Here is a 57671-nt window from a genome sequence, read left to right as displayed (position 1 = left end):
GTTGCTGCGTTATGGTGTAGACCCGGTCCACGAGGCGCGCCCCGTGCTCGCGCTCAGCGAGCCTCGGGTTCGTGTTCGGGTACGGATGGTGCCGGTAACGGCGATCCCACGGCAGGCGTTGCGCGCAGTCGCTTGATCCGACCATAAGCCGCAACGCTGAACGGCAGCGTCGCGATGTACAGGACGCACAACAGCGTCAGCGTATGCCAGGGCGCGGATATCAGGGCCGCGCCCAATAGCACGACGACGGCGATCGCTTCGAACCGGATGTGCGTGCGCAGCCGCAGCGAGGACCAGCTGAAGGTCGCGACACTGGAGACCATCAACACCGCCATCGCCGCGACCCATGGGGCAACGAGCAATGGCGACCGCCAGAAATCCATCCCGGTCCAGAACCACAGATACAGCGGCAGCATCGCCAGCCCCGCCCCGACCGGAGACGGCGCACCCGTCAGAAAGCCGGCGGACTTGTGAGGCTGATCGATCACGTCGATTGCGGCGTTGAAGCGCGCGAGGCGCAACGCGCAAAATACCGCGAAGATGAGCGCGCACAGCCAGCCGAGCCGTGGCAACTCCTTCAGCGACCAAAGATACAGGATCAGCGCCGGCGACACCCCGAATGAGATCGCGTCGGACAGCGAATCGAGCTCGGCCCCAAACCGGCTTTCGCCGCGCACCATCCGTGCGATCCGGCCGTCGATGCCATCCAGCACGCTGGCGATCATCACCATCAGCACGGCGGTTTCCCACTGGCTGGCAATGGCGAAGCGGATGCCGGTCAGACCGGCGCACAACGCCAGTGCCGTCACCGCGTTGGGCGCGACCGCACGCAGCGGCAGTCCACGCGTCGCCGCGCGACGCATCGGGCGCCTCATACCCGTCCCTCTACCACGGTCATTGCGCGATTCCGCTCGCGACGGTTCCACCGACCCGGCCGAGGATCGTCTCGCCCGCCACGCTGCGCTGTCCGAGCACGACCTGGCACGCGCAATCCTCGGGCAGGAAGACGTCGACCCGACTACCGAAGCGGATCAGTCCGATCCGCTGGCCCGCCGCGACCATGTCGCCGGGCTTGACGAACGGAACGATCCTTCGTGCGAGCAAGCCTGCGATCTGCGTGAACCCGACCCGGCGTCCGTCGCGTCCTTCGACGACGAGATGCTGGCGCTCATTGTCCTCGCTTGCCTTGTCGAGCTCGGCGTTGACGAACTTGCCGGAGATATAGACGACCTGCTTGACCGTCCCGGCGATCGGCGTGCGGTTGATGTGCACGTCGAACACCGACATGAACACCGAAACGCGGATCAACGGCGCTTCGCCGAGCCCGTTGGGGCCTGCCAGTTCGCGCGGCACGGCAACGCGTTCGATCATCGAAACGAGGCCATCGGCGGGCGAGACGATCAGTCCGTCCCCCGATGGCGTCACGCGCACGGGATCGCGAAAGAACAAAGCGACCCACAGCGTCAGCCCGATCAACGGCCACGCAAGGAACCAGCCGAGCCAGATCAACGCGATCAGCGCGACGACACCCGCGATGACGACATATTTCCGCCCTTCGGGATGGAGATCGGGAACGCGCCACTTCACGGCTTCGGTCTTGGACGGGGTATAAGGCGGTGGTATCATGTCGTAACCCTAACCGACCGGCCGGTTTGCCACAATCGGCAATGGCCCGGCGCACGGGATGCGCCGGCCAGCCGCATCGCAGCGCCGGGTTGATCGATCCGATCCATGCTCCTAGACGCTACCCGCAAAACCCCCACAGGAAAGTGCGTGATGGCGAAGATCAAGGTAAAGACGCCCGTTGTCGAGATCGACGGCGATGAGATGACCCGGATCATCTGGCAGTGGATCCGCGAGCGGCTGATCCTCCCCTATCTCGATATCGATCTGGAATATTACGATCTCGGCATGATGAGCCGCGACGGTACCGACGACAAGATCACCGTCGACAGCGCCAAGGCGATCCAGAAGTACGGCGTCGGCGTGAAGTGCGCGACGATCACCCCGGACGAGCAGCGCGTCGAGGAATTCGGTCTCAAGAAGATGTGGAAGTCGCCCAACGGCACGATCCGCAACATCCTCGGCGGCACGATCTTCCGCGAGCCGATCGTGATCAAGAACGTCCCCCGTCTGATCCCGGGCTGGACTCACCCGATCGTCGTCGGCCGTCACGCGTTCGGCGACCAGTATAAGGCGACCGATTTCCTCGTCCCAGGCCCCGGCAAGCTGCGCCTCGTGTTCGACGGCGAGGACGGCACGGTCATCGACCAGGAAGTGTTCCAGTTCCCGACCTCGGGCGTCGCGCTCGCGATGTACAACCTCGACGATTCGATCCGCGATTTCGCACGCGCTTCGATGCATTATGGCCTGAACCTCAAGTGGCCGGTGTATCTGTCGACCAAGAACACCATCCTGAAGGCCTATGACGGCCGCTTCAAGGACCTCTTCGCAGAGGTTTTCGAGAGCGAATTCAAAGACAAGTTCAAGGAAGCGGGCATCGTCTACGAGCATCGCCTGATCGACGACATGGTCGCATCGGCGCTCAAGTGGCACGGCGAATTCGTCTGGGCGTGCAAGAACTATGACGGCGACGTCCAGTCGGATCAGGTCGCACAGGGCTTCGGGTCGCTCGGCCTGATGACCTCGGTGCTGCTGACGCCGGACGGCAAGACCGTCGAGGCGGAAGCCGCGCACGGCACCGTCACGCGCCACTTCCGGCAGCACGAGCAGGGCAAGGCGACGTCGACCAACCCGATCGCGTCGATCTTCGCCTGGACCGGCGGCCTCAAGTATCGCGGCAAGTTCGACGGTACGCCCGAGGTGACGCAGTTCGCCGAGACGCTCGAGCGCGTTTGCGTGCAAACGGTCGAGGACGGTCACATGACCAAGGATCTCGCGCTGCTGATCGGTCCGGATCAGCCGTGGATGACGACCGAGCAGTTCTTCGAGCAGGTCCGTCTCAACCTCGAACAGGCGATGGGCGCGTCCGCCTGAGCCAACGTGCGTGCCGCCCCGGCAATCCGGGGCGGCACCGCGATCTTCAAGGGTCCGGTTCGACACGAACCGGACCTTTTTCGTGTCCTTGCCGCGCATAAGCTGACAAGCACGCCGAATGTTGCTTAGATGCTACGATGCCCTCAGCTCTCAGCAACGCCGGTTTCAGCGACGCCCTCGTCATTCTCGGGGCGGCCGGCCTTGTCATTCCCGCCTTTGCGCGGGCCAAGATCAGCCCCGTCATCGGTTTCATCCTGGTCGGCCTGCTCGTGGGTCCGTTCGGGCTGGGGGCGCTCGTCCGGGACTATCCCTGGCTGTATTACGTCACGATTTCCGACCCGCATTCGATCGAGCCGTTCGCCGAATTCGGCATCGTGCTGCTGCTGTTCTCGATCGGCCTCGAACTCTCCCTGAAACGCCTCTGGTCGATGCGCCAGCTCGTGTTCGGCACGGGCGCCGCGCAATTGCTGGCGGCAGGCGCGATCCTCGGCGTCGGCCTGCATCTGCTGACCGCCTTGCCGTGGACCGGATCGATGGCGCTCGGGATCGCGTTGTCGCTGTCGTCGACCGCGCTGGTGCTGCCGATCGCGGGGACGACGAGCCCGGTCGGACGTACGGCGTTCGCGATGTTGCTGTTCGAGGATCTTGCGCTCGTCCCGATCATCTTCGTGCTCGGCGCGCTCGGTCCGATGGCGGCGGATAGCGGATGGGCCGGGCTCGCCCGCGTCGGAACCGCTGCGTTCCTTACGGTCGGCGCGCTGTTCATCGGCGGACGCTTCATTCTTCCAAAGCTGTTTGCGCAGGCCGCCCGGACCAAGAGCCCCGAGCTGTTCCTTGCCGCCTCGCTGCTGGTCGTCATCGTCGCCAGCCTTGCGACGACCGCTGCCGGGTTGTCGCCGATCGTCGGCGCGTTGCTCGCGGGCGTGCTGATCGCCGAGACCGATTATCATAGCGAAGTCGAGGTGATGACCGCGCCGTTCAAGGGCTTGGCGCTGGGCGTGTTCCTGATCACGATCGGGATGAGCGTCGATCTGCGCGCGATCGCGGGGAACTGGGCGGGCTATGCCTTGGCGATCGCAGCGGTCGTCACGGTCAAGGCGGTGGTCACTTTCGCTTTGCTGCGCTGGGCCGGGATTCGCGGCGGCGTGGCGGTCGAGACGGGGGTGTTGATGGGCAGTCCGTCGGAGACGACGCTGATCGTGCTCGGCGCGGCGGGACAGGCGCAGTTGATTGCCGCCCCTACCGCCAATTTCTGGCAGACCGTCACCGCGATCGGGCTGACGATCACGCCGTTGCTCGCGATGCTCGGGCGGCGTTGGGCCAAGCGCATCGAGCAGCATAGCGGGCGGGCGGCCGACCTCGAGATTCCCGCTGAAGGGCCCGGCACCGTCGTGATCGGCTTCGGCCGCGTCGGGCGGATGGTGTGCGACATGTTGACCGTCCACAACCAGCGCTATGTCGCGGTCGAGGCGGACATCGACGTGGTGACCGCCGCGCATGCCGAGGGCTATGCGGTGCTGTTCGGCGACGTCGTGCGACCGGAACTGGTCGACCGGCTCAACCTCGGGCGCGCGAAGGCGTTGATCCTTACGATGGACGACCCGGTGCTCAGCGTCGCGCTCACGCGGCGGGTGCGCAACTGGGTGCCCGACCTCGCAATCGTCGCGCGTGCGCGCGACACGGTGCATGCCGCCGAACTGTACCGCGCGGGCGCGACGGATGCGGTGCCGGAAACGCTGGAGAGTTCGCTCCAGCTGGCGGAAGCGGTATTGACCGATCTCGGCGTCGCGGTCGGGCCGGTGATAGCTTCGATCCATGAAAAGCGCGATGAACTGCGGCAGGAGATCAAGGCGGCCGCGGACATGGCGGTCGCGCCGCGGCTGAAGCGGGTGCGTGGGCGGCGGGGCGTGGATGCTACGCCTGCCGCTTAGGGGCTTGGCCTTTGCTTCCCAGCGAAGGCCGGGGCCCGGGAGTGGCAGTCGACGTAACCGCGCGGCTCCGCCAGCAATCTTGCGTTTCGCTACTGGGCCCCGGCCTTCGCCGGGGAAGCGCAGAAGTAGGGTAAGCTAACCTTCGCGCGAACCGGCCTGACCTTACCCAGCCTTCAGTGCGCGCGAACTGTTATCGGAACGCCACCGGCACCCGTCCGGCTCTCCCACCTTTGCCGCTCCCCGGCGAAGGCCGGGGCCCAGGAGTAGCGGTCGGGGTAACCGCGCGCTGTCGCCAGCAATCTTCCGTCCCGCTCCTGGGCCCCGGCCTTCGCCGGGGAAGCGGCTGCGCGCAAGACCAGCGGTCTCCGCCTTCCCCAATCAGCCGTCAGCGTCCGCCAGCGCAGCCTTCACCGCATCGACCGCCGCCGCACCGGCACTGCCATCAGGCCCGCCGCCCTGCGCCATGTCGGGACGCCCCCCGCCGCCCTGCCCGCCAAGCACCGCCACCGCGACGCGCAGCAGATCGACCGCGCTGTGGCTCGCGACGAGATCCGCCGTCACGCCGACCGCCACCGAAGCGCGGCCTTCGTTCACCGCGACGATCATCGCGATCCCCGACCCGAGCCGCTGCTTCATCTCGTCGACCGTCCCGCGCAGTCCCTTGGGATCGAGCCCTTCGACGACCTGCCCAAGGAACGCGACACCACCGACCTGCTCCGGACCAGTCGCTGCCGCCCCGGCCCCGCCGCCAAGCGCAAGCGCCTTCTTGGCGTCAGCCAGCTCACGCTCGAGCCGTCGCCGGTCCTCGACCAGCGCGGCGACACGCGCCGGGACTTCGTCGGGCGACGACTTGAGCGAAGCCGCCGCCTCGCGCAGCTTGAAATCGCGGGCGGTCAGATAGTCGCGGGCCGCCTCGCCGGTCAGCGCCTCGACACGGCGTACGCCGGACGACACCGCGCCTTCACCGATCACGGTGAACAGGCCGATGTCCCCCAGCGCGCGAACATGCGTGCCGCCGCACAGTTCGAGCGAATAGGTCCTCCCGTGCTCGGTCCCCATCGAGACGACGCGGACCTCGTCGCCATATTTCTCGCCGAACAGCGCCATCGCGCCCTCGGCGATCGCCTCGTCCGGGGTCATCAACCGTGTCTCGACCGCGCCATTCCCGCGGATCTGCGCATTGACGTCCGCCTCGACCTCCATGATCCGCGCGGGATCGATCGCGCTCGGTTGCGAGAAATCGAAGCGCAGCCGCTCGGGCGCGACGAGGCTTCCCTTCTGCGCGACATGCGCACCGAGCCGCTGGCGCAGCGCCTCATGCAGCAGATGCGTCGCGCTATGGTTGGCGCGGATCTGGTCGCGCCGTGCCGCATCGACCGTCAGATGGAGCGCGTCGCCGATCGCGATACCGCCCTCCGCCACGCGCGTGACGTGCGCGAAGACGCGGCCGAGATATTTGCGCGTATCCTCGACCACGCCATTGACGCCGGGCGCGGTCAGTGCGCCGGTGTCGCCGATCTGGCCACCGCTTTCGGCATAGAAGGGCGTCTGGTTGACGACGATCTCGACCGTCTCGCCCGGTTCGGCGCGCGCGACCTGCGCGCCGTCCTTGACGATCGCGACGACGACGCCCTCACCCTCGACCGCGCTATAGCCGATGAACTCCGTCCCGCCGCTGGCTTCGGCGATGTCGAACCACACGTCGTCCGAGGCGCGCTGCCCCGACCCCTTCCAAGCCGCGCGGGCGGCGCGCTTCTGTTCGGCCATCGCACTGTCGAATCCCACGCGGTCGATCGCGAACCCCTGCGCGCGCAAGGCATCCTCGGTCAGGTCATAAGGGAAGCCGTAGGTATCGTAGAGCTTGAACGCGGTTTCGCCGGGCAGGGTCGCGCCCGGTGACATTGCACCCGTCGCCTCGTCGAGCAGGCGCAGGCCGTTGACGAGCGTGCGCCGGAACTGCGTTTCCTCCTGCAGCAGGGTGGACTCGATCGCCGCCTGTGCGCGGACCAGTTCCGGATAGGCCGCACCCATCTCCGCGACGAGCGCGGGAACGAGCCGATGCATCAACGGCTCCTTCGCGCCGAGCAGGTGCGCGTGCCGCATCGCGCGGCGCATGATCCGTCGCAGCACATAGCCGCGCCCTTCGTTCGCCGGCAGTACGCCGTCCGCGACGAGGAAGCCGGCGGACCGCAGGTGATCCGCGATGATGCGGTGGCTCGCCTGGGTGTCGCCGGTGGCGGGGGTGCCGGTCATCGCCGCAGACGCTGCGATCAGCGCCTTGAACGTGTCGGTATCGTAATTGTCGTGGACGCCCTGCAACACGGCAGCGATCCGCTCGAGCCCCATGCCGGTATCGATCGACGGACGCGGCAGCGGCGTGCGCGCGCCGTCCGCGGTCTGGTCGAACTGCATGAACACGAGGTTCCAGATCTCGACGAAGCGGTCACCATCCTCGTCGGGCGATCCCGGCGGGCCACCGAAGATGTGCTCACCGTGGTCGTAGAAGATTTCCGAGCACGGCCCGCATGGCCCGGTGTCGCCCATCGACCAGAAATTGTCGTTGGTCGCGATGCGGATGATCCGCTCCTCGGGCAGTCCCGCGATCTTGCGCCACAGGTCGAACGCCTCGTCGTCGGTGTGATAGACGGTCACGGTCAGGCGGTCGGGGTCGATCCCCCATTCCTGCGTCAGCAGGTTCCACGCGAGCGTGATCGCGCGTTCCTTGAAATAATCGCCGAACGAGAAATTGCCGAGCATCTCGAAGAAGGTGTGATGCCGCGCGGTATAGCCGACATTGTCGAGGTCGTTGTGCTTGCCACCAGCGCGGACGCACTTCTGCGAGGAGGTCGCGGTCGAATAGGCGCGCGATTCGAGCCCGGTGAAGACGTTCTTGAACGGCACCATCCCGGCATTGACGAACATCAGCGTCGGATCGTTCTGCGGCACGAGCGGCGCGGACGCGATCTTCGCATGCCCATGGGCCGCGAAATAGTCGAGGAAGCTGCGACGAATGTCGTTGGTCGAGATCGGGAGCTGGTTCATGCGCGGTGGCTTAGGCGAGCCGCACGGCGTTCTCAAGTATGCGGCGCATCTCAAGTGCCGGTGCGGCCTCAGCGATAGGATCGGCGTGGATTTTCCGATAGGGTCGACGCCTGCTGAGGGGTCTTGCATGCGTCTTCCAACGATCGTGTCGTTTGCCGTGCTGATGATCGCGCCCGCATCGGGGATCGGCGAAGCGGCGCCACAGGACATCGCAGCGCCGCAGCCCCGAGTGACGTCATCGCCGCACCGCATGTGCGGCGATGACGTCATAGCGTCCGGCACGGCGCGGATCATGCCGGGGTTCGGTAGCGGCGCCCTAGTCATCGCAACCGCCAAGCCCCGGGCCCAGGCCTTCTTCGACAACGGGCTGCAACTCAGTCATGCGTTCGCCCATGCAGCGGGTACCGCGGCGTTCAGCGAAGCGGCCAGGATCGATCCGCAATGCGCCATGTGCCGCTGGGGTGTCGCATGGTCGCAGGGGCCGACCATCAATTACCCCATCGATGCCGCCACCCAGGTCAAGCTCGGCAAGCTGGTCGACAGCGCGATCCCGCTGGCCGCGACGGGTCCCCTGCTCGACCGTCAGATGCTGGCAGCGCTGGCGCTGCGCTATCGGATTGGCCGCCCGGGCGCGGCGGACATCGCGTTTGCGCGAGCGATGGATGGGATCGCGCGCGATCATCCCGACAGTGACGAGATTCTGACCCTTGCCGCCGATGCCTGGATGATTCCGGCGGCGTTGGCCGACGACAAGCAGGGCCTGCCGCGCGCGGTGGCGCTCCTCGAAACGGTGCTGAAGCGTACACCGGATTTCACACCGGCTATCCACTTCTACATCCATGCGACGGAAATGAGCGGTTTTCCGGGTCGCGCCGAACGGTATGCCGATCGTCTGGGCGCGTTAGCGCCGGCGGCGAGCCACCTGATCCATATGCCGAGCCACACCTATTACTGGGTCGGCCGCTACCAGGACGCCGCGGTCGCCAATGTTCGTGCGGTCGCCGTCGGCCAAGCAGACGCGCGGGCGGCCAAGGTTCCGGAGCCAGACGGCGCCTTTACCCAACCCTATCACGCGCACAACGTCCATTTCGGGGTCGGTAGTGCGTTGCTGGCGGGCGATGCCCAAAGCGCCCTGGCGTTGAGCGGCCCCGTCCTGCGACGACTGGCCAGACGATCCGACGCAGAGCCGTTCGGCCAGATGGTGGGGGGCATGGCCTATGCCGCCGTGGGTCGATTTGCCGAGCCGGTAGCGGTCCTGGGGCTGCCCGAACCGCTCGAACCCATGGGCTATCTGCGCGCCTATCGTCACTACGCCCGGGGCGAGGCCTATGCTCGAATGGGGGATGCCCGCGCCGTTCGAACGGAGGCGGCCGCGATTCCCAAGGCCGCCGGCCCGATCGGTGGCGCGGACGCAAGCCGCCAGGCCAGGAATTTGATGCGGATCGCCAAGGCGGTGTTGAACGGGCGCGCGGCGATGATCGAACAACGGTACGATCTGGCGATCCGCGCTTACGCCGATGCCGCCCGGTTCGACGAGGATCCGTCTATGGCGGCTTTCAGCGACCCACCGATCTGGTGGTATTCGCCGCGGCGCAGCCTGGCGGCCGCGTTGCTGGCGGCTGGCAAGGCGCAGGACGCCTTGCGCGAGGTCGAGACCGCGCTGCGGCAGCGGCCGCGCGATCCGGTGACGCTGTCCATTCGCGCCGACGTTTTGCGAGCGCTCGGCCAGACGGCGGCATCCGAACGGGATCGCGCCGCGGCAGACGCGACGTGGCACGGCGACCGGTCAGCGTTCGGCCCGCGCCTTAGCTGACCCCAGAATTACCCCAGCGGGGCATCCAGCGATGTCGGCGGCACACTGAACCATTTCGGGCCCGTCCGCGTCACGTGGAAGCAGTCCTCCAGCCGGACGCCGAACTTGCCCGGCAGGTACAGCCCGGGCTCGTCGGAAAAACACATCCCCTCCACCAGCGCCATCGTTTCGCCATGGACGAGATTGACCGGCTCGTGCCCGTCCATCCCGATCCCGTGGCCAGTGCGATGCGACAGTCCGGGCAAGCGGTAGCGCGGGCCATAGCCGAGCGATTCGTAATAGCCGCGCACGGCATCGTCGACCTGGCCGGCCGGGGTCCCCAGTTGCGCGGCGGCGAACGCCTTTGCCTGGCCCGTGCGGACCTGGTCCCATACCGTCCGCTGCTCCTTGCTGGCGCTGCCGAAGACGAAGGTGCGCGACACGTCGGACTGATAGCCTTGCACGGTACAGCCGCAGTCCATCAACACGATCTGCCCGTCGGCGACGACCTGCGGGTCCTTGCTGCCGTGCGGGAAGGCAGCGGCAGGGCCGATCAACACCAGCGAGAATTCGGGATCGCCGCCGAGCCGCTTCGTCGCGGCGTTCATCAGCGCGGCGATGTCGGCGGGCTTCATCCCTTTCTCGACACGCGGCCACGTCCAGCGATACGCCGCGATCGTCACGTCGGTCGCGGTCTGCATCAGCGCGATCTCGGCCCCGGTCTTGCGCATCCGCACCGCGCGGACGACGGGATTGGCCGACACGATCCGTGCGCCGGGCAAGGCATGCGCCAGTCCGTCGACGGCGAAATAGCGCACCGTCTCCTCGATTCCGACCGGACGGGTCGCCAGCTTGCGGTCCTTGAGGAACCCGGCGACCAACGCATGCGGGCTTTCGTCCTCCTGCCACACGCGAACTTCGGCGGGGATGCCGAGCGTCTGGCGCACCGAGGGTTCCTCAAAGAACGGGGTGACGATGCACGGATCGCCCTCGACCGGTAGGATCGCCGCGGTCAGCCGCTCGCTCCGGCCCCAGCGGATCCCGGTGAAATAGGTCAGGCTCGACCCCGATTCGACCAGCACCGCGCCGATCCCGTTCGCGCGCATCAGCGCCTGCGCCCGCGCAAGCCGCCCGCGGCGTTCCTCCGCCCCGATCGGCGCGGTGCCGCCGGTCAGGTCGCGCAGGCCCGACAGATCGGGCTCGGCGGCGCGCAACACCCCGCTGGCGGAGAGCAAGGGCGCCGTGATGGCGGCTGCGGCGAAGGCGCGTCGGCTGAGGATCATCCTGTCAGTCTGACAGCGCATCACGCCCCCCGCAACGCGCGTCTACCTTGACCGGGCGCGCTTTCTCCCGTTGATGAAAGCTGAACAACGGGGACCAAGCGTGGCGAAGCGGCTGACACTGTACATTTTGATCGGCCTTGTGCTCGGCCTGATCGTCGGCTGGGCGATCAACCAGCAGATCGTCGACGGCAGCGTCGCGGGGGCCGCGCGCGCCAAGGAGATCGCCAGCTACTTCTCGATCATCACGACGATCTTCCTGCGCCTGATCAAGATGATCATCGCCCCGCTCGTCTTCTCGACGCTCGTCGTCGGGATCGCGCACATGGGGGACATCAAGGCGCTCGGGCGGATCGGCGGGCGGACGATGGCGTGGTTTATCTCAGCCTCGCTGGTGTCGCTGACGCTGGGCCTGGTGCTGTTCCACGGGATCGAATTCGTGATCGATCTCGTCTCGCCGGGCAGCGGGTTCGGGCTCAAGCTCCCGCCCCCCGATGCGACCGTCGGGCTCGACGAAAAAGCGTTCAACCTCACCAATTTCGTCACGCACATCGTCCCGTCGTCGGTGGTCGAGGCGATGGCGACCAACGAGATCATCCAGATCGTGGTGTTCTCGATCTTCGCCGGCGTCGCGCTCACCGCGATCGGAGAGAAGGGCGCGCCGATCGTCCGCGGGGCCGAGGCGCTTGCGGCGATGATGCTCCAGATCACCGATTACGTGATGCGCGTGGCCCCCTTCGCGGTGTTCGCCGCGATCACCGCGACGATCGCGGTCAACGGATTGGGCATCCTGTGGACGCTCGGGCTGTTCGTCGGGAGCTTCTATATCGGACTGGCGGCTTTGTGGGTGCTGCTGTTCGGCGCGGCGTTCGCGATCATCGGGCCGCGCGCGCTGACGCTCGCGCGCTATATCGGCGAGCCGATCCTGCTCGCCTTCTCGACCGCCTCGTCGGAAGCCGCCTATCCGCGCACGCTCGAGGCGCTCGACCGCTTCGGCGTGCCGCGCAAGATCGCGAGCTTCGTGCTTCCGCTGGGCTATTCGTTCAATCTCGACGGGTCGATGATGTACATGACCTTCGCGACGCTGTTCCTCGCGCGGGTTTACGGCGTCGATTTGTCGATCGGGCAGCAGATCGTGATGTTGCTGGTGCTGATGGTGACGTCGAAGGGGATCGCGGGCGTGCCGCGCGCGTCGCTGGTGGTGATCGCGGCAGTGATGGGGCAGTTCGGCATTCCCGAGGCGGGGTTGTTGCTGATCCTCCCGGTCGACCAGTTTCTCGACATGGGGCGATCGGGCACCAACGTCGTCGGCAATGCGGTTGCGACCGCCGTCGTGGCGAAGTGGGAGGGGCCGCTCGAGGTGGCGGAACCGCCCGAGATCGAGCCGCCTCATGCGCCTGGTCGGGGGTAAAGCGAGTTCCCCCAACTGCCCTTCCCCGGCGAAGGCCGGGGTCCAGGAGTGGGACCTGAAAAGTCGTACCGCTGCGCTCGCTACGGCAACCTGTCCTCCTGGGCCCCGGCCTTCGCCGGGGAAGGGGAATATGCCACGGGCGTTGGTGACCCGTCCGTCAAACCGTCCAGATCACCACGTTCCCCACCAGCACCGCCGCCGTCACCAGCAGCAGCACCCCCTTGCGCCCGTCGCTGCGCCGCCAGATCATCCGCACGCCCCCGATCAGGCAGGCGAATGCCGCGAGCATCGCGATCGCGGGTGCGAGCGACTCGATCCCGCTCACGCGTCACCCGCCAGCACCGCGGCATAGGCCGCGCGATCGACATTTCCGCCGGACAGCAGCACCAGCATTCCCGGCTCCACCGCCACCTTGCCCGAAAGGAGCGCCGCCAGCGCAACCGCACCGCCCGGCTCCACCACCAGCCGGAGCCGGTCCGCCGCCCAGCGTTGCGCGTGCCGGATCTCGGCCTCGGTCACCGCGAGACCGGTCGCCCTGTGCCGCGACAGCACGTCGAACGTCAGCGGCGATACGCGCATCGTCTGGAGCGAGTCGCACGCGGTGGGCGGCGGCGAATCGCCGACCGGCTCGATCCGCCCGGCCGCAAGCGACCGCGTCATGTCATCCCAACCCTCGGGTTCGACCACGATGATCCGCGCATCCGGCAGCGCAAGCGCAATCCCCGCCGCCAGCCCGCCGCCGCCACAGGGCACGATCACATGCCGTGGCGAGACGAGACCCAGCGCCGCGATCTGCACGGCAGCTTCGACACCCGCGCTGCCCTGCCCCTCGATCACCCACGGATCGTCGAAGCTCGGCACCAGCACCGCGCCGCGCGCTTCCGCCAGTCGTGCGGCGATGTGCTCGCGGCTTTCGGTGGCGCGATCGTAACTCACGATCTCGGCCCCCAGCGCGAGCGTCCCGTCCCGCTTCGATTTCGGCGCGTCGGCGGGCATCACGATCGTCGCCGGCATCGCGAGTCTCCGCGCCGCCCAGGCGATGCCCTGCGCATGGTTGCCGGACGAGAAGGCGACGACCCCGCGTGCGCGCGCATCGGGTTCGATCGCGGTCAGCCGATGCCATGCCCCCCGCAGTTTGAACGCCCCCATCGGCTGCAGGTTTTCCGCTTTGAAAGATACCGTAACCCCCTGTATTGTGGCGGTTAACAGCGGTGTCATCGGCACTGCCGCCGCCACCTTGGCGGCCGCATCGCGGACCCCCGCCCGGGTCGGCTGTCTTAAAATTGTCACTAATCGTCTCCGATGGGTCAAAACCGCTTTACATTGGAAAACTGCGACCCTATTTCGCCCATCCGCTGCCCCATGGGACTTCCAACCGCAAGGCAGCTTTTTTCACCGTTCGGCGCAAGCCACTTGGAGGTCCCTTGAGTTGCACAAGCATCATCGCGCGCTGGGGTTAGCGAAGACCCCTTCGAACTCGGTTTCGGGTATCGACATCGCTCAGCAGCGGCCGGTTCAGCCGGTTACGCTGGTTCGTCCTCACGCGGCAGCGCGTGCGGCCAGGTTCTTCGTTGAGAAGTTCCCGGGTCGCTCGATGTATGCGGTCAAGGCGAATCCGGCTCCTGAGTTGCTCAAAATCCTTTGGGACTCGGGGATCACGCATTACGACGTGGCCTCGATCGCCGAAGTCCGGCTCGTCGCGACGACGATCCCGGGCGCGACCCTGTGCTTCATGCACCCGGTCAAGGCTCCCGAAGCGATCCGCTCTGCGTACTTCGACTATGGTGTCCGCACCTTCTCGCTCGATTCGATCGAGGAGCTGGACAAGATCATGGACGCCACCGACCAGGCGACCGACCTGACGCTCTGCGTCCGGCTGCGCGTCTCGTCGGAGCATTCCAAGCTCAGCCTCGCGTCCAAGTTCGGTGCCGCTCCCGGCGAGACCAAGGAACTGCTGTTCCGTGCTCGTCAGGCCGCGGACGCGCTCGGCATCTGCTTCCATGTCGGCAGCCAGGCGATGACGCCCGAAGCCTATGCGAACGCAATCGAGCGAGTTCGTGCGGCGATCGTCGATGCGGCGGTCACGGTCGACGTGATCGACGTCGGCGGCGGCTTCCCTTCGTCCTACCCGGGCATGGAGCCTCCCCCGCTCGAGCATTTCTTCGAGACGATCCACCGTGCGTTCGAATCGCTGCCGGTCAGCTATTCGGCGGAACTGTGGGCCGAACCGGGCCGTGCGCTGTGCGCCGAATACAGCTCGATCGTGGTGCGCGTGGAAAAGCGTCGCGGCGACGAATTGTACATCAACGACGGTGCTTATGGCGCGTTGTTCGATGCGGCACACATCGGCTGGCGTTTTCCGGTCGAGCTCCTGCGCGAGCCGGAGAGCCGATCGAAGGACATGGCGTTCAGCTTCTACGGGCCGACGTGCGACGACATGGACCATATGGCGGGGCCGTTCTACCTGCCCGCAGACGTCCAGGCAGGCGACTATCTCGAGATCGGGATGCTCGGTGCCTATGGTTCGGCGATGCGGACCGCGTTCAACGGGTTCGGGTCGGACGAGACGGTGATCGTCTCCGACGAACCGATGGTGTCGCTGTACGGCGAGACCGAGGCGCACGTCGCGTCGAACGTCGTCAAGCTGTAACAGGCATTTCATAATCAATACGAATCGGGGAGGCGGTGCAGCGATGCGCCGCCCCTCTCCGGGTTTCCGCGTCCCCGCAACGACGGCGGCTGTTGAAAAGGGTATCACCCCATGACCGAAGTCCTCAACACCAACCGCAAGGCCGAGCTGCTCTCGACCACCGTCGAGCATATCGACATCACCAAGTTCGACGCGCGTCCGATCGTCGACGCGATGAAGAAGATGAGCTTCACCAGCCGCGACCTCGGCCGCGCGACCGACATCTACAACCAGATGCTGGCGGACAAGGATTGCTCGATCTTCCTCGTCATTGCGGGCTCGACCTCGGCGGGCGGCTGCATGGACCTGTATGCCGAGCTGCTGCGCAACAACATGATCGACGGCGTCGTCGCAACCGGCGCGTCGATCGTCGACATGGATTTCTTCGAGGGTCTCGGCCACAAGCATTATCAGGCGCTCGAAGTGCCGGACGACGACACGCTGCGCTCGCTGCTGATCGACCGGATCTACGACACGTACATCGACGAAGAGCAGCTCCAGGATTGCGACCACACGATCCTCGAGATCGCCAATTCGCTCGAGCCGCGCCCCTATTCGAGCCGCGAGTTCATCCGCGAGATGGGCAAGTACCTCGTCGAGAACGGCAAGAAGGAAAACAGCCTGGTCAAGCTCGCGTACGAGCATGACGTGCCGATCTTCTGCCCGGCGTTCGTCGATTCCTCGGCTGGCTTCGGTCTGGTCAAGCACCAGGTCGACCGCGCCAAGGAGGGCAAGCCCTATATGGTGCTCGACGCGATCGCCGATTTCCGTGAACTCACCGACATCAAGATCAAGGCAGGCGTCACCGGCCTCCTCATGATCGGCGGCGGCGTGCCCAAGAACTTCATCCAGGACACGGTCGTCTGCGCCGAGATCCTTGGGCATGACGACGTGCAGGTCCACAAGTACGCGGTGCAGATCACGGTTGCGGACGTCCGCGACGGTGCCTGCTCGTCCTCGACGCTGCAGGAAGCGGCCTCGTGGGGCAAGGTCAACACCGGGATCGAGCAGATGGTGTTCGCCGAAGCCGGGTCGGTCATGCCGCTGCTCGCGTCGGACGCCTATCATCGCGGTCTGTGGAAGGACCGCGTCAAGCGTCGCTGGGGTGCAAGCTTCGACTGAACCCGCTAAGGGCCTGGGTATCATGCACAATCGTCGCAATATCCTGGCCCTTTCGATCGGTGCTGCCGCCACCCCCGCGGCGGCGGCCGCAGCCCACGCTCCCCGCATCACCGGCCCGTTCGGCCTTCCGGTCTGGCCACCGCGCGAGACGGTCGCGCTGTGGTCCGGCCAGCCCCCGGGCACCAGGACGCCGGAGCCGCTCCAGCGTCCGACCATCACCGGCAGACCCGGTGACTATCGCGACCTGTTGATGCGCGGCGTCGTGCGCCCTGCGATCGGGGTGTATCGTGCCCCGCGTCCCGATGGCCGCGCCGTCGTGATCTGCCCCGGCGGCGGCTACAGCTTCACCTCGATCCGCAACGAGGGCAGCGATGTCGCCGCCGCGCTGAACGCGCGCGGGATCACCGCCTTCGTGCTCAGCTATCGTCTCCCCGGCGAAGGCTGGGTCGACCGTTCGAACACGCCGCTGATGGACGTGCAACGCGCCATGCGGATCGTTCGCGCCAACGCGGCGCGCTATCGCATCGACCCCAACCGGCTTGGCGTGCTCGGTTTCTCGGCGGGCGGGCATCTCGCGGCATCGCTGCTCACGCTGTTCGACACGTCGGTCTATCGCCGGGGCGACGCGATCGATGCCGTCTCCGCGCGTCCGGATTTCGGCGGGTTGATGTATGCCGTGTCGAACATGGATCCCGGGCGCAGCCACGGCGGATCACGCGCCAATCTGCTCGGCCCCAATCCCGATCCCGCGATGGAGCGCCGCTACGCCTGCGACCGGAACATCACGCGCGAAACCCCGCCGCTGTTCATCGTCCATGCGCAGGACGACCCGACGGTCCCCTTCACCAATGCGATGGACCTGTTCGCCGGGGCACGCGCGGCGCGGATCGCGGTGGAGGCGCATTTCCTGCTGCGCGGCGGCCACGGGTTCGGAACACGCTTGCCCGCGACCGAAAGCGGGTCGCTGTGGCCCGATCTGTACGACCGCTGGATCGGTGAGGTGATGGGGCGGCGCTGACCGAACGGGAAGCGTTGCTTTTCGAAACCCGATGCGGCAGCCTGTTGGCCAGGGGGTACGGCATGATGCACAGCGAAATTCTCAAACCGATGGTCGCGCTGGTGGCGTGGACGCTGGTGATGCTGCTGTGGATGCTCGTGACCCGCCTGCCCGCGATGCGGGCTTCGGGGGTCGATCTCAATACGCTGGTCGGAACCAAGGCAGCGGATGCCGATGGAAGGCTGCCGTCCAAGGTCCAGTGGAAGGCGCACAACCACAACCATCTGATGGAACAGCCAACGCTGTTCTATGCCGTTTGCACCGTCATTGCCGTGAGCGGCACCGGAAATGGCGTGAACGCCTGGATTGCCTGGGCGTATGTTGCGCTCCGGGTCGCCCACAGCGTGTGGCAGGCAACGATCAACAAGGTGTCGGTGCGGTTCGTCCTGTTCCTTGGCGCGTCGATCGCCTTGGTCGCGCTGACCTTGCATGCTGCGATGGCGGTGTTCGCGTAGCGCGCGGTCGCCGGCCGCTCCGCAGCCGCGCTCGATCCGTCAGCCGAACAAGCGCGTCATCGCGCGGTCGAGCATGACCAGTTGCCACAAGGTGCGCCCGTATTCGGCGCGACCGGAGCGGTGGTCCTCCGCCACCTTGGCGATCGCCGCAGGGTCGAACCAGCCACTGCCCGTCAGCACGCGGGATCTCGCCAAGGCGGCGGCTTCCTCGGCAAGGGGGCCGCGGAACCAGGCACTGATCGGCGTGACGAAGCCCATTTTGGGCCGGTAGAGAATGTCGTTCGGTAGATACCGCTCCAACGACTTTTTCAGCAGCCATTTCCCTTGCCCGCCCCGAAGCCGCATGCGCGCGGGCAGCCTGGCCGCGAATTCGACCAGCCGGTAATCAAGCAACGGTTCGCGCGCCTCCAGGCCCACCGCCATGCTGGTGCGATCAGCCTTGGTCAGGATGTCGCCCGGCAGCCAATGCTGGAGATCGGCATATTGCGCCCGGTCCAGCGCATCGCGCGCCGGCGCATCCCGCATCGAGCGGACATAGCGGTCCTCGGCACGGTGCCCGGCAAGCGCGCGTTTGGCCGCGTCGGTGAACAGGGCAGCGCGCAACGCCCGCGTCGTGACGCCAACCGAACCGGCATAGGCTTCGGCGCTATCCTGCGCGAGGGCGAGCAACGTCGTCTTCGCGCGGAGCGGGCGTGGCGCCCAGTCCGCCTTGGGATAATGCCGGCCGATCCCGCCGAAGACCCGTTGCCGGAGCACTGGCGGGAGCAGGTTTCGAATGCGTTCCTCCGCCGCCTGGAACTTGTAGCGACGATAGCCGGCGAACGCCTCGTCCGCGCCATCGCCCGACAGGGCCACCGTCACATCCTCGCGGGCAAGCTCGCACACCCGGTAGGTCGCCAGCGCCGACGCATCGGCAAACGGTTCGTCGAACGCGTCCACCAGCCGGTCGATCAGGGCGAAGTCGTCGGGCGCGACGACGCGTTCGCGATGCGATGTTGCAAAGCGCGTGGCTATGTCCGATGCGTAGCGGCGCTCGTCATGCCCGGCCTCGTCGAAACCGATGGTGCAGGTCCGGACCGCGCCGCGCGACGCCTCCGACATCAGCGCTACGACCGCCGAGCTGTCGACCCCGCCCGACAGGAACGCACCCAGCGGCACGTCGGAAACCATCCGCGAAACCACCGCGTCGCGCAGCAGCGATTGCAATTCGGCTGCCAGATCGCGCGCCGATGCCGTCGCCCGCTGCGTGAAATCCACGTCCCACCAGCGTTGCGGAAGTGGAATCGGCCGGCCGCGTTCGATCAGCATGGCGTGACCCGCCGGCAGCTTGCACACGCCGGCCACCATACAAGCATCGTCGGGGACATAGCCGAACGCCAGATAATCCTCGACGGCGCGAATATCGGGCTCACGCCGAAGCAGAGGATGCGCCAACAGCCCCTTGAGTTCCGACGAAAACGCCAGGGCGCCGTCAGCCAGCACGACGTAGTGGAGCGGCTTCACGCCAAGCCGGTCGCGGGCCAGGAACAGGCACTGGCGCCGCGCATCATGAATGGCGAAGGCAAACATGCCGTTCAGACGCGGCAGCATCGCCGGTCCCCAGGCTTCCCATGCCTGCAGCAGAACCTCGGTATCGCCAGCCGTCTGAAACACCGCGCCACCGGCTTCGAGCTCTGCGCGAACCGCGGCGAAATTGTAGACTTCCCCGTTGTAGGTGATCGTCAGCGCACCGTCGGCACTGGCCATGGGTTGGGGAGAGCCTGCGACATCGATGATCGCCAACCGACGATGCCCCAGCCCGACGCCGGGCGCGGTCCACACGCCGGCGCCGTCCGGACCGCGATGCGCCTGCGCATCCGCCATGGCCCTGATCCGGGCCGGATCGACGGGTTTTGGCATGGCAGGATAATAGAGCCCGGCAATACCGCACATCAGCGGGACATGCCCGCACTGCGATCCGCCAGCACGGCAATCGGCCCCAACGCCGTAGCAAACCGGGTCATCGCGACCCGCGGATCCTGGTCTGCCCTGCGTTCGGCCGAGACGTGCACCGCGACGCCGCGTTGCGGCCCTCCCAGAAGTCGTGCCTTAAGCGTTTCCAATTTCACCATACTTCCCGCATGCGTCACCGTGTCACCAACCCGGTACCATGTCACGACCTCGCGTTCGATCCGCCCTGGTCCGACCATCCGAAGAGACGATCCCCCCGCGAGATCGGGACCGTTGCCGATCCGGACCCAGACGTCATCCTCCCGCAAGGGACCTATGCCGAAACCGACCAGTTCCTTGCCTTCGCGCTGGCTGCCGTAAACTGCGATTGCAAGATCGACCAGATGCCCCCGCCCATCGGCATAGCGGCCGAACAGGAAATGATCCGCCCCGGGATAATACGGCATCCACGGCGCGCGCGTGCTGGCTGCGACCCGGTGCCAACCCGCCACCACCGGTAGCGCGATATGGTCGGGCAACGCCTGAGCGCGGTGCGCAATTGCGCCGGCCCAGGTGACGAACGCGGATGCCGTCACCAGTACGAGGATGGCCGCCTGTAGCGCATCGCACCGCCAGCGTGGAACGGTCTGGAGGGTTGCCGGATCGAACGCGGGCGCATCCGGGGCGCGATCGAACCAGCGCCAGCCGATCGCCAGCACACCCGCCATCACCACGCCGAAGAACAGCCAGCCATAGACGATATGATCCAACCCGGTCGCGCGTTCCACGGACGTGCAATAGGCGGCATAGATGGTCGCAAACGCGCGTACGCCGTTGGCCAGTACCGGCACGACGAGCGCTACAGCCATGAAGGCCAGCCGGCGGCGCCAGGAAACGAAGCAGACATTCGCGACCAGCGTTCCATAGGCCACCATGGCGATGACGAACTTCGCGCCCGAACAGGCCTCCGCCACTTCGAAATAGCCGTTTGGGATCGTGATCAGCACGCCGTCGACCGTCGCCGGAACCCCGAACAGATGCAGCAACGCCATCGTCATCGCGACGGTCGCGGTCTGGAGCGGTCCCTCCATCCCCTCGCCGAACGGTACGAGGAACACGGCGTAGGCCAGCGGAAAGAGCAAAGCGCGGCCGACGTTCGGGCCGAGGATCGTGACCACCGCTCCCTGCAGCATCAGGACGATCCCCAGATGCCGTGCGAGCGCCACGCCTGCGGCATCCCCGACCAGCCAACCGAACCCGCCCAGCGCGACGACCAGCAATCCGGGCGTCCATGCGGCGGGTCGCATCCGCGCGAGCCCGGCGCGCCGTTGCCACACCAGCCATCCCACCACCGGCGCGATGAACAGGCAGTGCCCGAATGTCGTGCTCGTCCACCAGATATGCGCGAGGCTCTCGATATCGGGCCAGAACAGCGCCAGAAGCGCAACCGCGACGGCCGAGAGGGCCGCCAGATGGAAGCGCCATTGGGGAACGGAGGCCGCTGCGGGGCGTCCAGTCGCTCCCTGGGCGAACCGGGCAGGATCAACCAGGCTCGCCACGTCAGGGCGTGACGGGATACGCGGCGGCGTGTCCGAGGAACCCATCGAGCGGTGCCAGCCGGGCCGCCCAGCTGTAGCGGGTCATAACCTGCGTACGGGCGGCCTGCCCCAGGTGCGCGGCGGCGGCGGGATCCCGCAAAATCGCCGTTATCGCATCGCCGAGCGCATCGGCGGTCTCGCCGACACGGATCGTTCCGCGGTGATCGATCCCCTCTGCCGCCGCCCGCGAGGCGACGACCGGCCGTGCCATCGCCATCGCCTCCAACACCTTGTTCTGCACGCCCCGGGCAAGCTTCAGGGGAGCGACCACCACCGATGCTGCCGCGATCCACGCCCGAACGTCAGCCACTTCGCCGGTAACGGTCACGCCCGGGTGCAGCGCGAGCTTCCTGACCGCTTCCGTCGACGCGCGTCCGACGATGGCGAACCGTGCATCGGGGTGGATGCGGCGGATCTTCGGCAAAATTGCGTCGACGAACCAGGTCACCGCCTCGACATTCGGCCGGTAATCCATCTGACCGGTGAAGACGATCGAAGGGCCTGGCAAATCGACGGCGGCATAGGGCCTCTCGGGATTGAAAAAGGCGGTATCGATCCCGTTTTCGACCGCATGGACGTTGGCCGCGCCGCTGCGTTCCCGGAACAGCGTCGCCTCGGCGGCGCTGACGAACAGATTGGCCTGTGATCGCCGCGCGATCGCCGTGTCATGGCGCAGGAGGAGTGCCGCTTCGCGCGCCATCAGCCACCGCATCGGTCCGCGGGAGTCGCGGGCATAGGCCTCGAATTTGGCGGCATCCATGTCGACGAAGTCCATGATCACGCGCTGCCCGGCATTCAGCGGGAGATATTGTGCCATCTGGCTCGAAAAGACGTAGATCGTGTCGATCGCCTGCTCGGCGAGGAGCGTTTCGACCGCGCTCCGGACGGCACGATCGGCAAATGCCGTCAACGAGATCGGCGCGCCGCTGACGATCGCCTCGGCCGCGGCGCGCAGGCGCGACTTCGACCGCCAGACGATTGTGCGACTGGCCGTGATCTGATCGATCGCATCCCACGGTTCCAGATCGCGCGGATCATCCGCGAAAGCGATCAGATGGACACGCTGGGTCGCCGCGAGGTGTCGCAAGACGTGATACCCGCGGATCTTGTCCCCGCGATTGGGCGGATAGGGCAGCCGATGACCGAGAAAGAGGATGTCGCCCATCAGCCAAGACCGCGCGCGACGTGCGGCCCGACCGTGTTGGCGACCCACAAGGGCAGCTTTTTCCAAAGCGCCACCTTGCGCGCAAAGCGCGGGTCGAGCGGGTTGATCTCCCGCACCGTCGCCCCCGGCGCGGCGTGCCTGGCATAGACCAGCGGCGTGCCCTCGAACCCCCAGTTCTTCTTGAACGCCGCCGGCCCGGTGCCCGCCTTGGACCGGCCGAAGTCGAAGCGCGTACAGCCGCGCGCGCCTGCATGCGCCATCAGCGCAAAATACATCCGGTCATTGGCCCGCAAGGCGCGCGCCGCCTGCGTACCCCCACCCCAATAGGGATAGACCGTGCCGTTGAAATACAGGCTCAGCACGCTCGCGACGGGCTTTCCCGCCGCTCTCACCGTGAGGATGTCGGCGTCTCCACCGAAGTGTTGCAGCACCGACCGGAACAGCCGCGCCGGAAAAACCGGCGTCCCCAGATTGCGGACCGATTCGGAATAGACCGCATAATGCGCGCGGCGATCGTCACCGCCCGTTCCGGTCGTGACCGTCAGGTCGCGGTCCAGCGCCTTGCGCACTTCCGCGCGTTGCTTGCGGGGAATGCCCACCAGTCGTGCGGTCTCGTCCCGCAGAAGCGGCCCCGTGAACCCCAGATACGTGGCATCGTCGATCTGCCAGTCCCCCGGCGGGATCGGCCCGCCGCGCAGTTCCAGCGTGGGGCACTCGAGTCGCGCGGCCAGCCCGATCGCTGCATCGGCAAGCGGGCCCACCGCCGCATCGTCGCCTGCAAGGATCCCGCCGCCGACCGCAAAGCCGCTCGAGACAAGGGCCTTGCCGAACAGCGGTGAACGGATTTCGGTCAGGGGCAGAATCCCCGCGAGCGACCCGTCCGCCCGCTCCGCGATCAGGACGTAGCTGGTCTGTGCACAGCCCTCCGCGACCGCAAGGCTCCATGCGGGAAGATGGAACGGGGTCCCGTCAGGATGCGCCCGCACGAAGTCCGTGATCCGCACGCGCTCCAACGGATCGCGCAGGTCGGCGATTCGTACCGCCACCGGAACTGCTAGCAACGGTAACGTCACGCCGCGACCATCCCGACGGGTACGCGTTCCAGCCCGCCCACGATGTGATCCATGCGGCCCCATTCGTGCCGTTCGAGCAGACCCCGCAGCTTGCCCGCCATCGCACCGAGCCGGCTATAATGCCGCAACCGCGACCGGAGCGGGGCGTGGTCGACCCGGGGCTGGCCGGGATCGATCTCCCACGGGTGGAAATAGAAGACGGCGGGCTGGCGCGCTGCGTCGACCTGGCGGACCGCATAGTCCGTGACCGCCGCCGGGAACAATCGGAAGAAGCCGCCGCCCGTCGCCATCCGGCGCCCGCCCCATTCGGCGACCGTCACGGGAACCTCGACCAGCATGGAATCGACCAGCGGACGGAAGGCGTAACGCGGCGCTTCGGGCCAGCCATAATGGTCATGCCGCAGGGGTGCGATGCTGGAAGAGTAGCGGTACCCCTCATCCGCCAGCACCGCGTGTGCCCATGGCGTCCGGGCATCGATCGAAAAGCTCGGCGCGCGATATCCCGTAATCGCGACGCCGCCCGCATCCTCCAGCGCGGACCGCGCGCGCGCGATATCCGCGCGGAAGTGTTCGGGGGTCATCGTGAATACCCGGTCATGGTCCCAGCCATGGCTCGCCAGTTCATGCCCCTGCTCCACGATCCGGCGGATGACCGCCGGATACCGCGCGGCGACCCAGCCGAGCGTGAAGAAGGTCGCCTTGACCCCGCTCTCGGCGAACAGGGCCAGCACCCCATCGGTATTCCGCTCGACGCGGGAGGCGAGCGTTGGCCATGCGGCCTTGTCGATCACCTTTTCGAACGCACCGACCTGGAACCAGTCCTCGACGTCCACCGACATGGCATGGCGCATCGCGATCAGTTCCCGTTGCTGTGCTGGAAGCCCGTCGGGCCATGACCGGCTTCCGCCCAGTCGACGAGCAGGGTCAACACGCGCCGCAGTGCGATGTCCTGCTCTTCGATCCGCGCCTCGAGCAGCGCGATCCGTGCGGCGAGCGCTTCCGTCTCATCCGCGTCGGCCAGCGGCACCGCGACCGGGGCCGACGGGCGTACGTCCGCGGGCTGCGGCGATACGCCAAAGCGCGATGCCTCACTCCGTTCGACGGCGTACAGGCCAACCGGCTCGGCATCGTTGACGGCGACAGGCGAGAGCCCAACCGGGGAGGCGCCCGACCTGGCACCGGGCATGTCGCCGGCGATGTCGGCGACAACCAGGGTGACCGCATCGGCATCGATGACGTCAAGCTGCTCCAACGCGCCGAACAGCAACACTCGCCCGGCGAGCTGGTTCAGCCGGCGCGGTACGCCGTCCGAGGCCGCATACAGCGCGTCGAAGGCGTCGTTGGTGAATCGCGGCCGACCGGAGGCTCCCACGACGGACAGGCGGTGCAGCATATAGGGCTCGACTTCCTCAGGGCCCATCGGATCGAGATGGTGGACCGCGATGACTCGCTGGCGCAGCTGTTCCAGTCGATCCGATCCGTATAGCCGTGCCCGGAACTCGGGTTGGCCCAACAGGAAAATCTGGAGGAGGGAGTGGCCACCGGTCTGGAAGTTGGAAAGCATCCGCAATTCTTCGAGGCTGCCCACCGGCAGCGCTTGCGCCTCATCGACGATCAGCAACGTGCGTCGGCCGGTGCGTGCAGTCGCCTGCAGGCCGCGCTCGATCGCGACCAGCAGCTGCGCTTTGGTCAGGCCCTCCCCGTCGAGGTCAAGTCCCGATGCGACCATCCGCAGCAAATCCTCCGCCTCGATCTGGGTCGACACGATCTTGATCACTTGCAGCCGGCTCGGGTCGATCGTCGCCATCAGGTGACCGACCAGCGTCGTCTTCCCCGCACCGACGTCGCCGGTGATGACGATGAAGCCCTCGCCCTGCGACAGGCCATAGCCGAGATAGGCCATCGCCTTGCGATGCGTCGCGGTTTCAAACCAGAAACGCGGATCCGGCGTAAGCTGGAACGGCCGGCCGGTCAGTCCATAATGATCGTCGTACATTACACCATCCTCGCCGGGATCTTACACGCCCGAGCGTTTTAAAAGTGATACCGCATTCCAAGCTGCGCCTGTGCCGAAAGCTGGTCGTCGATGCCCTTCTGATTGAACGCATAGATTCCAGCCGTTGCCTGCGCGGCGATACGCCCGAAATTATGGAAATAGAGGCCGGTCGCCCCGGTACCGAACACCCCCGGCGCTGCGCTGAGACCGCTTTCATAGTAATTGGCAAAGATCGTGCCGTTGATGCCGGAGCTGCGATCGATCGGCGCAGCCAGGAACGCCTGGGCGTAAACGCTCTCGTCCGTCACGCCGTCGATGCTGAATCCCGTGCCGGCGGGCGCGAGGAAGCGCCGAGTGGCAAAGCCTGCGCCGACCCCGAAATTGAGCGCGCCGTGCCTTGCCGACAGCACGCCATCGATCCCGCGGGCGCGATAGGCCGCGGTTGCGATCGACTGGAACACGCCATTCAGACACCCGCCGGCAGCACCGCTGGTTGCGCCGAAAGTACAACCGCTGAACTGCTGCCCGAACACGTCGCGCTGATCGATGAAGCTCGTCGGCAATCCTGCCAGTCCCTGGCGCAACTGGCGCGCGAAGGTATCGACGCTGTCATAAACCGCGATCTGCATTCCGATCGATCGCGACGCGGCATAGCTGAATGACCCGCTGTAGGTCATGCCGCCGTACCGTCGCCCGACACGCGCCTGGAGCGAGGTGCGTGGACTGGGTCGCCAGATCACGCCGCCGTCATAGATCAGCCCGTCGGTTTCATAGGCAATCCTGGGCGCGGCGGCCGCGTCGGTTACGAACCGGCCGCGTCCATCGACGACGGGAGCGCCAGCGGCATCGCGCAACGGGTCCTTTTGGGTAACGATGATCTTCTCATAGCCTGCGCCCGCAGTGATCGCGACGCTGAGCAGAACCGGCAGGACAGCGTCGGCGCGCCCCAGCGTCGACTCATAGCGCTGGTCGAGCTGCGATGCGGTATCGATCTCATAGGCGCCCGAGACGGTCAGGCCGACGGGCAGCACCCTGCCCGGCTTGACGCCCGCCTGGGCGGCGAAGACGTGACTCTGCGCGGTATCGAAGACGTCGAGTGCGGCGCTTCCGGCGGGAACCCCGGTCCGGCCGGGGGCGTCGGCCTTCGTGAAGCCATATCTGTAGCTTGCCCCGACCCCAACCGGTCCGACATGGCTCGCCAGCGTCGGTCCGAGGTAGCCCGAATAGAGCTGTGCGATATTGTCGACATTCCCCGCGAGATTTCCGGGAGCTGCCCCGCGGATATCGGAGCGCACCCGCGTCGCGATCGCTCCGCCGTCGAAACTGACCCCCGGCACGAGCCTGATCGCACCGCGCGCCAACCCACTGTGGATCGTATTGTCGCCGACCCTTTTGTCGTAGGACAACCGGCGCTCGTAGCGATAGCTGACCTGCGCCTGGGTCCGCCGGGTCTGGAGCGACGCCTCGACGCCGGCGGCAAGGGTCGAATAGGTCAGCACGTCGTCGGTCGTCAGGTCGGCGGTTACCACCTGACCGATTTCGATATACGGCGCGATGGATCGGTCGCGCTCGGCCGCATTGGCCGGCGCGGACACGGGGACGATGCCGATCGTGGCGACCGCGATCGCACAAATCCAGCCCCCGCGTCGGGTCATTTCCCCTCGTCCAGTCGCTCGTAATAGCTCCCGTACCGGCGCCCACCAGGCGCATACCCTACGGCATTGAGCAGCAGCTGCAGATGGTCGCAGCCATCGAGCAGCGCGACCGCTTCGCGCAGATCGCCCTCGCTGGTCCGATCCGCGCGCACCACGATCATCACCTGCCCGACCTGACCGGCGAGCACGGCGGCGGGCGACGCGGCCAGTACCGGGGGCGAATCGAAGATGATGATCCGCCGCGGGTCCGCCGCCAGCAAGGCCGCGATCATCTCGCCGGTCCGGGCGCTTGCGACCAATTCGGTGTCGGCCGTCGTTTTCGTTCCGCACGGCAGCAGGCTCAGATGCGGAATGTCCGTGCGAACGATACACTGTTCGACGCAGACCGAGGGGTCCGCCAAGGCATCGAGCACGCCCTTTCCCTCGCTGAGCCCGACCCGCGCCATGACGTCGGGCTTGGCGAAATCAGCATCAACCAGCAGCACCTCGACGTCGCGCTCGGCGGCCAGCGAAATCGCCAGGTTGAGCGCGCAATAGGTCTTGCCGTCGTTCGGGTTCGCCGACGTCACCAGAAACGTCCGTGCCGCCGTGGGGTCGACCGGCCGCAAGGCGCGGGCGGTTGCCATCAGCTGACGCTTCACCAGGCGGAATTCCTCGGCAAGCGCGCCGACCGCCGCCCCCGGCACCAGCAGATGCTGCTCGGCCAGCAAGGCCCGGTCGATGGTCGCGGCAGGAACATCCGGGTTTGGCGTCGTTGCGCGCACCGGCGGGCTCGGCGGCAGAACGGTTGGCGACACCCCCGTCATCGTGGGAACGTATACCCCTTCCACACCGTCGGGTTGCCGCGCGCCGCGATGCTGACCAATGTCGTAAAGCGCAGCAGCGCGTTCCAGCAGCGAAGCGGTCGACTTCAAGGGGACAGGCCTGCTCATGCCGCGAGACCCCGCTGAAGCATTTCAACTCCGAGGAGCCCGACATAGGCGACGCCCAGCCCCGCGACCGCGCCGCCATAATAGAACAGCATGCGCCGCCGTGCCGCAATTTGGTCGGGGCGGTACATCTGCCCGATCGACCCGATCACCGGCATCCCGCTCACCTTTTCCAGCCGGCTGGCCGTCGGAAAGGTCGTCTTGAGCTGACCGAAGACGAACGCGCCGGCAACACCAGCCCCCAACGCCGCAACCAGCACCCCGGTCAGCAGCAACGGCCGGTTGGGGGATGCCGGGACGCGCGGCGCCGAGGGCGGATCGATCACGCTGAACTTGATCGAATCGGTTTGCGACTGCGCCTGCCCGCGCAGCTTGATCGCCTCGCGGTCCGACAGCAGCTTCGCGTACGAGTCCTTCAGCACCTGATAGTCGTTCTCGATCTTGGATTGTTCGGCAGCCACCTGCGGGTTCCCCGATAGTTTGGCGGTGATCGTATCGAGGTCGGATTGCAGCTGCGCCCGGCGCGCGCTTAACGCCGCGACCTGCGCCTGCTTTTCCGCCTGGATCGACCGCATCGAAAGATAGGCCGGGTTGGACGCCGCCGTACCCCCGCCACCACCAACCAGCGGCTCGCCTTTTGCGGCCGCTTGAGCCGCCGCAAGCTGGCCGCGGAGCGCGACGACATCGGGATGGTTCTCAGTATATCCCCGGGCTCTTGCATCCGCGAGCTGCCCCTGGATCGCATTCAGCCGCGCCCGTGCCGGCCCCATGCTGCCCCCGACCCCGACGCCGGGAACATTCGAGGGGGTTCCCGCCATCTGGCCATTGACCGCCGCCAGCCCGGACTGGGCCGCGGCCAGATCACTATCGACCTGTGCCATGGCCGAGCGCGCCGCACCCATCCGGTCGGTGAGCGTCCCCGTCCCCGGAAGACTGCCGAGATAGCGGTTCTGGAAGTCGGTCCGCTTGGCGTCGGCATCGGAGAGTTGCTGCTGGCGCGCGGCGAGCTGCGCATCCAGGAACGTAAGGCTCTGGCTGGTTTCGTCGCGATCGCCCGACACATTCTGTTCGACGAACAGGTCGATCAGTTTCTGGACCACCTGCCGCGTCACCCTGGGGCTCGCCCCGGTGGCCACGATCTCGAACAGATTGTCCTGCTGTGCGGTGATCTTGATCGCCCTTTGCAGGCCGACGACGCGATCCGTCAGGTCGCGATCGGTCTTTACCGTCTTGGCCAGGTCGGTTCCGCGCACGACCTTGGTCAGGCTCGTCGCCGAGGTGAGCGTCTGGCGAATCGTGTCGACGTCCTTTTGCTGATCCGCGGCCGTGATGCCGACCGCATTGGGCAGCACGGTCTGCATCTGAACGAAGACGCGCGCCCGGGACTCGTACGTATTGGGGATCTGCGCCACGACCAGCCAACCCAGCAGGGCGACGCCCCACGCCAGACCAAGCGCGATCCAGCGCCGGGTCCAGATCGCATACGCCGCCAGGCGCAGTTCATCGAAAAGTCCGTTCATCCCCGCGCCCTCAGAACATGCTTTCGGGAATGATGATCACGTCGCCGGGTTCGAGGCGGACGTTCGCGCGGCTATCGCCTTCTTTCAGCAAGCTCGACAGCTTGATCGCGAATTCGGCCTGTTTCCCGGTGGCACGATCATAGCGCACCAGGCGCGCGCGGTTTCCCGCTGCATATTGGTTGAGCCCGCCAACGGCGATCATCGCATCCAGCAACGTCATGTTCGCGCGATACGGGATCGACGCGGGCTTCTCTGTCGCGCCCACGATGCGGATCTGCTGACTGAACGTTCCCGAGAAATTCTCGACGATCACCGAAACGATCGGATCCTTGATATATTCGCCCAGCGAGATCTTCATGTCGTCGGCCAGCATCCGCGGCGTCTTGCCGACGGCGGGCATGTCGCTGATCAAGGGCGTAGTGATGCGTCCATCCGGTCGGACCTGGACCTTGGTCGACAGCTCGGGATTGCGCCAGACGAAGATGTTGAGCTGGTCGAGCGGGCCGATGATATATTCTTCGCTCGGCTTGTCCTGCGCAGCGACGAACGACGCCTGCGGCAGGACGGGCCGGGTGCTACCGGCACAACCGCCGAGCGTGGCCGTGACGCCCCCCCCCAGCAGCACCGCCGCAATAGTCCTCGACACGCACACCATAAACACCTCCCGTCGCGCGCAAACGCCGGGGGGCACCGCCGACAGGTCCCGATAGCGCGCGATAATCGCGTCTCTATGGCGGGCAAGGGGTGAAGATAGCGTTAGGGCTGAACCGGGAGCCCTGCCAGCAGTTCGCGGGCGGGAGCATGCCCCAGGAAGGCCGTGGGACTGGCCGTCAGGCCATAAGCGCCCGCCATGAAGACCGCGACCAGATCGCCGACTTCCGCCACCGGAAGCGTTACCCTGTCGGCAAGGCGGTCCAGCGGGGTGCACAGCGGTCCGACCACGCTGACCGTCTCGGTCGCGGAGCCCACGCGCGGCGTCGCGATCGCTACCGGATAGTTGCGACGCACCACGGTGCCCAGGTTGCCCGTTGCCGCCAGCTGATGATGCAGGCCGCCGTCCACCACGAGAAACGTCTCGCCGCGACTCTCCTTTCGGTCGACGACTCGGGTGAGATACACCCCGGCCTCTCCCACGAGCCACCGACCAAGCTCGATCGCATAACGCGTACCGTTCTGGTCGCGCGCGCTCAGACCCTCTCCCAGCGCCGCGCCGATCGCAGCAACGTTGACCGGCCGCTCCCCGGGGAAATACGGAATGCCGAACCCGCCGCCGAGGTTGACCAGCGGCGGCTGCTTCCCGACCTCGTCGCTCAGCCGATCGGCCAGTGCCAGCGTTGCGGCTTGCGTTTCGATGATCGCGCCGGCGTCCAGCGCCTGCGATCCGGCGAATATGTGCCAGCCGCGCCAATCTGCTCCTGCATTGACGATCGTGCGCGCGACGGCAGCGGCCTGATCCGCGTCGATCCCGAAGGGCGATGCGCGGCCACCCATCCGCATCCCCGATCCGCGCAACTCGATGTCGGGGTTGACGCGCACCGCCAGCCGCGGCGCAATGCCATCGCGATCGGCGATCGCCAACGCCCGCGCTGCTTCGCCGGCAGATTCCACGTTGACAGTGATGCCGGCCTTGATCGCCACGGCAAGCTCGTCATCGCGCTTGCCCGGACCGGCAAAACTGATCCTCGCCGCCGGCATGTGCGGCAGCGCAAGCGCGAGTTCGCCTGCCGACGCGATATCCAGCCCGTCGACCAGCGGCGCCATCGCAGCGAGCAGCGGGCGGAAGGGATTGGCCTTGATCGCATAGTGTAGATGGACGGCATCGGGCATGGCCACGCGGAATTGGGCGATCCGCCGCGCGACCACCTCTATGTCGTAGACGAACAGAGGCGTGTCCCCCGTAGCCGCAATCCATGCCGCCGCCTCCTGTCCGCCGATTCGCAACGGCAAGGCGGCAAAGTCGGCAGGGATCGATCCCATTGGCTTCATGACGTCATTTCCGCTTTGAGAGCCGCGCGGTCCAGCTTCCCGTTGGCGTTGCGCGGCAAATCGTCCCGCCACACATAGCGCTGCGGCTGCTGGAAGCTCGGCAGATCGCGACGCAGCCGGGCCCGCAATTCGGGTTCACGCGTCCCATCGCCCCGCAGGACGACGACGATCGACTGCCCCAGCCGCGGGTCGGCAACACCGATCGCCACCGCCTCGACGGTCTCGCCACCCGCAACGACCGCGTCTTCGATTTCAGTCGGACTGATCCGGTTGCCGGCGCTTTTGATCATCTCGTCATCGCGACCGATGAATCGCAACAAGCCGTCATCCGCGGCGACGACCGTATCCCCCGACCAGACGGCGAGTCCGTCAGACGATGCCCAGGCCGGTGCCGGTCGGAAGCGTTGCGTGGTGCGGGCCGCATCTTGCCAATACCCCCCCGCTACCAACGGGCCAGCATGGACCAGCTCGCCTGGTTCACCCGTCTCCGCGCGTGACCCATCCGGACGAACGACGAGTATCTCGGCAAACGGAATGGCGCGTCCGATCGACTCCGGATGGTCGTCGACCAGAGCCGGTGGAAGATAGGTCGAACGGAATGCCTCGGTCAGTCCGTACATGGGATAGAGATCCGCCTGGTGGAAACGCGCGCGCAGCCCCGCAATCAGCGACGTGGTCAGAGCACCGCCGGAATTGGTCAATCGTTTCAAAATGTTTGCGACTGCATCCGGCCATTCTGTCTCAAGCAGCTGCACCCACAAGGGTGGTACGCCCGCCAGCGTGGTAGCACCAACCCGGTCCACCGCCTTCACGACATCCCGGGCGGTCAGATAGTCGAGTGGCGCGTAGCGCGCCCCTGCCGCCCACGTCGAAAACATCTGGTTCTGCCCGTAATCGAAGCTCAGCGGCAGGACGCCCAGCACGCGGTCCGATCGCTCGAGCGCGAGGTAGTGCGCTACGCTGATCGCACCGAGCCATAGATTGGCATGGCTCAGCATCACGCCCTTGGGCCGCCCCGTCGAGCCCGACGTATACAGGATCGCCGCCAGCGTATCGCCCGACGCGCAAGATGCGGGCCGAGGATCTCCCGACCAGCTCACATCATGATCAAGCATGATGGTACAAGTTTCCGGAATATCTAGGCTTTCAAGCGTATCCGCACGGCCCGCTTGCGTGATCAATTGCGCAGCGCCGCTATCGGCCACGATATGGGCCACCTGCGCGCGTTTTAGCATTGGGTTGATCGGCACATGGACAAATCCGGCACGCGGCACCGCCATCGGCAGGACACATGCCAGACGCGTCTTGGGCAGCCAGCTTGCTACCCGCGCCCCGGGTTCCAGGCCTTGGGCTGCGAGCCAGGCGGCGACCTGCCCGGTCAGTTGCTCGAGGCCCGCAAAATCAAGCGTTCCGGCGCGGTCGACCAGCGCCACTTCGGACGGGATGCCGCGGGCTGGAAGCGTATCGATCGGGTACGGCGTGGGGTCGAGTGGAACCATGCCTCTTGATAGCCCTCCGCGACCGACTGTGAAGGCCCATCGCGATGCTCTTGGCAGCACGTCGTGCATTCTCTATCGCAGCGCACCATCAAGAGACGGAACCGGGGCTCGCAGTGCTTCCAGATAATTACGGCCAGATCGATTCCACCATTCGAGGTTGCCTTCGCGACGTGCTCGGACTGAGCGAGGAACGCGTCGCCGCGTTCCAGGACGACACGCCCCTGTTTGGCGCCCTGCCCGAGCTCGACTCGATGGCTGTGGCGGGTTTGCTGACCGAGATCGAAGAGCGGCTCGGTATCCTGATCGAGGACGATGAGGTCGACGGCGAGATGCTCGAAAGCTTCGGTGCGCTCGTCCGCTTCGCGGCAGCACACGCGCCGCAATGACGGCGGCTTGATCGACGAGTACGCCTGGCGCGGCGGCCGGGAGGCAATGCTGCGCTTCGGGCCGGGCTCCGGGCCGATCGTTGTCGTGGTGCTGCCGTTGTTCGAAGAGGCCAATCGTCTGCGCGCGTCGATCGTCGCCATGTGCCGCAGGCTGGCCGATGCCGGCATCGCCAGCCTGCTGCCCGATGTTCCGGGTCAGGGCGAAAGCCTGACGCCCCTGCAGGACTGCACGCTGGCAGATATGCGGGCGGGGCTCGCCGCTGCCGCCCGGGCCGCCGCCATGACGCATGGACCGATCCACGCCGTCGCGATACGCAGCGGTGCCTTGCTGGATACGTTTGCCCTGCCGGAGCGGCGTTGGCTGTTCGCGCCGCAGCCGGGGCGCGATCTTCTGCGCCAGCTACGCCGAATCGATCATGCCGCCACCTTGAACACCGGCGCGCCGGTTCGCGAACTGCCCGCGCGTACCGCCCAGACCGTCACCATTGCCGGCAATGTGATCGGTCGAACGTTGCTCGACGCGTTGGAAGCCGCAGACGGCTTGGAGGTGCCTTCGCACGGCGGACGGGTGGTTCGGCTGACCGGAGACGCCTGGGCGGCGGACCGCCATGTCGAGGGGACGGCCTTATGGCGGAGGTCTGAGCCCGACATCGATCTTCCGCTGGTTGCGCTGTTGGCCGACGATATCACGGCATGGGTCGTCTCATGCGCCGGATAATGGCCTTTGCATGTGCGGGGGAAACGCTGCTCGGAACGCTCGATGATGCTGCGGGCAGGACCGGACTGCTGATCGTTTCGGGCGGAAACGAAATTCGGATCGGGGCGCACCGGGGGATGGCGCTGCTGGCGCGCCGGGTGGCCGAGCAAGGCATCCCCGTCTTCCGTTTCGACCGACGAGGGGTCGGGGATTCGACGGGTACCAACGCGGGCTTCCTCTCCTCCGCGCCCGACATCGCCGCTGCCGTCGCCTATTTTCGCCAGGAAGCCGCACTGGAGCGCCTCGTCGCGTTCGGCAATTGCGACGCGGCAACCGCCCTTGCGCTGTTCGGCGCAGATGCCGGCGTCGATCAGTTGATCCTCGCAAACCCTTGGATAATCCCTGCAACCGGCGACTTGCCCGCCCCCGCCGCGATCCGCGCCCGCTATGCCGCAAAACTGCGTGACCCCCGGGAATGGCTCCGCTTGGCTCGGGGCGGCGTCCATCTCGGCAAGCTTTATCGGGGGCTCATGAAGGCCCTCCAACCCAACGTGGACAGGGACCAAACCTTGCTCCGGCGCGTCTCGGCGACCTTGGACCGTGCGCAAACGCCCAGCCGTATCCTGCTGGCGGAACGGGACAATACGGCGATAGCCTTTCGCGACGCCTGGAAAACGCTGGCTGCCCTGCACGCGCACCGCATCCCGATCGCGGTCTACGACACCGCAAGCCACAGCTTCGCCGGGATCGACGAATCGCATTGGCTGGCCGACCAGATCGTCATGGCGGTCCGCGAACCCTGAAGCAGGTCCGCGGATCGCCAAACAATCATTCCGCGGCCTCGGCCATTTCGAATTCCATCTCCGCCAGGAAGCGCTCGGCGTCCAGCGCCGCCATGCATCCCGTACCGGCAGCGGTCACCGCTTGGCGATACACCTTGTCCATCACGTCGCCGCACGCAAACACGCCCGGTACGCTGGTTCGGGTCGAGCCGGTCTCCGTCCAGATGTAGTGATCGTCATCGAGCGCAAGATGCCCACGGAACAATTCGGTCGCCGGATGATGCCCGATCGCGACGAAACCGCCCTCGGTATCGAGCCGCGACCTTTCGCCGGTCACGGTATCGATCAGGTCGATCGCGACCAGTCCGGCCGTACCACCGCCGTCGACGAACTGGTCGACTTCCTTGTTCCACAGAACGGTCACGCCCTTATGCGCGAACAGCCGTTCCTGCAGGATGCGCTCCGCCCGCAGCGAGTCCCGCCGATGGATCAGCGTTACGTCAGGCGAGTGGTTGGTCAGGTAAAGCGCCTCTTCGACCGCCGTATTGCCGCCGCCGATCACCGCGACCTTCTTGCCACGATAGAAGAACCCGTCGCAGGTGGCGCAGGCGCTGACGCCCTTGCCCTTGAGCGCGTCCTCGCTGTCGAGCCCGAGCCATTTTGCCTGTGCGCCCGTCGCGATGACGAGCACGTCGCCCTCATAGACGTCCCCACCATCGCCGATCAGCCGGAACGGTCGCCGCGTGAGGTCCACCTCGACCACCGTGTCGTACATCAGCTGCGTCCCGACGTGCTCGGCCTGCTTCTGCATCTGTTCCATCAGCCAGGGTCCCTGGATGACGTCGGCAAAGCCCGGATAATTCTCGACGTCGGTCGTGGTCATCAGCTGGCCGCCCGGCTGGATGCCCTGAACGAGGATGGGCTTCATCCCGGCGCGGGCGCCATAGATGGCAGCGGAAAGGCCGGCCGGCCCCGAACCGAGGATCAACATGCGGGTGGTGTAGGTGGTCATGATCACTTTCGTCCTGTCGGCCCGCCGCGTCTAGGGTCGCGACGGGCCGGCTGACAACATGGTGCGCGCGCGGCGTCAAGCAAGAGCTTGCGCCGCGTCGATGCTTTGGATCAGGCCGGCACCCGGTACATGGCACACAGCTTGTTGCCTGCCGGATCCCGGAGATAGGCCAGGTACAGCTTGCCGAAGGCGCCTTCGCGGACACCGGGCGGGTCTTCGCACTCGGTACCGCCGTTGGCCAGGCCCGCCGCATGCCAAGCATCCGCCGCTGCCTGCGATGCGGCCCTGAAACCGATCGTCCCGCCATTGGCATGGCAGGCGGGAGCGCCGTCGATCGGCATGGTCACCATGAACAGCCCCCCGTCGTGCATGTAGAAGATCCTTCCCATGGGGTCACTGCGACCGGCGCCGGCGCCAAGCGCGCCGAGCGTCGCATCGTAGAACGCCTGTGAGGCATGGATGTCATTCGATCCGACCATGACATGACTGAACATGAGGTACGCTCCACGAACTGCTAGGTTGGGACGACGAGACTAACACCCAAGTCGTCCCTCGGCCATGCCCGGCCGGACGGTTGGGATCGGTCGATCCCTCCCCGCCCATGTGACCGGAACACCGTATCGCGCCGACTCAGGAGGTGGATCGGCCCCAGGCGGCGACATCTTCCCGGATCCGCGCGTCCACCATCTGCCGTGCCGCCATCGCCGACACGATACGCGTTGCCGCGCCCTGTGCCTCGGCCGGAAGATTTGCCTTGGCGAATGCGGTGATCTTGCCAGGCATCGCGGGGTCGTCGGATCCCGCCCCCAATCCGGCGACGAAGCCGGCACGGGTGCTCGTTTCCACCAGCGTATTGATCAGGGAGATATGCGCCACCGCATAGTCGAACGCCATGTCCGGATGCTCGTTCGCCACCGCGCGCAGCAAGCTCGCCTTTTGCGGCGCGGTGAAACGATCGGTGGTTAGCAGCGCAAGCGCGCGCTGCGCAAGGCCGTCGTCCTTTGGCGCGCCGAGCAGCCGGACGTAGGTGTTCTTGGTCACCGGGTTCTTTTCGGCCATCGTCAGCGCCAGAAGCGCATCCCAGTCGGCCACCGTGGCATTGTGCGCGAAGACGCCGAGGATCGGCGCGCGGATCGATGCCGGGATGGCGTCCGGGTTCTTCTGCAAAGCGGCAAACAGGTCGCGCGATTTGGCGATGACCGCAGGGTCACCGTGCTCGCCCAGCACCGCGATCAGCGTTTCGCGGAGGGTTGCGGTCAACGCGCCCTCGTCGCGGCCAGCGGAAAAGCCGACGCGCGTCATGACAGGCTGAAGCGTGCGGACGATCTTGGCACCGACCGCGTCCCGGGCGGGACCCTTGGCGACGCGCCCGTCCAGGTCGGACATCTGCCCCGCCACGGTCTGCCACAGCAGCGGGTTCGCCTCGACCCCGATCGCCCCGACGTCGGCGAAATAGCGATCGAGCCGCTGGTTCCCACCCTTTGCCAATGCAAAGTCATCCCCGAGCGTCCCGAGCTGATCGGTCAGCGCGATCTTGCCGAAATCGCGTACGATCGCGGCATGCGCCGGTGCGGTGTACTGAACCCGGGCGTAGCTGCCCTTGTCGCGGTTGAGCACGACGGTCCCGCAACCGGGAAGTGTGACCGGCTGCACGGCCGCGCCGCGCACCGTCGCGCGGACATCAGCCTGACCCACGACACCGAGCGTCATCGGCACCCGCCACGTCTCCGCCTGCTTGGCGGAACCGTCATACGCGAAGCGCCCCTGCGTCAGGCTGACCTGCGTCTTGCCGCCAAGGCAGCGCGCGTCGGTCATCGTCACGAGCGGAACGCCCGGCTGGAGCGTGAAATCATGCGCGATCGGGGCCACCGGTGTCTTCGCCGCCGTCGACAGCTCGTCCCACAACTGGTCGGTCGCGGTGTTCCCGTACTTGTACCTGGCCATATATCCCCGGATGCCGGCACGGAACGTGTCGGCGCCGAGCGTGGATTCGAGCATGCCGATCACCGCCTGCCCCTTCATGTACGTGATACCGTCAAACGCCTGGCCGATCTGATCGACCGTCTCGACGTGACGGATGATCGGGTGCGTGCCGACGGTCGAGTCGACCTGAAGCGCGCCCTCGCGGTCCTGCGCCACGGCGGTGGCGGCGGCGTACCATTCAGGGTTCAGGTCGATGCTCGACTTGTTTTCCATCCACGAGGCGAAGCCTTCGTTGAGCCAGAGATCGTCCCACCAGTTCATCGTCACCAGGTCGCCGAACCACTGGTGCGCCATTTCATGCGCGACCACCGTGAAGATGCGCTGCTTGCCGCTCTGCGTCGCCCGCTTCGCATCGTACAGGAGTTCGGGCTCGAAATAGAAGATCGCGCCCCAATTCTCCATCGCCCCGAAGAACTGGCTCGAGCCCGGGCCTGCGATCATGTCGAGCTTGGGCAGCGGATAGGGCTGTCCGAAATACGCATTGTAATAGGTCAGCAGTCGCTTCGCCTGTGCCAGCGCATAATCGCCCTGGTCGACCACGCCGCGCCGTGTGATGATGCCGATCTCGGTCTTCCCCGCCATCACCGTCTTGCGCTCGACGTCGCCCATGCCGAGGAACATCAGGTAACTCGACATCTTGGGGGTTTCGGCGAAGCGATACAGCTTGGTACCGTCGGCCTGCTTGGTAACGCTGGTCGCCGGCATATTGGAAAAGGCGGTCTGGTCGCCCGGAGCGATCGTGCTGATCGTGAAGCGGGCCTTGTAGGCCGGCTCGTCCCACAGCGGCGCAAAGCGGCGCGCGTCGGGCGCCTCGAACTGGGTCACCAGCATGCGGGCGGCAGAGCCGTCCTTGTTGGTATAGTCGATCGCGAACAGCCCGGCGGCCGAGGTGTTGATGGTCCCGGTCCAGGCGAACGCCAGCGCGTGCTTGCCTGCCGATACGACCGTCCCCGGCGTCAGAACCAGCTGCTGCTTCGCGACGTCGAGCCGGAAGGTGACGGCCTTTCCGTCCAGCGTCGCCCGCGAAATCTTCAGATCGGCGGCATTCAGGACGATCGTTCGCGTCGGCTTGGCCACGTCGATCGCAACCGTCTCCTCGCCGGAAAAGGTCATCGCCTTGGCATCGGGACGAACGGAAATGTCGTAGGTGAGCGGCGTGACACCGCCCGGCAACTGGCCCACGGCGAAGGCCGGGGTCGCAACGGCGGACAGCAAGACCGCGGCAAGGGAAAGCTTCACGCACGACACTCCGGTTATCATCTCAAGACCCCGTTCCTTAAGGCATTCAGTTACCTCTGCAACTATAGGCTTGCTGGACAGGCGTTTCGGTTGCGCTATGAAACGCATATGAGCATTCCTCCGCTGTTCGACCGCCTCCGGCTTCCCGTCATCGGCTCGCCGCTGTTCATCATCTCGGGACCGGAACTGGTCATCGCCCAGTGCAAGGCGGGGATCGTCGGCTCCTTCCCGGCGCTGAACGCACGGCCGCAGGCGTTGCTCGACGAATGGCTCCACCGCATCACCGAGGAATTGGCGGCCCATAACCGCGATCATCCGGATCGCCCTGCCGCCCCCTTCGCGGTGAACCAGATCGTCCATCGGTCAAACGAACGGCTCGAAGCGGATCTTGCTACTTGCGCCAAGTGGCAGGTGCCGATCGTGATCACCTCACTCGGCGCGCGGGAAGACCTCAACACGGCGGTCCACGCCTGGGGCGGGATCACGCTGCACGACGTGATCGACGACCGTTTTGCGCGCAAGGCGATCGAGAAGGGGGCAGATGGCCTCATCGCGGTTGCGGCGGGCGCGGGCGGCCATGCCGGAAGGCTCTCACCCTTCGCGATCATCCAGGAAATCCGCCAGTGGTTCGATGGCCCCCTCGCCTTGTCGGGATCGATCGCAACCGGCGATGCGGTGCTGGCGGCGCAGGCGATGGGCGCGGATTTCGGCTATATCGGTTCGCCCTTCATCGCGAGCGTGGAAGCCAATGCCGAGGCGGACTACAAACAGGGCATCGTTGACGGCAAGGCGTCGGACATCATCTACTCCAATCTGTTCACCGGGGTGCATGGCAATTATTTGCGCGGATCGATCGAGCGGGCCGGGATGGACCCAGATCATCTGCCCGAAGGCGACCTGAAAACGATGGATTTCGGAACCGGAAACGGATCGAAACCCAAGGCATGGAAGGACATCTGGGGATCGGGCCAGGGTATCGGCGTGATCGACCGGGTCGAGCCCGTGGCTGCGATGGTCGATCGTCTCGAACGACAGTACCATGCGGCGCGTGCGCGGCTGAACCTGTAGCCGAGTTGGGCAACAAGCCCGAACGTCCTGCGTTTCGCGTTAGAAGGCGTGGGCCAGACGGCCCTGAAGCGCATGCACCGGGCTGTGGGTCACTACCGCCGTGCCGGCCTGTGCGGCATCGAGACGCGCGACCCGACCGTGCAATTCCCGACTCGCAGCGATCAATCGCTGCGCGCCGGTCGGCAAGGCCACCAGCGACCGCGGTTCGCTGACGGGCGCATCTCCCAACCGGCGCGAGGGGTCCAGCGCTTCCCGCAATTCCATTTCGCCAGCATCAACCGCGCGCTGGGTCAGAAGCCACGCGATTACGTGCATCGGTCGGGTGGTCACCTTCAGCGACTCGCAGCTGAAGGCGACCCGCGCCATTGGATCGAGTGCATTGCGATCCGTCCGTCCGCCATCGTCGAAATAGCTGCGCGCTTCGTCCGCCAGAATCATCGCGTCGGTATAGAGCGTGTCAATCACGCGGCGGCGCATCCGCGAGTCGTGCAGGGATCCCGTCATGTCGTCCATGTCGCACAAATGCGCGGGCTGCGGTACGGTTTCAGCCTGCGGCTGCGACGAACCGAAAGTGGCACAACGTAGCGCGGTCGGCCGGTCGATCAGGCGATGATGTCTGGAACCAGTTGGTCCTCCAGCAGCGAGATTTCGTCGCGCAGCCGAAGCTTGCGCTTCTTGAAGCGGGCAAGTTGCAGCTGGTCCGCCGACGCTCCATCGAGCAGCGCGGCGATCGCGGAGTCGAGATCACGATGCTCGACCCGCAACACTTCCAGGCGCTTTGCGATCAGGCTGTCGTCCATCGGTTCCCCATTCGATCCGCTGCCCTTAGCAAATGATCAATCCGCGGTCCGGATAAATTTCGGCCGGTCGCGCAATTCGGTGCACGCATCTCGCTGCATCGTATCTTTGGGGAGACAAGCAGCGCGGCAAGTGGTTTACTCCGCTCCCCCAAGCAGCACATGAAGGAGGTACGCAGACAATGCAGACCGCACATCATTCGGCCCTGGCAGCCAAGCATGCAGTCCTCGACCAGCGACTCGCTGCGGAGACGCAACGCCCGTTGCCCGACACGGCCACGATCGCCGCGTTGAAAAAGCAGAAATTGCTGATCAAGGAAGAATTAGAGCAGCTTCAATAAGCCTGCCGGGTCCGGGCGCGAAAGCGCCCGGACCGCTTTGGTACCGGATCAGCGCAGGTTGCCGCGCGGAAGGATCGGCTTCACGAAAACGGGCGTATGCGCGCCCTGCCCCACTGGCTTCCGCGCCAGAAGCGGATCGATCTGGCGGTCGAAGGCAATCCCGATTCGCCCGGACGTCGACCAGGCTACATGACCGGGCACCCATCCGATGCCGCGGATATCGGCTTCGACACGCGCGTCACGGTCCAGACCTTCCGGATAGTCCGCCATCATCCCCCCGGCCGAAAGGTTGCGCACCCGAACCTGCCGCCCCGCGCTCACTCCGGCAAGACGCAATTCCGCCATCAGAAACAGGCTGTCGCGAACGTCCTGCCGGTTCGAAGTCGCATCGTCAGCCGAAACTGGTGCTTGATCTGGCGAATACTGGTCCATCGCGAAAGGTCGTGCCGTTCCCCGTTCAAAGCCCGTCGATAGCCAAAAATGGTTTAAAACGGCTTAAGATTTCGTGCCGGCCCGGCCAACGCCCGATCTATTCCTCGCGCGAGACCTTCTCGTGCCGCTCGTGCCGTTCCTGGGCCTCGACCGTCATCGTCGCGATCGGACGCGCTTCGAGCCGGGCCAGCGAAATCGGCTCGCCGGTGACTTCGCAATAGCCATATTCGCCCTCGTCGATCCGGCGCAACGCCGCCTCGATCTTGGAGATCAGCTTTCGCTGGCGATCGCGGGTGCGCAATTCGATCGACCAGTCGGTTTCGCTGGATGCGCGATCGGTAAGATCGGCCTCCCGCAGCGTATCCAGCTGCAGCTGCGACAGCGTTCCCGCCGCCTCGCGCAGGATCGCTTCCTTCCAGGCTTGCAACTTCGCGCGGAAATAATCCTGCTGCCGCGGATTCATGAACACCTCATCGGCGCTCGGGCGGTATCCGTCATCGGCGCTTTTGGGCACCGCGACCTGTTCGGGTTCGTCCAATCGATTCAAGACCGTCGCCATCCCACTCTCTCCGCTCGGTCACTGGGTGCGTTTTGCACCTCCGGACCCCCCCGGGCCAACTCCATGTCGAGCGCGCCTATAGCATGCCGTTACAAGTCCACAAGCAGCACTGTTGCTGCAGCTTCGTTGTTTCTTTTCGGAAGCTTGCAGAAAAACACGCGCCGAGTGACCGATCATACCGCATTCGGCGCGAAAATACGGCGCGCGTGGAGGGCACCCCTGCGGCACTGTGTCATCGCGGTACACGGCCTTCGGCACGACAGCACCAGGCCGATAAATGACGCTTCGTCTGCGCCGATGTCGCGAATGAATGCGCGCTTAACGGGATGTTGAGCTCTGCCGGCGTTAAATGAATGCAATGTCGGTCCGGCGCAGGTTTGTCCCGGAGAGTAGCGAGTAGCGTCATGTCAGTTCGTATGGCCGCAGCCAAACTCTGCGCGTGTGTTTGCGGTGGCGCCGTGGTCGGCGGCGGCGCGGTTCATCTTGCCGACCGCGCCCAGCCGCGGCCGCATGGCGTGCACAAGCGGGTTGCACGCCCGTCGCCTGTGGTTGCTGCGCGTAACCCCGCATTGGGCGGCACGCATATCCGGCGCGCCGCTGCCACCTCGTGCGCAACCACCCAGCCGCTCGTCGCGCCGGCGTCCGAACAAGGTGTGCCACTCCCGATCGCCACGCCTTATACGGGACCGGCCAGCTTTTCGACCGCTGGCGCGGGCGCTCCGGCGGTGATCGGTGGCAACGGCGGTTTCGGCGGGGGCGGCTTCCTGTCAGGTGGCTTCCTCGGCGGTGGAGGCGGGTCCAGTGGAAGCGGCATGATCCTCGTCGCGACGTCGACCGGAACGTCCGGCGCCGGGTCATCGTCATCGGGTGGAACCGGACAAAACAGCGCGCCCGGTTCCTCGTCGACCGGCGGCAACGTGCTGACGTCCAATGGGGGGAGCGGCGACACCCGTACCGCCACGTCGAGCGGAGCAACGGGTGAAACATCCGGCGGCACGGTTTCCGGATCGGGATCGCCGACGTCGACCGGCGGATCGAGTTCCGGCAGCACCAACGGGAGCGGTAGTGCCGCGCGCGGCGCCGGCAACCCGCGTGACCCCAATGCCCCGCCGGCGCCGGTTCCCGCGCCGCCAATGGTCTGGCTGTTCGGGGCCGCGGCCGCCGCCCTCATCGTCCGCGATCGGTTGAGCCGGCGCGGCCGCTTCTCTGCCGACGCACAGCCGGTCGATTGACGAGGGCGCGGTGTCTTGCCTAGCCGCGCGGGCAGCGCCATAGCCGCGTCATGCACGATATCCGTCTCATCCGCGACGATCCCGCCGCGTTCGATGCCGCGCTCGCCCGTCGTGGCGTAGCCCCGGTTGCCGCCGAACTGGTTGCCCTCGATGAGCGGCACCGCGCCCTGACGACCGAATCGCAGGTTGCACTGGCGCGCCGCAACGAAGCGTCGAAGGCGATCGGCGCCGCCAAGGCTGCCAGGGACGATGCGACGTCTGCCGCGTTGATGGAAGAAGTCGCGGCGTTGAAGCAACGCCTGCCCGCGATCGAAGCAGAAGCCAAGACCCTGGGCGACGCGCTCGCCGAGCGGCTGGCAGTCTTGCCGAACGTGCCGCTCGCCGACGTTCCGGAGGGTGCGGACGAAGACGACAACGTCGTCGTTGCCGAGCACGGCACCCACCCGACCTTTACGTTCAAGCCAGCCGAACACGATTCGATCGGCCCGGCGCTGGGGCTAGATTTCGAGACCGGCGCGGCCATGTCCGGCGCGCGCTTCACGCTGCTGCGCGGCGCCGCCGCGCGGTTGCACCGCGCGTTGGGCCAGTTCATGCTCGACACGCTGGCGCGCGACCACGGCTACGAGCAGGTCGTGCCGCCGTTGCTGGTTCGCGACGAGGCGCTGTTCGGCACCGGGCAGTTGCCGAAGTTCGCCGAGGATTTGTTTCGCACGACCGATGGCCGGTGGCTGATCCCGACCGCGGAAGTCAGCCTGACCAACATCGTCGCCGACAGTATTCTTGCCGAATCCGAACTGCCGTTGCGTTTTGCTGCACTGACGGTCTGTTTCCGCTCCGAGGCGGGCGCGGCCGGCCGGGATACGCGCGGGTTCATCCGCCAGCATCAGTTCGAAAAGGTGGAGATGGTATCGATCGTCTCGCCCGACGCGTCGGAAGCGGAACATGAGCGGATGACGGCCTGTGCGGAAGCGATCTTGACCGCGCTGGAGCTGCCGTTTCGCCGGATGAAACTGTGCACCGGCGACATGGGATTCACCGCAGCACGCACGTACGACCTGGAAGTCTGGCTGCCGGGGCAGGATCGGTATCGCGAGATTTCGAGTTGCTCGACCTGCACGGATTTCCAGGCACGCCGGATGAACGCACGCTATCGTCCCGATGGGGAAAAGGGAACGCGCTTCGTCCATACGCTGAACGGGTCCGGCCTGGCGGTCGGTCGTACGCTGGTTGCGGTTCTGGAAAACTACCAGCGCGAGGACGGGTCCGTCGTCGTCCCGCCGGTTCTGCAATCCTATCTCGGGGGGCTGAACCGGCTCGAGCCGACCCGATAATGCGGATCCTGCTGACCAACGATGACGGTTATCATGCGCCTGGGCTCAAGATCCTGGAGGAGATTGCCGCGCGCCTGTCAGACGACATCTGGATCGTGGCGCCGAGCGAGGAACAATCCGGCGCGGGCCATTCGCTCACGTTGACCCGGCCGCTTCGGGTGCGGCGGCACGGCGACAAGCGGTTCGCGGTCGCCGGCACGCCGACCGATGCCGTAATGATGGCGCTGGGCCGAATCATGCAGGACCATAAACCCGACCTGATCCTGTCGGGCGTCAATCGTGGGGCCAATCTCGCGGAAGACGTCACCTATTCGGGGACGGTATCGGCAGCGATGGAAGGGGCACTTGCCGGTGTCCGCTCGATCGCGCTCAGTCAGGCCTATACCCGCGAAGGCGCGGGCGATGCCGTTCCCTTCGGGGCGGCGGCCCTGTGGGGAGAGCGTGTGCTGCGCCCGCTGCTCGACGCGCCGCTGGAACCCCGGACGCTCGTCAACGTCAATTTTCCGCCCATCGCCGCGGACGCGGTCAAGGGCATCAAGATCGTGCAGCAAGGGTTTCGCGATTATGGACGATTGCAGATCGTGACCAACCGTGACCCGCGCGGGTATGACTATCACTGGTTCGCGCTGGGACAGACGGTCGAGACCCCGACGCATGCCAGCGACCTGGAAGCGATTGCGGACGGATATGTCGCGGTAACGCCGCTGCATCTCGACCTGACACATCGCGCATCGCTCGCTATGCTGACGGAGCAGTACCGCTAACGTCATGCGAATGGGGCCTTTCGGGATGACGGTTGTTCCTCTTGCGATGGTCGCCATCCTGCTCACGGCGTGTATCCCGCAGGACGAACCGCCCCCGCGCGGCTATCCACCCCCCTCCTATCAAACCCGCGCCGACACCTGGCGCGCTGGTGCACCCGACGAGGAAGCGCCGCCACCCCGGCGGATCCGCCAGCGGACGCCCCCGCGCTACGCGCCCCGGGACGACCAACGTCCGTATGAGCCCCAAGGCGGATATCGTCCCGACCAACCCCCGCTGCCGCGCGCCGATCGGCGTGTCACCACCCTTCCCGCCCCGCTCGCCGCTTGGCAGGCGAGTCCGGTCCAGCCATCGGCGCAAACCGTCGAACCCTCGACCTACGTCGTCCGCCCAGGCGACACACTGAGCGCGATCGGCGATCGAACCGGCGCCGGATCGGATGCGATCGCGCGCGCCAACCGCCTTCCCGTGCCGTTCGTGGTCCGCGCGGGTCAACGGCTGACCATCCCAGGCGGGCGGTATCACCGTGTCGCGGCCGGCCAGACCGGGATCGCCATTTCCCGCGCCTATGGCGTGGACTGGTCACGCATCGTCGCGGCCAACGACTTGCGGGAACCCTATACGCTCCGCGCCGGAATGCGGGTGCTGATCCCCGGCTCGACGTCGAGGAGCACCGCCGCGGAACGCGCCGCCGCCTTCACGCTGGACATCGACGATATCGTGACCGGCAGCGAGCCCGCGCTCGCCGCCAACCAGCGCCCGGTACGCCCTACGCTTTCCCCGGGTCGCATGCTTGCCCCGAGCCAGGCGGTTGCCGCGCCGCCGCGCCTGACCAGTGGGTTCGACTGGCCGGTCCATGGCCGGATCGTCGTGCGGTTCGGGCCGGGCGTGCGCGGGGAACGCTACAATGGCGTCAAGATTGCCGTTCCGCTCGGCACGCCGGTCCTTGCGGCAGCCGATGGGGTCGTGGCCTATGCCGGAAGCGGCATTCCGCAACTCGGCGGCGTGATCATCGTGCGGCATGGCGACGGGTGGGCGACGGTCTACGGTCATGCCAGCAAGTTGCTGGTGCAACGCGGCCAGGCCGTACGCCGCGGTCAAACGATTGCCGTGTCGGGCGACACCGGCGGTGCAGCCAGGCCAGAAGTCCATTTCGAGATGCGCAAGGGGCGCACGCCGATCGACCCGCAGCGGCAGCTTCCGGCAATCTGACGCGCCGCTTCGCAGGGTGACGCGGCGGTCGGACTTTTGTAAAGCCACGCCATGACCAGCTATTCCTCCGACCTGCTCCGCTTGCTCTCGACGCGCGGCTACATCCATCAGGCGACCGACGGCGCCGCGCTCGATGCGCTGGCAAGCAAGCAGATCGTGCCCGGCTACATCGGCTTCGACCCGACCGCGCCGTCGCTCCACGTCGGTAGCCTCGTCCAGATCATGCTGCTGCGCCGCCTCCAGCAGAGCGGGCACAAGCCGATCGTGCTGATGGGCGGCGGGACCGGCAAGATCGGCGACCCGAGCTTCAAGGACGAAGCGCGCAAGATGCTGACCGAGGATACGCTCGCCACCAACGTCGCGTCGATCCGGCGGATCTTCGAGCGTTTCCTGACCTTCGGCGACGGGCCGACCGACGCGGTGATGCTCGACAATGCCGAGTGGCTCGACGCGCTCGAATACATTCCGTTCCTGCGCGACGTCGGCCAGCATTTCTCGATCAACCGGATGCTCAGCTTCGATTCGGTCAAGCTCCGTCTCGACCGCGAACAGTCACTGAGCTTCCTCGAGTTCAACTACATGATCCTCCAGGCCTATGACTTCCTGGAACTGTCGCGTCGCGCCGGGTGCCGGTTGCAGCTGGGCGGGTCGGACCAATGGGGCAATATCGTCAACGGGATCGAGCTCGCCCGCCGGATGGACGGGACCGAGGTGTTCGGCGTCACCACCCCGCTGATCACGACCGCCGATGGCGGCAAGATGGGCAAGACGATGGCGGGCGCGGTGTGGCTCCATGAGGACCAGCTGCCGCATTTCGACTACTGGCAATTCTGGCGCAACACCGACGACCGCGACGTCGGGCGTTTCCTCCGGTTGTTCACCGACCTGCCGCTTGACGAGATCGCGCGGCTCGAGGCGCTCGAGGGCGCCGAGATCAACGAGGCGAAGAAGATCCTTGCCGACGCCGCGACCGCGCTGTGCCGCGGCCCGGACGCAGCCGTCGAGGCCGCCGAGACCGCGCGCAAGACGTTCGAGGAAGGGAGCGCCGGGGGCTCGCTGCCGACCTTTGTCGTCGATGGCAGCATCGGGATCGTCGACGCGCTGGTCGGGCTCGGGCTGGCTGCGTCCAAGGGCGAGGCGCGCCGTCTGATCAAGGGGGGCGGCGCGCGGGTCGGCGCGGACAAGGTGAGCGACGAGGCGCTGGTCGTTACGGTCGGTGACGCACCGGTCCGGATCGCGGCGGGCAAGAAACATCACGGACTGCTGGTACGCGGCTGACGTTCCTTACGTATTGCGGGCAACCACAAGTAAATCGGACGAAATCCAGAAGAGCTTAAGGCGCGTTCACTGTGTTCGTTACGGTCCGCTTCATCCGAAAGGACTAGCGCTGCCAGAGCCGAACAAAGGAACTGGCGATGGCGAAGGCACTGGCACAAAAGGCTTCGAACCAACGCGCCCTGCAACGGGACGAAGTTCATTATCGCGCGCGAGCGACCGATACCAAGGGTGCCCCGGCGGCCTTGTTGATCGTCAACATTACCGTGATGGGGATGATGGCGCGCGGAGAGATGACGGGCGATGTCGGTGATCGCGTGTGGATCACATTGCCCGTCGTCGGTTCGGTGGCGGCCGAAATCCGCTGGGCGCTTGGCGGGCGGATCGGGTTCGAGCTGACCCCGTCAATCGCGCTGTCCGACTATGACGCGGTGCTGAAGGCGATGGTGTAACGCGGGAGACATCGCTCGCTAGCGTTCCACCTCACCCGGACCGTAGCAACGCGACCCCGGCATCGCGCTCGAACAGATACAGCGCCGTCCGCGCCGCTTGCCCCCGCGTACCGTCCAAGCCACCATCGCGATCGATCAGCAACCGCGCGTCGTCGGTCGCCACTGGAAGCAGGGCGCCGAGCATCTCGGGCGTCGCCAGCCGGAACCCCGCCTCGCCCGACTGCCGCGTCCCGAGCAGTTCGCCCGCCCCGCGCAACCGCAGATCTTCCTCCGCGATGCGAAAACCGTCGGTCGTCTCGCGCATCAACGCGAGCCGCGCGCGGGAGGTTTCGCTGAGGCTTCCGCCGCGGATCAGCAGGCAATTCGATTTGCCGCCACCGCGCCCGACCCGCCCGCGCAACTGGTGCAACTGCGCGAGCCCGAAGCGGTCGGCATGTTCGATCACGATCAGCGTCGCATTGGGCACGTCGACCCCGACCTCGATTACCGTCGTTGCGACCAGCACGCCGTGGCGCGCCTCGGAGAACGCCTGCATCGTCGCGTCCTTGTCGGCGGGCTTCATCCGCCCATGGACGAGCCCGACCGCATCGCCGAACCGCCCGCGCAGCATCTCGGCGCGCGCTTCCGCCGCCGCCATGTCGCTCTTTTCGCTCTCCTCGACCAGCGGGCACACCCAATAGGCCTGCCCGCCCTCCGCGAGATGCCGCGCCAGTGCCTCGACCACCTCGGGGAGCCGATCTTCCGAGATTACGCGCGTTTCGATCGGTTGTCGGCCCGGCGGCATCTCGTCGAGCTGGCTGACGTCCATCTCGCCGTAGTTCGCCAGCGTCAGCGTCCGCGGGATCGGTGTCGCGGTCATCGCGAGCAGGTGCGGGCTGCGCCCCTTGGCCTGCAGCAACATCCGCTGCGCGACGCCGAAGCGATGCTGCTCGTCGACCACGACCAGCCCGAGGTCCTTGTAAGCGACCGTCTCCTGGAAGATCGCATGCGTGCCGATCAGGATATGGATCTGTCCCGCGGCGAGCCCCATCAGCACGCCCTCGCGCACGCGCCCCTTGTCCCGACCGGTCAGCACCGCGATTTCGATCGGAAGGCCACCGAGCAGCCGCCGCAGCGATTCGTAATGCTGTCGTGCGAGGATCTCGGTCGGCGCGAGCAACGCCGCCTGCGCGCCACCTTCTACCGCGACGAGCATCGCGAGCGCGGCGACCAGGGTCTTGCCCGATCCGACGTCGCCCTGCAGCAGCCGCAGCATCGGTTGTGCCTGCGCCAGATCGCCCTCGATCTCGCGGATCGTCCGCGCCTGCGCGCCCGTCAGGTCGTAGGGCAACTTCAACGCATCGCGCAGCCGCCGATCGCCCGCCAGCGCGCGTCCCTTGCGTGCGCGCGACGATTGCCGGACCAGCATCAGCGCGAGCTGGTTGGCGAACAGCTCGTCATAGGCGAGCCGCTCGTGCGCCTTGGCGTCGGCGGGGTCGGCATGGATCCGCGCGAGCGCCTCCCGCCACGCGGGCCATTCGTTCTTCGCGAGCAGCCCGGGCTCGATCCATTCGGCCAGATCCGGCGCGCGCTCGACCGACTGCGCGGCGAGCTGGCTCATCCGCCGCGACGAGATCCCCTCGGACAGCGGGTAGATCGCCTCGCGTCCGGCCATGTCGCCGGCCTCGTCGAGCGGCAGTACGTAGTCCGGGTGGACCATCTGCAAATCCTGCCCGTAATGCTCGAGCTTGCCAGACACGCGGCGCGGCTCGCCCAGCGGCGCGAGCTTCTTCGCCCAGCCCGGATGCCCGCCGAAATAGACGAGGCTGACGTAATTGCCCTTGGCGTCGGTCGCCTGCACCCGGGTCGGCCCGCGCCCGTTGCTCGACCGGTAGGAGACCGCAGTCAGCGTGATGACGATGATCCGCCCCGAATCCGCCATGTCGAGCTCGTCGCGCGGCAAGCGATCGACCCAGCCGGTCGGTAAATGGAACGCCACGTCGACCACGCGCGCGAGTCCCAGGCGGTCGAGCGGCTTCGCCAGCGCAGGGCCGATGCCCTTCAATGCCGTAACTTCGGCGAACAATGGATTGAGGATGTCGGGTCGCATGTCTATCTGAAGCGCTCTTACCCCTCCCCGATCCCCGCCGCCAGCACCTGCGCGCGGGTGTCGGGCAATTGTCGTTGGGATCCGCATGGACCGAGATATCCGCCTCAAGCGCCTGCATTTCCGCAGCCATCATCGCGGCACCAAGGAAGCCGACCTGCTGATCGGCGGCTTCTTCGATTCCGCGCACGCACGCTGGGACGACACCGAGATCGCCTTGTTCGAGGAGCTGATCGAGGAACAGGACGTCGACATCATGGCCTGGGCGATCGGCATGGAACCCGCGCCGGAACGCTATGCCGGGTCGATCGTCGAGGCGCTCAAGCAACTCAATTACGTGCCGATTGCGAAATAAATCCCCCTCTCCCCGCAAACGGGGAGAGGGAGAAAGAAGAGAATGCCCAACCTTCAGACGATCCTCACCGCCAAGACCCCGCTGACGCTCGCCGGCGTGCCGACCGGATTCGAGCCGTGGCTGCTCGCGGACCTGTCCCGTGCCGCCAAGGCGCGCGCGGTGTTCGTCGCGCCGGACGAGGCCGCGATGCGCGCGATCGCCTCGACCGCGCAGACGTTCGCACCCGAACTCGAGGTGCTGACCTTCCCGGCATGGGATTGCCTGCCCTACGACCGCGCCTCCCCCACGCTGCGCGTGATGGCGGAGCGAATGGCGACGCTCCACCGGCTCCAGCAGAAGCCGGATGGCCCGCAGTTGCTGGTGACGACCGTCAACGCGGTGGCGCAGCGCACGCTCACCCCGTTCCGCATCCGCCAGCTCGTCGCGCGGCTAGCGCCGAAGGAACGGATCGGGCGCGACCGGCTGGCGACATTGTTGCAAGCCAATGGCTATGTCCGCGTGGAAACCGTTGCCGATGCAGGCGAATTCGCAGTTCGCGGCGGCTTGGTCGATTTGTATCCGTCGGGCGAGACGCAGGCGCTTCGGCTCGATTTCTTCGGCGACGAGATCGAAAGCGTCCGCACCTTCGACCCAGCCGATCAACGCACCACCGGGCGGATCGACGGCTTCGTCCTGCTCCCCGCCTCCGAAACGCTGCTCGACGAAGACAGTATCAAGCGGTTCCGCGCGCGCTATCGCGAACGGTTCGGCGCGACCGCGACCGGCGATCCGCTGTATCAGGCGATCAGCGACGGGCGGCGTCTTGCGGGGATGGAGCATTGGCTCCCGCTGTTCGAGGAGAAGATGGCGACGCTGTTCGATCATCTCGGCGACGACGCCGTCATGGTCCGCGATGCGGGCGCGGTCGCGGCGGCCGAGGCGCGGTTCGAGGCGATCACCGATTATCACGGCAACCGCGTCAAGGCGCAGTCGAGCGACCCGGGCAGCTACCGGCCGCTTCCGCCAGACGCCTTGTACCTGACCGCCAAGGACTTTGCGCAGCAGCTCGATGTTGCCCCGGCGCACCGCATCACCGCGTTCCACGAACCCGAAAGCGCAAGCGTGCTCGACTTCGGCGTCGACGGCCCGCGCGACTTCGGCGCGGAGCGTGCGAGCGGCGTCAACATCTACGAAGCGGTCGTAGAGCATCTCGGCAAGCTGCGGAAAGACGGCAAGAAAGCGATCCTCGCCAGCTACTCCACGGGTTCGCGCGACCGCCTCGCCGGGCTGCTCGCAGACCACGAACTGACCAACACGGTCAAGGTCGATAGCTGGCAGCAGGCGCTCGGCGTCGGTGCCAAGTCGGTGGCGTTGCTGGTGCTGCCGCTCGACCACGGCTTCTCGGGGCCCGAAGTCGCGCTGCTGACCGAGCAGGACATGCTCGGCGACCGGCTCGTGCGTCGGAACAAGCGCAAGAAATCGGCGGATGCGTTCCTCGCCGAACTGGCGATGCTCACGCCGGGCGATCTGGTCGTCCACGCCGACCACGGCATTGGCCGCTACGAAGGCCTGACCTCGATCCCGGTCGGCCAGGCACCGCATGATTGCGTCGCGCTGACCTACGCGGGCGGCGACAAACTGTTCGTGCCGGTCGAGAACCTCGAAGTTCTGACCCGCTATGGCTCCGACGCCGACGGCGCGAGCCTCGACAAGCTCGGTGGCGAAGCCTGGCAGCGCCGCAAGAGCCGGATGAAGGAGCGAATCCGCGAAATCGCTGGCGAGCTGATCGCGACCGCTGCCGAGCGAGCGCTGCGTCCGGCGGATACGATCGAGCGCGACAGTGGCTATGCCGCCTTCGTCGACCGCTTTCCGTATGAGGAAACCGAGGATCAGGATCGCGCGATCGAGGACGTCATGGGCGATCTCGAGAAGGGAACGCCGATGGATCGCCTCGTCGTCGGCGACGTCGGTTTCGGCAAGACCGAGGTCGCGCTGCGTGCCGCCTTTGCTGCTGCGATGGCGGGGTTGCAGGTCGCAGTGGTCTGCCCGACGACGCTGCTCGCGCGTCAGCATTTCAACAACTTCAAGGCACGGCTCGAAGGCTTTCCGCTCAACGTCGGGCGTTTGTCGCGGCTGGTGCCCGCGGGTGAAGCCAAGACAACCAAGGAAGGCCTTGCCGACGGGACGATCGACGTCGTCGTAGGGACGCACGCGATCCTGGCGAAGGGAATCGATTTCAAACGGTTGGGCCTCGTCATTGTCGATGAGGAACAACGCTTCGGGGTGACCCACAAGGAGCGCCTCAAGTCGCTCAAGGCCAACGTCCATGTCCTGACGCTCACCGCCACGCCGATCCCGCGCACGCTTCAGATGGCGATGTCGGGCCTGCGCGAACTGTCGGTGATCCAGACCCCGCCGGTCGATCGCCTCGCGGTCCGCACCTATGTCATGCCGTGGGATCCGATCGTGCTGCGCGAGGCGTTGCTGCGCGAGCATTATCGCGGCGGGCAAAGCTTCTTCGTCACACCACGGATTAAGGATCTGCCGGATATCGAGGAATTCCTTCGTGAATCCGTCCCCGAAGTGCGCTTCGTCGTGGCGCACGGGCAGATGTCGCCGACCGAGGTCGAGGAGCGTATGTCCGCCTTTTACGACAAGAAATTCGAGGTGCTCGTTTCCACCACGATCGTCGAAAGCGGGCTCGATATTCCGAGCGCGAACACGATGATCATCCATCGCGCCGACCGCTTTGGCCTCGCGCAGCTGTACCAGCTTCGTGGTCGCGTCGGCCGCGCCAAGACGCGGGCCTATGCCTATCTCACCACGCCCGCCGACCGGATCCTGACCGAGACCGCCGAGAAGCGGCTCAAGATCCTGTCCGACCTCGACAGCCTCGGCGGCGGGTTCCAGCTTGCGAGCCACGATCTTGACCAGCGCGGCGCAGGCAATCTGCTCGGCGACGAACAATCGGGGCATATCAAAGAGGTTGGCTACGAACTCTACCAGTCGATGCTGGAAGAGGCGATCATGGACGCCAAGGCCGGTGGCCAGCGGTTGCGCCCGAAGGACTTCTCACCGCAGATCACGGTCGACGCGCCGATCCTCATTCCCGAGACCTATGTCCCCGATCTCGACCTGCGGATGGGGCTGTATCGTCGCCTCAACGATGTCGAGGACCAGAATGCGCTGGAAGGCTTCGCCGCCGAACTGATCGATCGTTTCGGCGCACTGCCGGGGCCGACCGAGAACCTCGTCCGCCTCATCGAGATCAAGCTCAACGCCAAGAAGGCATGCGTGTCGAAGATCGACGTCGGGCCGAAGGGCGCGCTGGTGTCGTTCTTCAACGACGCGCCGCCCAACATCACAGGGCTGCTGGCGTGGGTCGGGAAGCTCGAGGGAGTCGCGCGGTTGCGGCCCGATTCGAAGCTTGTCGTCACGCGCAGCTGGGGCGATCCCAAGGCGCGGCTGCACGGCGCGTTGCAATTGTCCAAGGGCCTCGCGCGCGCGGCGGGATGATGTCGCCCGCTAGTGGGCAGCGACGAGCGTCGAGAGGGCCGGGACCGACAGCGGCTCGGCACACAGGAACCCCTGGTAGATCTGGCATCCCTCGGTCGCCAGGCCTTCCAACTGTTCTTGCGTCTCGACGCCTTCGGCGATGACGGTCAGCCCGAGCGAGCGCGCCATGTCGATCACGCCGCGCACGACGATCCGGTCGCGCGGCGACCCGGTGATGTCCTGCGCGAGCTTCTTGTCGATCTTGAGGTAATCCAGCGGGAGCGCCTTGAGATAGGCAAGGCTGGAATACCCCGTTCCGAAATCGTCGATGGCGGTGCGACAACCGGCACCGCGCAGCACCGAGAGCAATGCCGCGGCAACGCCGAGATCTTCGATCAACCCACTTTCGGTGATCTCCAGCGTCAATCGCGCGCGCGGGAAACCGCTCGCGTCGACCCGATCGAGAAAAAGATCGGCGAAGCCGGGCCGTGCGATATCCGCCGCGGTCAGATTGAGCGAGAGCCGCACGTCGGCAAGTTCCGGCGGCCAGTTTGCGGCCTGCGCCAAGGCCAAACGCTGGATATGGTCGGAAAGTCCGATTTCGAGATCGGCTCGCTGTGCCGCTGCGAACAGGGTCTCCGCGCCGATCGTCCCGAGCGTACTGTGTTGCCAGCGCGCCAGGGCTTCGACCCCGACGATCTCCCCCGTGGCGATCGCGACCTGCGGCTGAAACAGGATGCCGATGTCGTTGCGCTCGATGGCGTAGTGCAGTTCGACCGCCAGGCGGTCGATCGCGGCACTGCCCCCGTCGGCATCCGCAACCCGCAAGGTCGCACTATCGGATTCTCGCGCCTCGGCCAGGGCTTCGCTGGCGCGGCGCAACAGGCTAGCCGCATCGTCCTGCGGCGATGCCTCCGCCAGGCCGATCCGACACCCCAGAACCGCAATCGCATCGCCACTGACGAACGGGCGAGCCAAGGCCGACGCGATCCGCTCGGCAACAAGGTCGATCCGCAGGCGTGGTGCCTGCATTGCCACCAGGAATGTCGAACCGCCCATGCGCGCGACCAGGGCATCCCGCCCGAGCATCTCGTGAACGGCATCCTTCACGCGCGCCTGCGCCGAGCGCAGCAGGGCGTCGCCTGCCGCGCGACCGTAGGCGGTATTGACCATTTCGAACCGGTTCAACGCGATGAGCAGAATATGCAACGGCGCCACCCCGGCGCCGTCGAGATGCTTTGTCAGCCAGCGGCGCGCGCTGCCGGCGTCGCGCGCGCCCGCCAGTGCTTCCCGCACTTCGGCGGCAGGTTCGGGCGTGCTGCCCAGCGGTTCGACCACGGCGTCGACTCGCCCCGCGCCAGGGTCGAATTGCAAGTGCTGGACGATGCGGCCGACGCCCTCGAGATCGTGCGCGAACGCCGTCGCGGGGCGGAGTCCGGTCATGCGTCGCAACGCGGCCGTCGCGGCCAGTCGATCGCCCTGGTCCAACCGCCGCAGGACCGTTCGAACGGTCGGTTGCTCGTCGCAGCCCAACAGGCTGGCGAGCCCGGGCGTCAAAATCAGCGTGCGATCCGCCCGGGCATAGCGCCATCCCAAGGGCGCGAATACCGCCCCGGCTTGCCATTCCCGCGCCATGCGCTCGGCATGGCGAGCGGAAAACCGCAAGGCCTGCAGGAACTCTGCGTCGCTGAAGGGGCTTGCTAGAAAATGTGTGGCGCCAGCGTCGTAGAGCGCGGTGATCGCGCCATTCTCGCCCCGCGACACCAGCGCGAGCAACGCCCCCCCGTTGGCTTCGATCGCGCTGCCGAGCGCCGCGGTCGCCGCAAGCCCCTCCGCCGCGGCGCCCCGCGCGTCGACGACCGCTACGGCCGCACCGCTCGACAGGAAACGGCGCTCGGCGCCTCCGGCGCGACGGGCGGCAACGACCTGCCACCCGGCCGCCGCAGCGATTGAGGCAAGTTCGTCGCGCTGACGGAAAGACAAGACGAACAATGGTGCGGTCAGCGGGGTTATGACGAACGTCTTTCTACGATCAGCGGGAGCAGATGTGCCCGTCCGGGGTTTAGAAGATATCAACACGATGTCCTAGGGTGCGCGGTAGGCTTGTTCCGCGCCAATTGAAGGCTTAGCTCAGGGACAATGACAACAGTTTCCCCCTCCATCGATCGCCCGTTGCAGGACCGGCACGGGCGAACCATCAGCTATCTGCGCATCTCGGTGACCGACCGATGCGACCTGCGATGCCGCTATTGCATGTCGGAACAGATGACGTTTCTGCCGCGTAGCGCTCTGTTAAGTTTGGAAGAAATCGCGATCATTGCCGAACGCTTCATTGCGCGCGGGATCAACAAGATCCGCTTGAGCGGCGGTGAGCCGCTGGTGCGTCGTGATGTCGGCGAACTGATCCGCCGGCTCGGTCGCCATGTCGGCACCGGGCTCGACGAATTGACCATGACGACCAACGGAAATGCGCTGGCGCAGCATGCGGCGGCGATGGTCGATGCCGGGATGCGGCGAATCAACGTCAGCCTCGACAGCCTCGATGCCGATACCTTCCGCTACGTCACGCGGCACGGCGACGTTGCCAGGGTAACCGCCGGCATCCTGGCCGCCCGGGATGCGGGCCTCGCGGTCAAGATCAACATGGTCGCGCTGAAGGGGCTCAACGAGGATCATATTGCTCCGATGCTCAACTGGTGCATCGACGAGGGCCTAGACCTCACGTTGATCGAAACCATGCCCCTTGGCCAAATTGATGAGGACCGCGCTGACCGCTTCGTGCCGCTGACCGCAGTGTTCGACACGTTGCGCACGCAGTTCGCGCTCGTCCGTGATTCGCACCGAAGCGGCGGGCCGGCCCGCTATTGGCGGGTTGATGGGACCGAGACGAAGCTTGGCCTGATATCGCCGCTCACCGGCAACTTCTGCGATACGTGCAATCGGGTGCGGCTGACTACCGAGGGTGTGCTCTACACGTGCCTCGGCCATGACGATAAGGTCGACCTCAAACAGGTCCTGCGCGAACAGGGTGTCGGAGGCCTCGACGCAGCGCTAGATGCGGCCATGCTCA

The 57671-nt window shown here is 66.3% G+C and carries 49 protein-coding genes (1 of these 49 running past the window's edge); 22 read left to right on the top strand and 27 right to left on the bottom strand.

What is annotated here, in order from left to right; translation table 11 throughout:
• Positions 1 to 53: 53 nt before the first annotated feature.
• Together L8G49_RS14725 and L8G49_RS14720 are read right to left on the bottom strand one after the other, a co-directional pair.
• Positions 54 to 875 (bottom strand): phosphatidylcholine/phosphatidylserine synthase, encoded by an 822-nt coding sequence (locus tag L8G49_RS14725; protein WP_242139046.1) that lies wholly within the window; start codon positions 873 to 875, stop codon positions 54 to 56.
• A gap of 19 nt (positions 876 to 894) precedes the next feature.
• The gene (locus L8G49_RS14720) at positions 895 to 1626 is read right to left on the bottom strand and encodes a phosphatidylserine decarboxylase (protein ID WP_242139047.1); all 732 of its coding nucleotides are present in this window, start codon (positions 1624 to 1626) and stop codon (positions 895 to 897) included.
• A gap of 150 nt (positions 1627 to 1776) precedes the next feature.
• Between L8G49_RS14720 and L8G49_RS14715 the strand changes: the two genes are divergently transcribed.
• Complete coding sequence (locus L8G49_RS14715) at positions 1777 to 2997, top strand: NADP-dependent isocitrate dehydrogenase (RefSeq protein WP_242139048.1); 1221 nt, start codon at positions 1777 to 1779, stop codon at positions 2995 to 2997.
• Between the two features lie 137 nt (positions 2998 to 3134).
• The gene (locus L8G49_RS14710) at positions 3135 to 4928 is read left to right on the top strand and encodes a cation:proton antiporter (RefSeq protein ID WP_242186536.1); all 1794 of its coding nucleotides are present in this window, start codon (positions 3135 to 3137) and stop codon (positions 4926 to 4928) included.
• Between the two features lie 378 nt (positions 4929 to 5306).
• Here L8G49_RS14710 and alaS read toward each other — a convergent pair whose 3' ends face one another.
• Positions 5307 to 7970 carry an alanine--tRNA ligase gene (alaS, locus tag L8G49_RS14705; protein ID WP_242186534.1) on the bottom strand — a complete coding sequence of 888 codons (2664 nt, stop codon included), beginning with the start codon at positions 7968 to 7970 and terminating at the stop codon, positions 5307 to 5309.
• Between the two features lie 127 nt (positions 7971 to 8097).
• Between alaS and L8G49_RS14700 the strand changes: the two genes are divergently transcribed.
• Positions 8098 to 9783 carry a hypothetical protein gene (locus L8G49_RS14700; protein ID WP_242186532.1) on the top strand — a complete coding sequence of 562 codons (1686 nt, stop codon included), beginning with the start codon at positions 8098 to 8100 and terminating at the stop codon, positions 9781 to 9783.
• Positions 9784 to 9791: 8 nt separating this feature from the next.
• On the opposite strand, the gene L8G49_RS14695 is transcribed toward L8G49_RS14700, so the two are convergent.
• Positions 9792 to 11045 carry a Xaa-Pro peptidase family protein gene (locus L8G49_RS14695; protein ID WP_242186531.1) on the bottom strand — a complete coding sequence of 418 codons (1254 nt, stop codon included), beginning with the start codon at positions 11043 to 11045 and terminating at the stop codon, positions 9792 to 9794.
• A gap of 100 nt (positions 11046 to 11145) precedes the next feature.
• On the opposite strand from L8G49_RS14695, the gene L8G49_RS14690 reads away from it, so the two are divergent.
• Positions 11146 to 12453 (top strand): dicarboxylate/amino acid:cation symporter, encoded by a 1308-nt coding sequence (locus L8G49_RS14690; protein ID WP_242186530.1) that lies wholly within the window; start codon positions 11146 to 11148, stop codon positions 12451 to 12453.
• Between the two features lie 157 nt (positions 12454 to 12610).
• On the opposite strand, the gene L8G49_RS14685 is transcribed toward L8G49_RS14690, so the two are convergent.
• Entirely contained in the window at positions 12611 to 12778 is a 168-nt protein-coding gene (locus tag L8G49_RS14685; RefSeq protein ID WP_242186529.1) for a hypothetical protein, read from the bottom strand.
• Positions 12775 to 13743 (bottom strand): threonine/serine dehydratase, encoded by a 969-nt coding sequence (locus L8G49_RS14680; protein WP_242186527.1) that lies wholly within the window; start codon positions 13741 to 13743, stop codon positions 12775 to 12777. The genes L8G49_RS14685 and L8G49_RS14680 overlap by 4 nt, the downstream gene beginning before the upstream one ends.
• Before the next feature lie 139 nt (positions 13744 to 13882).
• Here L8G49_RS14680 and L8G49_RS14675 point away from each other — a divergent pair, with 139 nt between their 5' ends.
• The 4 genes from L8G49_RS14675 to L8G49_RS14660 all read left to right on the top strand — a co-directional run bounded on the left by L8G49_RS14675 (position 13883) and on the right by L8G49_RS14660 (position 17776).
• Positions 13883 to 15103 carry a type III PLP-dependent enzyme gene (locus tag L8G49_RS14675; protein WP_242186526.1) on the top strand — a complete coding sequence of 407 codons (1221 nt, stop codon included), beginning with the start codon at positions 13883 to 13885 and terminating at the stop codon, positions 15101 to 15103.
• A 111-nt stretch (positions 15104 to 15214) separates the two neighbouring features.
• Positions 15215 to 16264, top strand: coding sequence for a deoxyhypusine synthase (locus L8G49_RS14670; protein ID WP_010163671.1), 1050 nt, complete (start codon positions 15215 to 15217; stop codon positions 16262 to 16264).
• A gap of 22 nt (positions 16265 to 16286) precedes the next feature.
• Entirely contained in the window at positions 16287 to 17282 is a 996-nt protein-coding gene (locus L8G49_RS14665; RefSeq protein WP_242186525.1) for an alpha/beta hydrolase, read from the top strand.
• 65 nt (positions 17283 to 17347) lie between these two features.
• Entirely contained in the window at positions 17348 to 17776 is a 429-nt protein-coding gene (locus tag L8G49_RS14660) for an MAPEG family protein (protein ID WP_242186637.1), read from the top strand.
• Between the two features lie 39 nt (positions 17777 to 17815).
• On the opposite strand, the gene L8G49_RS14655 is transcribed toward L8G49_RS14660, so the two are convergent.
• From L8G49_RS14655 to L8G49_RS14600, 12 genes are all read right to left on the bottom strand, one after another.
• Positions 17816 to 19708: an XrtA/PEP-CTERM system amidotransferase gene (locus tag L8G49_RS14655; RefSeq protein WP_242186524.1), complete on the bottom strand. Its 1893-nt coding sequence runs from the start codon at positions 19706 to 19708 to the stop codon at positions 17816 to 17818.
• Complete coding sequence (gene xrtA, locus L8G49_RS14650) at positions 19708 to 21177, bottom strand: exosortase A (protein WP_242186636.1); 1470 nt, start codon at positions 21175 to 21177, stop codon at positions 19708 to 19710. Before xrtA ends, L8G49_RS14655 begins: the two co-directional genes overlap by 1 nt.
• A gap of 88 nt (positions 21178 to 21265) precedes the next feature.
• A complete protein-coding gene (locus L8G49_RS14645) occupies positions 21266 to 22468 on the bottom strand; it encodes a TIGR03087 family PEP-CTERM/XrtA system glycosyltransferase (protein WP_242186523.1) in 1203 nt (400 codons plus the stop codon).
• The gene (locus tag L8G49_RS14640) at positions 22468 to 23541 is read right to left on the bottom strand and encodes a FemAB family XrtA/PEP-CTERM system-associated protein (RefSeq protein ID WP_242186522.1); all 1074 of its coding nucleotides are present in this window, start codon (positions 23539 to 23541) and stop codon (positions 22468 to 22470) included. The genes L8G49_RS14645 and L8G49_RS14640 overlap by 1 nt, the downstream gene beginning before the upstream one ends.
• Positions 23538 to 24392 (bottom strand): XrtA system polysaccharide deacetylase, encoded by an 855-nt coding sequence (locus tag L8G49_RS14635; RefSeq protein ID WP_242139060.1) that lies wholly within the window; start codon positions 24390 to 24392, stop codon positions 23538 to 23540. The genes L8G49_RS14640 and L8G49_RS14635 overlap by 4 nt, the downstream gene beginning before the upstream one ends.
• A 5-nt stretch (positions 24393 to 24397) precedes the next feature.
• Positions 24398 to 25537 carry an AAA family ATPase gene (locus tag L8G49_RS14630; RefSeq protein WP_242186521.1) on the bottom strand — a complete coding sequence of 380 codons (1140 nt, stop codon included), beginning with the start codon at positions 25535 to 25537 and terminating at the stop codon, positions 24398 to 24400.
• A 38-nt stretch (positions 25538 to 25575) separates the two neighbouring features.
• Entirely contained in the window at positions 25576 to 27192 is a 1617-nt protein-coding gene (locus L8G49_RS14625; RefSeq protein WP_242186520.1) for a hypothetical protein, read from the bottom strand.
• Positions 27189 to 28124: an AAA family ATPase gene (locus L8G49_RS14620; protein WP_242186519.1), complete on the bottom strand. Its 936-nt coding sequence runs from the start codon at positions 28122 to 28124 to the stop codon at positions 27189 to 27191. Before L8G49_RS14620 ends, L8G49_RS14625 begins: the two co-directional genes overlap by 4 nt.
• Positions 28121 to 29641, bottom strand: coding sequence for an XrtA system polysaccharide chain length determinant (locus L8G49_RS14615; RefSeq protein WP_242186518.1), 1521 nt, complete (start codon positions 29639 to 29641; stop codon positions 28121 to 28123). Before L8G49_RS14615 ends, L8G49_RS14620 begins: the two co-directional genes overlap by 4 nt.
• 10 nt (positions 29642 to 29651) lie before the next feature.
• Positions 29652 to 30296, bottom strand: coding sequence for an XrtA/PEP-CTERM system exopolysaccharide export protein (locus tag L8G49_RS14610; RefSeq protein ID WP_242186517.1), 645 nt, complete (start codon positions 30294 to 30296; stop codon positions 29652 to 29654).
• Between the two features lie 101 nt (positions 30297 to 30397).
• Positions 30398 to 31627 (bottom strand): pyridoxal-dependent decarboxylase, exosortase A system-associated, encoded by a 1230-nt coding sequence (locus L8G49_RS14605; RefSeq protein WP_242186516.1) that lies wholly within the window; start codon positions 31625 to 31627, stop codon positions 30398 to 30400.
• Complete coding sequence (locus L8G49_RS14600; RefSeq protein WP_242186515.1) at positions 31624 to 33126, bottom strand: AMP-binding protein; 1503 nt, start codon at positions 33124 to 33126, stop codon at positions 31624 to 31626. Before L8G49_RS14600 ends, L8G49_RS14605 begins: the two co-directional genes overlap by 4 nt.
• A 113-nt stretch (positions 33127 to 33239) precedes the next feature.
• On the opposite strand from L8G49_RS14600, the gene L8G49_RS14595 reads away from it, so the two are divergent.
• From L8G49_RS14595 to L8G49_RS14585, 3 genes are read left to right on the top strand one after another with little or no spacing between them, the layout of a single operon-like run.
• Positions 33240 to 33512, top strand: coding sequence for an acyl carrier protein (locus L8G49_RS14595; protein WP_242139068.1), 273 nt, complete (start codon positions 33240 to 33242; stop codon positions 33510 to 33512).
• A 7-nt stretch (positions 33513 to 33519) separates the two neighbouring features.
• Positions 33520 to 34230, top strand: a complete 711-nt coding sequence (locus tag L8G49_RS14590) for a hypothetical protein (protein WP_242186514.1) — start codon at positions 33520 to 33522, stop codon at positions 34228 to 34230.
• The gene (locus tag L8G49_RS14585; RefSeq protein ID WP_347272067.1) at positions 34206 to 35012 is read left to right on the top strand and encodes a hydrolase 1, exosortase A system-associated; all 807 of its coding nucleotides are present in this window, start codon (positions 34206 to 34208) and stop codon (positions 35010 to 35012) included. Before L8G49_RS14590 ends, L8G49_RS14585 begins: the two co-directional genes overlap by 25 nt.
• A gap of 25 nt (positions 35013 to 35037) precedes the next feature.
• On the opposite strand, the gene trxB is transcribed toward L8G49_RS14585, so the two are convergent.
• The 3 genes from trxB to L8G49_RS14570 form a co-directional block, all read right to left on the bottom strand.
• Positions 35038 to 36003, bottom strand: coding sequence for a thioredoxin-disulfide reductase (gene trxB, locus L8G49_RS14580; protein WP_242186513.1), 966 nt, complete (start codon positions 36001 to 36003; stop codon positions 35038 to 35040).
• Between the two features lie 110 nt (positions 36004 to 36113).
• The gene (locus L8G49_RS14575) at positions 36114 to 36497 is read right to left on the bottom strand and encodes a VOC family protein (RefSeq protein WP_242186512.1); all 384 of its coding nucleotides are present in this window, start codon (positions 36495 to 36497) and stop codon (positions 36114 to 36116) included.
• A 136-nt stretch (positions 36498 to 36633) separates the two neighbouring features.
• Complete coding sequence (locus tag L8G49_RS14570) at positions 36634 to 39225, bottom strand: M1 family metallopeptidase (RefSeq protein WP_242186510.1); 2592 nt, start codon at positions 39223 to 39225, stop codon at positions 36634 to 36636.
• 108 nt (positions 39226 to 39333) lie between these two features.
• Here L8G49_RS14570 and L8G49_RS14565 point away from each other — a divergent pair, with 108 nt between their 5' ends.
• The gene (locus tag L8G49_RS14565; protein ID WP_242186509.1) at positions 39334 to 40293 is read left to right on the top strand and encodes a nitronate monooxygenase family protein; all 960 of its coding nucleotides are present in this window, start codon (positions 39334 to 39336) and stop codon (positions 40291 to 40293) included.
• Between the two features lie 39 nt (positions 40294 to 40332).
• Here L8G49_RS14565 and L8G49_RS14560 read toward each other — a convergent pair whose 3' ends face one another.
• On the bottom strand, positions 40333 to 40797 hold the full coding sequence (locus tag L8G49_RS14560) for a DUF1465 family protein (RefSeq protein WP_242186508.1): 465 nt from the start codon (positions 40795 to 40797) through the stop codon (positions 40333 to 40335).
• Positions 40798 to 40895: 98 nt separating this feature from the next.
• Positions 40896 to 41093, bottom strand: a complete 198-nt coding sequence (locus L8G49_RS14555) for a DUF465 domain-containing protein (protein WP_242139076.1) — start codon at positions 41091 to 41093, stop codon at positions 40896 to 40898.
• A gap of 179 nt (positions 41094 to 41272) precedes the next feature.
• On the opposite strand from L8G49_RS14555, the gene L8G49_RS14550 reads away from it, so the two are divergent.
• Positions 41273 to 41431 carry a YdcH family protein gene (locus tag L8G49_RS14550; RefSeq protein ID WP_242139077.1) on the top strand — a complete coding sequence of 53 codons (159 nt, stop codon included), beginning with the start codon at positions 41273 to 41275 and terminating at the stop codon, positions 41429 to 41431.
• A gap of 48 nt (positions 41432 to 41479) precedes the next feature.
• On the opposite strand, the gene L8G49_RS14545 is transcribed toward L8G49_RS14550, so the two are convergent.
• Together L8G49_RS14545 and dksA are read right to left on the bottom strand one after the other, a co-directional pair.
• Positions 41480 to 41863: a PilZ domain-containing protein gene (locus L8G49_RS14545; protein WP_242139078.1), complete on the bottom strand. Its 384-nt coding sequence runs from the start codon at positions 41861 to 41863 to the stop codon at positions 41480 to 41482.
• A 97-nt stretch (positions 41864 to 41960) separates the two neighbouring features.
• Complete coding sequence (dksA, locus tag L8G49_RS14540; RefSeq protein ID WP_242186507.1) at positions 41961 to 42422, bottom strand: RNA polymerase-binding protein DksA; 462 nt, start codon at positions 42420 to 42422, stop codon at positions 41961 to 41963.
• 545 nt (positions 42423 to 42967) lie between these two features.
• On the opposite strand from dksA, the gene L8G49_RS14535 reads away from it, so the two are divergent.
• The 6 genes from L8G49_RS14535 (at position 42968) to L8G49_RS14510 (ending at position 48686) form a co-directional block, all read left to right on the top strand.
• The gene (locus L8G49_RS14535) at positions 42968 to 43654 is read left to right on the top strand and encodes a hypothetical protein (protein ID WP_242186649.1); all 687 of its coding nucleotides are present in this window, start codon (positions 42968 to 42970) and stop codon (positions 43652 to 43654) included.
• A 50-nt stretch (positions 43655 to 43704) separates the two neighbouring features.
• Positions 43705 to 44985, top strand: a complete 1281-nt coding sequence (gene serS, locus L8G49_RS14530; RefSeq protein ID WP_242139080.1) for a serine--tRNA ligase — start codon at positions 43705 to 43707, stop codon at positions 44983 to 44985.
• Positions 44985 to 45749 carry a 5'/3'-nucleotidase SurE gene (gene surE, locus L8G49_RS14525; protein ID WP_242139081.1) on the top strand — a complete coding sequence of 255 codons (765 nt, stop codon included), beginning with the start codon at positions 44985 to 44987 and terminating at the stop codon, positions 45747 to 45749. The genes serS and surE overlap by 1 nt, the downstream gene beginning before the upstream one ends.
• 25 nt (positions 45750 to 45774) lie before the next feature.
• Entirely contained in the window at positions 45775 to 46959 is a 1185-nt protein-coding gene (locus L8G49_RS14520) for a M23 family metallopeptidase (RefSeq protein WP_242186506.1), read from the top strand.
• A gap of 51 nt (positions 46960 to 47010) precedes the next feature.
• Positions 47011 to 48237, top strand: coding sequence for a tyrosine--tRNA ligase (gene tyrS, locus L8G49_RS14515; protein WP_242186505.1), 1227 nt, complete (start codon positions 47011 to 47013; stop codon positions 48235 to 48237).
• Positions 48238 to 48374: 137 nt separating this feature from the next.
• Positions 48375 to 48686, top strand: a complete 312-nt coding sequence (locus L8G49_RS14510; RefSeq protein ID WP_242186504.1) for a PilZ domain-containing protein — start codon at positions 48375 to 48377, stop codon at positions 48684 to 48686.
• 31 nt (positions 48687 to 48717) lie between these two features.
• On the opposite strand, the gene recG is transcribed toward L8G49_RS14510, so the two are convergent.
• The gene (gene recG, locus L8G49_RS14505; RefSeq protein WP_242186503.1) at positions 48718 to 50775 is read right to left on the bottom strand and encodes an ATP-dependent DNA helicase RecG; all 2058 of its coding nucleotides are present in this window, start codon (positions 50773 to 50775) and stop codon (positions 48718 to 48720) included.
• Positions 50776 to 50860: 85 nt separating this feature from the next.
• On the opposite strand from recG, the gene L8G49_RS14500 reads away from it, so the two are divergent.
• Both L8G49_RS14500 and mfd read left to right on the top strand, forming a co-directional pair.
• Entirely contained in the window at positions 50861 to 51127 is a 267-nt protein-coding gene (locus L8G49_RS14500) for a succinate dehydrogenase assembly factor 2 (protein ID WP_242139086.1), read from the top strand.
• A 42-nt stretch (positions 51128 to 51169) separates the two neighbouring features.
• Positions 51170 to 54622, top strand: coding sequence for a transcription-repair coupling factor (gene mfd / locus L8G49_RS14495; protein ID WP_242186502.1), 3453 nt, complete (start codon positions 51170 to 51172; stop codon positions 54620 to 54622).
• A 9-nt stretch (positions 54623 to 54631) separates the two neighbouring features.
• Here the strand turns inward: mfd and L8G49_RS14490 are convergent, their stop codons facing one another.
• Complete coding sequence (locus L8G49_RS14490; protein WP_242186501.1) at positions 54632 to 56584, bottom strand: GGDEF domain-containing phosphodiesterase; 1953 nt, start codon at positions 56582 to 56584, stop codon at positions 54632 to 54634.
• Between the two features lie 156 nt (positions 56585 to 56740).
• Between L8G49_RS14490 and moaA the strand changes: the two genes are divergently transcribed.
• Positions 56741 to 57671: the 5' portion of a GTP 3',8-cyclase MoaA gene (gene moaA, locus L8G49_RS14485; RefSeq protein WP_242186500.1), read on the top strand. 80 nt of this gene lie beyond the right edge of the window; the window shows 931 of its 1011 coding nt (coding positions 1-931); it begins with the start codon at positions 56741 to 56743; the stop codon falls past the right edge of the window.

The organism is Sphingomonas sp. CARO-RG-8B-R24-01 (assembly GCF_022662295.1).
Taxonomy (GTDB): domain Bacteria; phylum Pseudomonadota; class Alphaproteobacteria; order Sphingomonadales; family Sphingomonadaceae; genus Sphingomonas.
This window is presented reverse-complemented; position numbering and strand designations above follow the sequence as displayed.

Bases quoted from the DNA above. Each gene is read 5' to 3' on its own strand.
- L8G49_RS14725 (WP_242139046.1), bottom strand. From the start codon at position 875: ATGAGGCGCCCGATGCGTCGCGCGGCGACGCGTGGACTGCCGCTGCGT.
- L8G49_RS14720 (WP_242139047.1), bottom strand. From the start codon at position 1,626: ATGATACCACCGCCTTATACCCCGTCCAAGACCGAAGCCGTGAAGTGG.
- L8G49_RS14715 (WP_242139048.1), top strand. From the start codon at position 1,777: ATGGCGAAGATCAAGGTAAAGACGCCCGTTGTCGAGATCGACGGCGAT.
- L8G49_RS14710 (WP_242186536.1), top strand. From the start codon at position 3,135: ATGCCCTCAGCTCTCAGCAACGCCGGTTTCAGCGACGCCCTCGTCATT.
- alaS (WP_242186534.1), bottom strand. From the start codon at position 7,970: ATGAACCAGCTCCCGATCTCGACCAACGACATTCGTCGCAGCTTCCTC.
- L8G49_RS14700 (WP_242186532.1), top strand. From the start codon at position 8,098: ATGCGTCTTCCAACGATCGTGTCGTTTGCCGTGCTGATGATCGCGCCC.
- L8G49_RS14695 (WP_242186531.1), bottom strand. From the start codon at position 11,045: ATGATCCTCAGCCGACGCGCCTTCGCCGCAGCCGCCATCACGGCGCCC.
- L8G49_RS14670 (WP_010163671.1), top strand. From the start codon at position 15,215: ATGACCGAAGTCCTCAACACCAACCGCAAGGCCGAGCTGCTCTCGACC.
- L8G49_RS14665 (WP_242186525.1), top strand. From the start codon at position 16,287: ATGCACAATCGTCGCAATATCCTGGCCCTTTCGATCGGTGCTGCCGCC.
- L8G49_RS14660 (WP_242186637.1), top strand. From the start codon at position 17,348: ATGCACAGCGAAATTCTCAAACCGATGGTCGCGCTGGTGGCGTGGACG.
- L8G49_RS14655 (WP_242186524.1), bottom strand. From the start codon at position 19,708: ATGTGCGGTATTGCCGGGCTCTATTATCCTGCCATGCCAAAACCCGTC.
- L8G49_RS14645 (WP_242186523.1), bottom strand. From the start codon at position 22,468: ATGGGCGACATCCTCTTTCTCGGTCATCGGCTGCCCTATCCGCCCAAT.
- L8G49_RS14635 (WP_242139060.1), bottom strand. From the start codon at position 24,392: ATGCGCCATGCCATGTCGGTGGACGTCGAGGACTGGTTCCAGGTCGGT.
- L8G49_RS14630 (WP_242186521.1), bottom strand. From the start codon at position 25,537: ATGTACGACGATCATTATGGACTGACCGGCCGGCCGTTCCAGCTTACG.
- L8G49_RS14625 (WP_242186520.1), bottom strand. From the start codon at position 27,192: ATGACCCGACGCGGGGGCTGGATTTGTGCGATCGCGGTCGCCACGATC.
- L8G49_RS14620 (WP_242186519.1), bottom strand. From the start codon at position 28,124: ATGAGCAGGCCTGTCCCCTTGAAGTCGACCGCTTCGCTGCTGGAACGC.
- L8G49_RS14615 (WP_242186518.1), bottom strand. From the start codon at position 29,641: ATGAACGGACTTTTCGATGAACTGCGCCTGGCGGCGTATGCGATCTGG.
- L8G49_RS14610 (WP_242186517.1), bottom strand. From the start codon at position 30,296: ATGGTGTGCGTGTCGAGGACTATTGCGGCGGTGCTGCTGGGGGGGGGC.
- L8G49_RS14605 (WP_242186516.1), bottom strand. From the start codon at position 31,627: ATGAAGCCAATGGGATCGATCCCTGCCGACTTTGCCGCCTTGCCGTTG.
- L8G49_RS14600 (WP_242186515.1), bottom strand. From the start codon at position 33,126: ATGGTTCCACTCGACCCCACGCCGTACCCGATCGATACGCTTCCAGCC.
- L8G49_RS14585 (WP_347272067.1), top strand. From the start codon at position 34,206: ATGGGTCGTCTCATGCGCCGGATAATGGCCTTTGCATGTGCGGGGGAA.
- trxB (WP_242186513.1), bottom strand. From the start codon at position 36,003: ATGACCACCTACACCACCCGCATGTTGATCCTCGGTTCGGGGCCGGCC.
- L8G49_RS14575 (WP_242186512.1), bottom strand. From the start codon at position 36,497: ATGTTCAGTCATGTCATGGTCGGATCGAATGACATCCATGCCTCACAG.
- L8G49_RS14565 (WP_242186509.1), top strand. From the start codon at position 39,334: ATGAGCATTCCTCCGCTGTTCGACCGCCTCCGGCTTCCCGTCATCGGC.
- L8G49_RS14560 (WP_242186508.1), bottom strand. From the start codon at position 40,797: ATGACGGGATCCCTGCACGACTCGCGGATGCGCCGCCGCGTGATTGAC.
- L8G49_RS14555 (WP_242139076.1), bottom strand. From the start codon at position 41,093: ATGGACGACAGCCTGATCGCAAAGCGCCTGGAAGTGTTGCGGGTCGAG.
- L8G49_RS14550 (WP_242139077.1), top strand. From the start codon at position 41,273: ATGCAGACCGCACATCATTCGGCCCTGGCAGCCAAGCATGCAGTCCTC.
- L8G49_RS14545 (WP_242139078.1), bottom strand. From the start codon at position 41,863: ATGGACCAGTATTCGCCAGATCAAGCACCAGTTTCGGCTGACGATGCG.
- dksA (WP_242186507.1), bottom strand. From the start codon at position 42,422: ATGGCGACGGTCTTGAATCGATTGGACGAACCCGAACAGGTCGCGGTG.
- serS (WP_242139080.1), top strand. From the start codon at position 43,705: ATGCACGATATCCGTCTCATCCGCGACGATCCCGCCGCGTTCGATGCC.
- surE (WP_242139081.1), top strand. From the start codon at position 44,985: ATGCGGATCCTGCTGACCAACGATGACGGTTATCATGCGCCTGGGCTC.
- L8G49_RS14520 (WP_242186506.1), top strand. From the start codon at position 45,775: ATGACGGTTGTTCCTCTTGCGATGGTCGCCATCCTGCTCACGGCGTGT.
- tyrS (WP_242186505.1), top strand. From the start codon at position 47,011: ATGACCAGCTATTCCTCCGACCTGCTCCGCTTGCTCTCGACGCGCGGC.
- L8G49_RS14510 (WP_242186504.1), top strand. From the start codon at position 48,375: ATGGCGAAGGCACTGGCACAAAAGGCTTCGAACCAACGCGCCCTGCAA.
- recG (WP_242186503.1), bottom strand. From the start codon at position 50,775: ATGCGACCCGACATCCTCAATCCATTGTTCGCCGAAGTTACGGCATTG.
- L8G49_RS14500 (WP_242139086.1), top strand. From the start codon at position 50,861: ATGGACCGAGATATCCGCCTCAAGCGCCTGCATTTCCGCAGCCATCAT.
- mfd (WP_242186502.1), top strand. From the start codon at position 51,170: ATGCCCAACCTTCAGACGATCCTCACCGCCAAGACCCCGCTGACGCTC.